34 protein-coding genes (1 of these 34 only partly in view) are annotated in these 48,592 nt (G+C 61.9%); 17 read left to right on the forward strand and 17 right to left on the reverse strand.

Annotated features, from left to right (window positions below):
• The 8 genes from ACR0DA_RS14900 to ACR0DA_RS14935 form a co-directional block, all read left to right on the forward strand.
• A protein-coding gene (locus tag ACR0DA_RS14900; protein ID WP_480754675.1) for an 8-amino-7-oxononanoate synthase crosses the window boundary here: on the forward strand, positions 1 to 1,098 show its 3' portion. 33 nt of this gene lie to the left of the window's left edge; the window shows 1,098 of its 1,131 coding nt (coding positions 34-1,131); its start codon lies beyond the left edge, outside the window; its stop codon occupies positions 1,096 to 1,098.
• A complete protein-coding gene (bioD, locus tag ACR0DA_RS14905) occupies positions 1,095 to 1,715 on the forward strand; it encodes a dethiobiotin synthase (RefSeq protein ID WP_170367360.1) in 621 nt (206 codons plus the stop codon). Before ACR0DA_RS14900 ends, bioD begins: the two co-directional genes overlap by 4 nt.
• Positions 1,712 to 2,998, forward strand: coding sequence for an adenosylmethionine--8-amino-7-oxononanoate transaminase (bioA, locus tag ACR0DA_RS14910; protein WP_480754678.1), 1,287 nt, complete (start codon positions 1,712 to 1,714; stop codon positions 2,996 to 2,998). Before bioD ends, bioA begins: the two co-directional genes overlap by 4 nt.
• Positions 2,995 to 3,612 carry a pimeloyl-ACP methyl esterase BioG family protein gene (locus ACR0DA_RS14915; protein ID WP_480754680.1) on the forward strand — a complete coding sequence of 206 codons (618 nt, stop codon included), beginning with the start codon at positions 2,995 to 2,997 and terminating at the stop codon, positions 3,610 to 3,612. The genes bioA and ACR0DA_RS14915 overlap by 4 nt, the downstream gene beginning before the upstream one ends.
• Complete coding sequence (locus ACR0DA_RS14920) at positions 3,609 to 4,367, forward strand: methyltransferase domain-containing protein (RefSeq protein WP_170359363.1); 759 nt, start codon at positions 3,609 to 3,611, stop codon at positions 4,365 to 4,367. The genes ACR0DA_RS14915 and ACR0DA_RS14920 overlap by 4 nt, the downstream gene beginning before the upstream one ends.
• Before the next feature lie 107 nt (positions 4,368 to 4,474).
• Positions 4,475 to 6,340: a PAS-domain containing protein gene (locus tag ACR0DA_RS14925; protein WP_480754717.1), complete on the forward strand. Its 1,866-nt coding sequence runs from the start codon at positions 4,475 to 4,477 to the stop codon at positions 6,338 to 6,340.
• Complete coding sequence (locus ACR0DA_RS14930) at positions 6,340 to 7,041, forward strand: response regulator transcription factor (protein WP_480754682.1); 702 nt, start codon at positions 6,340 to 6,342, stop codon at positions 7,039 to 7,041. The genes ACR0DA_RS14925 and ACR0DA_RS14930 overlap by 1 nt, the downstream gene beginning before the upstream one ends.
• Positions 7,042 to 7,254: 213 nt before the next feature.
• Positions 7,255 to 9,021, forward strand: a complete 1,767-nt coding sequence (locus ACR0DA_RS14935) for an ABC transporter ATP-binding protein (protein ID WP_170359366.1) — start codon at positions 7,255 to 7,257, stop codon at positions 9,019 to 9,021.
• Here the strand turns inward: ACR0DA_RS14935 and ACR0DA_RS14940 are convergent, their stop codons facing one another.
• The 5 genes from ACR0DA_RS14940 to ACR0DA_RS14960 all read right to left on the reverse strand — a co-directional run bounded on the left by ACR0DA_RS14940 (position 9,022) and on the right by ACR0DA_RS14960 (position 18,511).
• On the reverse strand, positions 9,022 to 10,332 hold the full coding sequence (locus ACR0DA_RS14940; protein WP_480754684.1) for an HlyD family type I secretion periplasmic adaptor subunit: 1,311 nt from the start codon (positions 10,330 to 10,332) through the stop codon (positions 9,022 to 9,024). It lies immediately after the preceding gene.
• A complete protein-coding gene (locus tag ACR0DA_RS14945) occupies positions 10,316 to 12,463 on the reverse strand; it encodes a type I secretion system permease/ATPase (protein ID WP_480754685.1) in 2,148 nt (715 codons plus the stop codon). Before ACR0DA_RS14945 ends, ACR0DA_RS14940 begins: the two co-directional genes overlap by 17 nt.
• Positions 12,460 to 13,803 carry a TolC family protein gene (locus ACR0DA_RS14950; protein ID WP_480754687.1) on the reverse strand — a complete coding sequence of 448 codons (1,344 nt, stop codon included), beginning with the start codon at positions 13,801 to 13,803 and terminating at the stop codon, positions 12,460 to 12,462. The genes ACR0DA_RS14945 and ACR0DA_RS14950 overlap by 4 nt, the downstream gene beginning before the upstream one ends.
• Positions 13,790 to 14,614 (reverse strand): SapC family protein, encoded by an 825-nt coding sequence (locus ACR0DA_RS14955; protein WP_480754688.1) that lies wholly within the window; start codon positions 14,612 to 14,614, stop codon positions 13,790 to 13,792. Before ACR0DA_RS14955 ends, ACR0DA_RS14950 begins: the two co-directional genes overlap by 14 nt.
• A 63-nt stretch (positions 14,615 to 14,677) precedes the next feature.
• Positions 14,678 to 18,511, reverse strand: a complete 3,834-nt coding sequence (locus ACR0DA_RS14960) for an Ig-like domain-containing protein (protein ID WP_480754690.1) — start codon at positions 18,509 to 18,511, stop codon at positions 14,678 to 14,680.
• A 358-nt stretch (positions 18,512 to 18,869) separates the two neighbouring features.
• On the opposite strand from ACR0DA_RS14960, the gene ACR0DA_RS14965 reads away from it, so the two are divergent.
• A complete protein-coding gene (locus ACR0DA_RS14965) occupies positions 18,870 to 20,780 on the forward strand; it encodes a dockerin type I domain-containing protein (RefSeq protein WP_480754692.1) in 1,911 nt (636 codons plus the stop codon).
• Between the two features lie 144 nt (positions 20,781 to 20,924).
• Here the strand turns inward: ACR0DA_RS14965 and ACR0DA_RS14970 are convergent, their stop codons facing one another.
• Positions 20,925 to 21,800, reverse strand: coding sequence for a MurR/RpiR family transcriptional regulator (locus ACR0DA_RS14970; protein ID WP_093963099.1), 876 nt, complete (start codon positions 21,798 to 21,800; stop codon positions 20,925 to 20,927).
• A 104-nt stretch (positions 21,801 to 21,904) separates the two neighbouring features.
• On the opposite strand from ACR0DA_RS14970, the gene ACR0DA_RS14975 reads away from it, so the two are divergent.
• The 7 genes from ACR0DA_RS14975 (at position 21,905) to ACR0DA_RS15005 (ending at position 29,780) form a co-directional block, all read left to right on the forward strand.
• The gene (locus ACR0DA_RS14975) at positions 21,905 to 22,690 is read left to right on the forward strand and encodes an N-formylglutamate amidohydrolase (RefSeq protein WP_170509997.1); all 786 of its coding nucleotides are present in this window, start codon (positions 21,905 to 21,907) and stop codon (positions 22,688 to 22,690) included.
• Between the two features lie 16 nt (positions 22,691 to 22,706).
• The gene (locus ACR0DA_RS14980) at positions 22,707 to 23,225 is read left to right on the forward strand and encodes a TRAP transporter small permease subunit (protein ID WP_170365895.1); all 519 of its coding nucleotides are present in this window, start codon (positions 22,707 to 22,709) and stop codon (positions 23,223 to 23,225) included.
• Positions 23,225 to 24,550, forward strand: coding sequence for a TRAP transporter large permease (locus ACR0DA_RS14985; protein WP_170600012.1), 1,326 nt, complete (start codon positions 23,225 to 23,227; stop codon positions 24,548 to 24,550). The genes ACR0DA_RS14980 and ACR0DA_RS14985 overlap by 1 nt, the downstream gene beginning before the upstream one ends.
• 70 nt (positions 24,551 to 24,620) lie before the next feature.
• Entirely contained in the window at positions 24,621 to 25,652 is a 1,032-nt protein-coding gene (locus ACR0DA_RS14990; RefSeq protein WP_093963096.1) for a TRAP transporter substrate-binding protein, read from the forward strand.
• 86 nt (positions 25,653 to 25,738) lie between these two features.
• Positions 25,739 to 27,091 carry a glutamine synthetase family protein gene (locus ACR0DA_RS14995; RefSeq protein WP_480754694.1) on the forward strand — a complete coding sequence of 451 codons (1,353 nt, stop codon included), beginning with the start codon at positions 25,739 to 25,741 and terminating at the stop codon, positions 27,089 to 27,091.
• A gap of 94 nt (positions 27,092 to 27,185) precedes the next feature.
• Entirely contained in the window at positions 27,186 to 28,568 is a 1,383-nt protein-coding gene (locus ACR0DA_RS15000; protein ID WP_480754696.1) for an aldehyde dehydrogenase family protein, read from the forward strand.
• A 66-nt stretch (positions 28,569 to 28,634) separates the two neighbouring features.
• Positions 28,635 to 29,780 carry an iron-containing alcohol dehydrogenase gene (locus ACR0DA_RS15005; RefSeq protein ID WP_480754698.1) on the forward strand — a complete coding sequence of 382 codons (1,146 nt, stop codon included), beginning with the start codon at positions 28,635 to 28,637 and terminating at the stop codon, positions 29,778 to 29,780.
• Between the two features lie 43 nt (positions 29,781 to 29,823).
• On the opposite strand, the gene ACR0DA_RS15010 is transcribed toward ACR0DA_RS15005, so the two are convergent.
• Both ACR0DA_RS15010 and ACR0DA_RS15015 read right to left on the reverse strand, forming a co-directional pair.
• Positions 29,824 to 31,791 carry a RiPP maturation radical SAM C-methyltransferase gene (locus ACR0DA_RS15010; RefSeq protein ID WP_480754700.1) on the reverse strand — a complete coding sequence of 656 codons (1,968 nt, stop codon included), beginning with the start codon at positions 31,789 to 31,791 and terminating at the stop codon, positions 29,824 to 29,826.
• 6 nt (positions 31,792 to 31,797) lie between these two features.
• On the reverse strand, positions 31,798 to 32,079 hold the full coding sequence (locus ACR0DA_RS15015) for an Os1348 family NHLP clan protein (protein ID WP_170341400.1): 282 nt from the start codon (positions 32,077 to 32,079) through the stop codon (positions 31,798 to 31,800).
• A 151-nt stretch (positions 32,080 to 32,230) separates the two neighbouring features.
• On the opposite strand from ACR0DA_RS15015, the gene ACR0DA_RS15020 reads away from it, so the two are divergent.
• On the forward strand, positions 32,231 to 35,107 hold the full coding sequence (locus ACR0DA_RS15020; RefSeq protein ID WP_170600006.1) for an ATP-binding protein: 2,877 nt from the start codon (positions 32,231 to 32,233) through the stop codon (positions 35,105 to 35,107).
• Positions 35,108 to 35,157: 50 nt separating this feature from the next.
• On the opposite strand, the gene ACR0DA_RS15025 is transcribed toward ACR0DA_RS15020, so the two are convergent.
• The 9 genes from ACR0DA_RS15025 to ACR0DA_RS15065 form a co-directional block, all read right to left on the reverse strand.
• Complete coding sequence (locus ACR0DA_RS15025) at positions 35,158 to 35,916, reverse strand: maleate cis-trans isomerase family protein (RefSeq protein ID WP_170596281.1); 759 nt, start codon at positions 35,914 to 35,916, stop codon at positions 35,158 to 35,160.
• On the reverse strand, positions 35,913 to 36,995 hold the full coding sequence (locus ACR0DA_RS15030) for a pyridoxal phosphate-dependent aminotransferase (RefSeq protein ID WP_480754702.1): 1,083 nt from the start codon (positions 36,993 to 36,995) through the stop codon (positions 35,913 to 35,915). Before ACR0DA_RS15030 ends, ACR0DA_RS15025 begins: the two co-directional genes overlap by 4 nt.
• Positions 36,992 to 38,641: a hydantoinase B/oxoprolinase family protein gene (locus ACR0DA_RS15035; protein ID WP_480754704.1), complete on the reverse strand. Its 1,650-nt coding sequence runs from the start codon at positions 38,639 to 38,641 to the stop codon at positions 36,992 to 36,994. The genes ACR0DA_RS15030 and ACR0DA_RS15035 overlap by 4 nt, the downstream gene beginning before the upstream one ends.
• Positions 38,638 to 40,737, reverse strand: coding sequence for a hydantoinase/oxoprolinase family protein (locus ACR0DA_RS15040; protein ID WP_480754706.1), 2,100 nt, complete (start codon positions 40,735 to 40,737; stop codon positions 38,638 to 38,640). The genes ACR0DA_RS15035 and ACR0DA_RS15040 overlap by 4 nt, the downstream gene beginning before the upstream one ends.
• 225 nt (positions 40,738 to 40,962) lie before the next feature.
• Positions 40,963 to 43,623, reverse strand: coding sequence for a molybdopterin-dependent oxidoreductase (locus ACR0DA_RS15045; RefSeq protein ID WP_480754707.1), 2,661 nt, complete (start codon positions 43,621 to 43,623; stop codon positions 40,963 to 40,965).
• Positions 43,623 to 43,955, reverse strand: coding sequence for a nitrite reductase small subunit NirD (gene nirD / locus ACR0DA_RS15050; protein ID WP_093963084.1), 333 nt, complete (start codon positions 43,953 to 43,955; stop codon positions 43,623 to 43,625). Before nirD ends, ACR0DA_RS15045 begins: the two co-directional genes overlap by 1 nt.
• Positions 43,952 to 46,387, reverse strand: a complete 2,436-nt coding sequence (gene nirB, locus ACR0DA_RS15055; RefSeq protein WP_480754710.1) for a nitrite reductase large subunit NirB — start codon at positions 46,385 to 46,387, stop codon at positions 43,952 to 43,954. Before nirB ends, nirD begins: the two co-directional genes overlap by 4 nt.
• Positions 46,388 to 46,391: 4 nt before the next feature.
• The gene (locus ACR0DA_RS15060) at positions 46,392 to 48,071 is read right to left on the reverse strand and encodes an ABC transporter ATP-binding protein (protein WP_170599999.1); all 1,680 of its coding nucleotides are present in this window, start codon (positions 48,069 to 48,071) and stop codon (positions 46,392 to 46,394) included.
• A gap of 5 nt (positions 48,072 to 48,076) precedes the next feature.
• A partial coding sequence (locus ACR0DA_RS15065) for an ABC transporter permease (RefSeq protein ID WP_480754712.1) occupies positions 48,077 to 48,592 on the reverse strand: 516 nt, incomplete at its 5' end.

Raw genomic sequence — 48,592 nt, forward strand, 5'->3', positions numbered from 1 at the left:
AAGGTGCTGGAAACGCGCCATCGGCTGCGCAGGCTTGCGCCCCGCACGGGGCTTGATTTTGCATCCAACGACTATCTGGGCTTGGCCGGTTCCGATGTTCTGAAACGCGCGGCGCAGGACGCGCTGGACCGGGACGTTCCGCTGGGTTCGGGCGGGTCGCGCCTGCTGCGCGGCAACCATCCCGAGCACGAGGCGCTGGAAGCCGAAGCCGCCGCCTTTTTCGGCGCCGAGGCGGCGCTGTACATGGGCGGCGGGTTTCAGGCCAACCAAGCGATTTTTTCGACCCTGCCGGCGGCCGGGGATCTGATCCTGCATGACGAGTTGGTCCATGCAAGCGCGCATGAAGGGATGCGCCTGGGTCGGGCCGAGACCCGTGGTTTTGCGCATAACGACATTTCGACGGCGCGCGCGGTGCTGGCCGACTGGCGCGCGCAAGGCGGCAAGGGCCAGGTCTGGATCGCGGTCGAAAGCGTCTATTCGATGGAGGGCGATCTGGCCCCGTTGACCGCCCTTGCCGAACTGGCCCGGACCGAGCAGGCGGTGCTGGTGGTGGACGAGGCCCACGCCACGGGCGTCTTCGGCCCGAACGGGCAGGGGCTGGCCCATGGGTTGGACGCCGAGGTGCTGACCCTGCACACCTGCGGCAAGGGGCTGGGCGCCAGCGGCGGGCTGATCTGCGGACCGCGTGAAATGATCGACACCCTGATCAACCGGGCACGACCGTTCATCTTTGCGACTGCCCCGTCGCCATTGGACGCCGCCATCGTGCGGGGCGCGTTGCGGGCCGTCGGACAGGACCCGGGCCTGACATTGGCCGCGCGCAACCGGATGGCCCATGCCCACGCCGAGGCCGCGCGTCTGTGCGGGTTGATCGGATTTCACAGCCAGATCATGCCCGTCATCGTGGGCGCGGACGCGGCCACGATGGATCGCGCGGCGAACCTCCAAAATACGGGCTTTGACGTGCGCGGGATCCGCCCGCCCACCGTGCCGCGTGGCAGCTCGCGGCTGCGGGTCTCGATCACCGGCAACGTGGGCGCGCAGGACATCACGGCGGTGTTTGAGGCCATCGCCGAACAACAGGCAGGAACCGCATGACCACAGTGATCGTGACCGGAACCGACACCGGCGTCGGCAAGACCGTGTTTTCCGCCGGGCTGACCGCGGCCCTTGGCGCGCAGTACTGGAAGCCCGTGCAATCGGGGCTTGAGGACGAAACCGACAGCCAGATCGTGGCGCGCCTGTCCGGCCAACCGGTCCTGCCCGAGGCCTATCTGCTGAACCTGCCCGCCTCGCCGCACCTGTCGGCCGAGGCCGAGGGGGTCGAGATCGACCTTGACCGGCTGACCCTGCCGCAGACCGATGGCCCGCTGGTGGTCGAAGGGGCAGGGGGCGTCATGGTGCCGCTGACCCGGCAGGCCTATTACCTTGACCTGTTCGCCCGCTGGCAGGCGCCCGTGATCCTGGTGGCCCGGACGGCCCTTGGCACGATCAACCACACGACCCTGTCGCTGATGGCGCTGCGCGGCGCCGGTTGCCCGGTGGTCGGCGTGGCCTTTATCGGCGACCCCGAGCCCGCGGTCGAACAAACCATCATCCAGATGTCGCAGGTGCCCCACCTGGGACGCCTCGGCCGGATCGAGACTCTGACACCCGACACCCTGCTTCACGCCTTCGAGGCGATCGACATGGACACGATCCGAGGTGCCCTGTGACCCCGCTGGAATTTGACGCCCGCCACCTGTGGCACCCCTACACGAACGTGGCCGACCCGGGCCCGATGCATCTGATCGACCGGGCCGAGGGCGTGTATCTGTACCGCGAGGATGGGGTGAAGATGATCGACGCCATGTCCTCGTGGTGGTGCGCCATCCATGGGCACCGTCACCCTGCGATCACCGCCGCCATGCAGCAGCAGCTGGACCGGATGCCCCATGTCATGTTCGGCGGTCTGACCCACCGGCCCGCCATTGATTTGGGCCGCAAGATGGTGGCCCTGCTGCCCGACGGTCTGGACCGGATCTTCTATTGCGACAGCGGCTCGGTCTCGATCGAGGTGGCGATGAAGATGGCGGTGCAGTTCCAGATGGCCCATGGCCGCACCGACAAGGTCGAGTTCGCCACGATCCGCGGTGGCTATCACGGCGACACCTGGAAGGCGATGAGCGTCTGCGACCCCGTCAACGGCATGCACGGGCTGTTCCGCGGCGCGCTGTCGATCCAGCACTTTCTGCCGCGCCCGTCCGTTCGCCTGAGCTGCGATTGGTCCGAAAACCCGGCGCAGAACGGGCTCGACGCTCTGGAACAGTTGCTGCGGGACAAAGCGCACCGGCTGGCTGCGCTGGTGCTTGAACCGGTCGTGCAGGGCGCGGGCGGCATGTATTTCTATCACCCCGAGTGGCTGCGCCGGGCCAAAGCTCTGTGTCAGGCCCATGACGTTCTGGTGATCTTCGATGAAATCGCCACCGGATTCGGCCGTACCGGAGAGCTGTTTGCCACCACCCATGCGGGCGTGACGCCGGACATCATCTGCCTGGGCAAGGCGTTGACGGGGGGGCACATCTCGTTCGCCGCAACGGTAACCACCGAACAGGTCGCCCATGGCATCGGCAACAGCGAGGCTGGCGTGTTCATGCATGGGCCCACCTACATGGCCAATCCGCTGGCCTGCGCTGCCGGCATCGCCAGCCTGGGGCTGCTGGAAGACGGCGGCTGGCAGGCTCGAGTGCGGGCCATCGAGGCGCAGATGAAGGCCGAGCTGGCACCGGCGCGCGGCCTGCCCGGCGTCGCCGATGTGCGGGTGCTGGGCGCCATAGGCGTGATCGAGATGGAGCACACGGTCGATCCGCGCATCGCGCATCGGCGAGCGCCGGAAACCGGTGTCTGGCTGCGTCCCTTCGCGCGCAACATCTACTGTATGCCGCCCTATGTGATCTCGGGCGACGAGCTGAGCCGGGTGACGGCGGCCATGGTCGAACTGGCGCGGGGCGACGCATGAGGCGGCACTGGTTAACCCGTGACGGTGGAGCGCAGTTGACGCTGGTGTTCGGCGGGTGGGCGCTGGGGCCTGCGCCGTTTGCGCGCCTGACCGGGGCGGCGGACGTTCTTGTGGTTGACGACTATCGCAGCCTCGACGACGCGCTGCCCGAAACCGGCGAATATGACACGGTTCGGCTGCTGGCCTATTCCTTCGGGGTCGCGTCGGCGGCGCATTGGCTGGCGGGTCATGGGCTGACCTGCGTCCGCAAGGTTGCGGTCAACGGCACGCTGTTTCCGGCGGATGCCGACCGGGGCATCGCACCCGAGACGGTGGCAGCCACGGCAGATGGCCTGAGCGCGGCCAGCTTTGCCCGGTTCTGCCGCCGGGCCGGGCTGGATGGCCCCGCGCCCGGGATCGATTTCGCCGCGGCGGCCGAGGAACTGCGGGCCATCGCGGCGCGCGGACCTGCGCCCGATCCCAAATTCGACCGGGTCTGGATTTCCGCCTCGGACCGCATCGTGCCGACGGCCGCGCAGGAAATGGCCTGGGGCCAATCGGACACCGTGCGCCGCATCCCCGGCCCGCACCAGCCTTTCGCGGCGGGGCAGACCTGGGCGGAGTGGTTCGCATGAACGCCATGCCGACGGACCGCATCCGGCGCAGTTTCAGCCGCAGCTTCGGCAGCTATCACTGCGCCGCTGGCCCGCAGGCCCGGATCGCCCGCGCGTTGGCGCAGCGGCTGGTCGATCTCGGGGCACCCCGCCAGTTTGGCACCCTGTTCGAAATCGGCTGCGGCACCGGCCATCTGACCGAGGCGCTGCACCAGCAGTTTTCGTTCACCCGGTCCACGCTCAACGACCTGATGGCCGAGGCCCGGGACACCGCGCGGCGATGGGGCGCGGATTTCCTGCAAGGCGATATCCGAAATGTGACATGGCCTGCGCGGCCCGACCTGATCGCCTCGGCCTCGACGGTCCAATGGCTGGACGATCCGGCGGCAGTGGTTCGCCGCGCGATGCACGAGGTCGCACCCGAAGGCTGGGTGGCCATTTCGGGATTCGGCCCGGACCAGTACGCCGAGCTTTCCGCGCTGGGGTCGGCCGCCCGCGCGCCCGGCTTGTGCGCCCCTGATGATCTGGCCGCAGGCATCGGCCCCGAGGTTGAAATCCTTGACCTGTGGCAGGATCGGCAACCGCTGTGGTTCGACACGCCGTTGGACGTGCTGCGCCACCTGCGTGAGACCGGGGTGAACGGCCGTGCGGCGCAGGTCTGGACCCGCGCCGACCTGACCGATTTCAGCACACGCTATCGCGCCGCGTTTTCCGGCCCCGAAGGCGTGCGCCTGACCTATCACCCCGTTTGGATCATCGCCCGCAAACCCGGTTAGGGGCCAACCGGTCGCATCCGGCCCCCCTACACCTGCCCGAAAACTGGTGATAGGCCTGTGCCCAGGGGAGGATCGGCTTGGACATTTCCGAACAGCGCATCAAAGAGATGACCACCGCAGGGCTGAACCTGATCGGTCAGGCCCTGTCGATCTATGACGACAAGCTGCGCCTTGTGGTCAGCAACAAGCGCTTTCAGGAAATGTTCGACCTGCCCGAAGCCCTGGTGCAGCCCGGTGCACTGTTCAGCGACACGATCCATTTTCTGGCCAGCCGGGGCGAATATGGCCACGATCAATCGGTCGAGGATCTGGTCAGCGTCCGGGTCGAACAGGCCTTGGCGTTCGAGCCGCACTACATGGAGCGCGTGCGCCCCAACGGACAGGTGATCTCGATTGAGGGCGCGCCGCTGCCCACCGGTGGCTGGGTTGCCGTCTATACCGACATCACCAGCACCAAGCGGGTCGAAGAGCTGCTGCGCAGCCGGTCTGAGGAGCTGTCGGACCAGTTGCTGAGCCATGCCGAAGAGCTTTCGGCGACCAACCGGCAACTGGCGGCCACGATCAGCGCGCTGGAAGAGGCCAAGCGCCAGCTGACCGAGATCGAAGCGCGCACCCGCATGACCACCGAGATGATGCCGGCCCATATCGCGCATCTGGATGCTGAGGGGCGGTACGACTATTCCAACCGGCGGCTCAGTTCGGTCCTGCCGGGGCGGCCGTCTGACATCCTGGGGCTGCACATCTCGCAGGCGCTCGGCGCGCATGCCTACGAGCGGGTCCGGCCGCATCTGCAACAGGCCTATGACGGTCAGGCCTCGGTGTTCGAATTCACCGAGGATCAGGATTCGCGCCGCATCCGTGTCTCGTTCACGCCCGATGGCATGGGCGGCGTCTATATCATGTCGGTGGACATCACCGAGGAAACACAGGCCCGCGTGGCCCTGCAGCAGACCCGGCGCCGGGCGATGGCGGCGCAAATGACCAGCGGGCTGGCGCATGATTTCTCGAACCTGCTGACCATCATCCTGGGCATGCAGGCCAAACTGGAGAAGATGGACCTACCCGAAGACGCCGCCGAGCTTGTCGCAGCAACCCAGCAGACCGCGCGGCGCGGCGGGCAATTGCTGAACCGCATCGCCGACATGACCGGCAATCGCACTCCGCAGCCACAGGCCACCGACATGCGCGGCTTGCTTGAGGATCTGCGGGTGCTGGCCTCGCCTTCGCTTCCGCGTGGGGTGGGGCTGTCGGTGGTCAACACCCTGCCGGACGAGGCGCTGATGCTGGACCCGGGCATGGTTCAGGACGCGTTGTTGAACCTGGTGCTGAACGCCCGCGACGCCTGCGGCAGCAGCGGGCAGATTACCATCAGTGCCCATGCGATCGGCCGGATCTGGGTGGAAATCACCGTATCCGATACCGGTCCGGGGTTTTCGCCGGATGCGCTGGACAAGGCGCTCAACCCGTTTTTCACCACCAAGGGCAGCAAGGGGTCGGGGCTGGGCCTGCCGATGGTCTATGACACGGTCAAGCTGGCAGGCGGAGACCTGCAACTGCGCAACACGCCCTCGGGCGCATCCGTGATGCTGCGGCTGCCCTACCGGCCCGCTCCGCCTGTCCAGTCGGGCCTGGCGCTGCTGGTCGAAGACAGCGACGACTTGCGCCACCAGTTCCGCGACATGCTGGTCGATCTGGGCCTGTCGGTGATCGAGGCGACCTCGGCGGATGAGGCGCTGGTCCTGGCCACCAGCCTGGACGATATCTCGGTGATCCTGTCGGACATCCGGCTGGAGGGCGCTGCCACCGGCATTGATCTGGTCGAACGGCTTGCTCTGCCAATTCCGGTGATCCTGATGACCTCGCTACCCTATGATGACCCGCTGCACCGTCAGGCTCTTGCCAAGGCGCCGGTCCTGCGCAAACCCTTCACCCGCGCGCAATTGTCCGCGCTGATCCGAACCGAGGCCGCCTGATGACCCAACCCCTGGTGACCATTCTGGACGACGAACCCGAGATCCGCCGGATTCTGACCGAAGCGCTGGAGGATGCCGGGTTTAGAACGCAGAGTTTTGCCCGCGCCCGCGAATTCGAAGCGTCACTGAAACGGGTCACGCCCGATGTCTGCCTGGTGGACTTGTCGCTGCCGGATACAGACGGGTTGGCGCTGGTGCATCGGCTGGCGCTGGAACAGGGGGCGGCGGTCATCATCATCTCGGGGCGGGCACAGGTACAGGACCGGGTGACGGGGCTGGAGTTGGGGGCAGATGACTACATCACCAAACCCTTTGACCCGGCTGAGGTGGTGGCCCGCATCCGCGCCCGTCTGCGTGCGCCCAAGGCACAGCAACACCATTCGGATGTGGCTCGGTTCAACGGCTGGACTGCCTATTTCGATCGCTATGTGTTGCTGTCCGATACCGGCGCTGAAACACCGTTTAGCCATGCCGAAGGCGAAGTGTTGCGGTTGTTCCTGGAAAGCCCCAAACGCCTGATCAGCCGCGCGCAGATGCAGGAAACACTGGGTGGCGCAGCCGGTGAAAGCTTTGACAGGGCGATGGACGTGCGTATTTCGCGCCTGCGCACGAAGCTTGGTGAGGACCCGAAAAACCCGAGCCTTATCAAGACGATATACGGCGCGGGGTATATTTTTCTGGGGGATGTCGCATGGGATTGACCAATTCCGTCGGTTGAATTCGACTTGCACGACGCCGAACCAGACCACTGGTGACGCGGTCTGGTTTCTTGGGCTGCCTCTGGAAATCCGGCTGAAGTGACCTTAACTTCTGCCGGCTACACTTTGCGGTGCGGTATTGAAGCGCGTAACTATGGCAGCTTGCAAACTCTGCGCTGACGCGCAAGAAAGCGTCAGCTTGATTTGGAGACCCTTATGATCAGGAAAACCTGGGCCAAGTGGCGATCCGGCCATATCGGTCGGCTGGTGGGTGACAGCCTACGGGCGCAAGGCAAGAAATATGCAATTGCCATGTTTGCCATGATGATCGTTGCCGCGACCACCGCAGGGACGGCCTGGATGATGGAAAACATCGTCGATGCCATGACGTCGCCTGACATGCGGTCTCAGGTTCATATCATAGCGTCAGCAGTAATCGTGCTGTTCCTGGTCAAGGCGCTGGCTTCTTACGTCCAGTCCGTGTTTCTGGCTCGCGCCGGCAACCGCATCATCGCCGAGCAGCAGGAGAAGTTGTACAAAAAACTGCTTCGGCGTGGGGTGGATTTCTTTTCCAAAAGTGAGTCTTCGGACCTTCTGATGCGTGTGACCCGGGGCGCGTCGGCCGCGCGGACGCTGGTCGATGTGATCGTGACCACGTTCGTTCGGGATGCGCTGACGCTCGTGGGTCTCATCTTTGTGATGGTTTATCAGCAGCCTGTGCTTTCGGGGCTGTTTTTCATTGTTGGGCCGGTCGCGCTGCTGAGCGTGCGCTATCTTTTGAAAAGCGTCCGCTCGATCATGCAATCCGAGCTCAAATCACTGGCCGAAATCATCCGGGTTCTGCAGGAAACATCGGCCGGGATCAAAATCATCAAGGTCTTCGCACTCGAAGATCGAATGACCGAGCGGATGAACTCGGCCATAAGAAGCGTTGAAAAACGCTCGAACGAAATTGCCAAGCTGCAGTCCATCGCCAGCCCAATGATGGAATTTCTGGCCGGTGTAGCCGTTGCCGGCGTGTTGGTCGTCAGCACAATGGGAATTGCCGGAACTGAACCGCCGACCGCGGGTCAGCTGATGTCCTTCATCACGGCGCTTCTGATGGCCTATGAACCGGCCAAGCGGCTGTCCCGGATGCGGGTGACCATCGAATCCACGTTGGTTCCGATCGAGATGATGTTCGAACTGCTGGATCAGGAAGACCCAATGCGCGAAAGCCCGCAACCCCAAGAGCTGCGGTCCGGTCCGGGCGAGGTACGCCTGCGGAACGTCACCTTTGGCTACAGCGGTGGTATGCCGGTGATCAATGGAATGAACCTGACCTTTGAGGCTGGAAAGACAACCGCTCTGGTGGGGCAGTCGGGTGGAGGCAAGTCCACGATCTTTGGCCTCATCATGCGGTTCTACGATCCTGACCAAGGCTATGTCGAGATCGACGGACAGAATTTGCAGGATGTCAGCTTTGCCTCGTTGCGGCGCAAGATTTCTTATGTTGGCCAGGATACGTTTTTGTTCTCCGCGACGGTCATGGAAAACCTCCGATACGCCCGTCCCGATGCGACCGAGGACGAGATTCGCGATGCGGCCAAAGCCGCGCATGCGCATGACTTCATCATGTCGCTGCCCAAGGGATACGACACCGAAGTCGGAGAGAACGGTGCGTTTCTGTCGGGAGGGCAGAAACAGCGTCTGGCAATTGCCCGAGCCATTCTTCGGAAGGCTGAAATTCTGCTGCTCGACGAAGCCACCAGCGCGCTGGATGCCGAGTCCGAGGCTCTGGTGAAGCAGGCGTTGGATAAGCTGACGGAGAACGTGACCACGATCGTCATCGCTCACCGTCTGTCGACCGTGCTTGAGGCAGACAAGATCATGGTTGTCCAGGATGGTCAGGTGATCGAACAGGGCAAGTTGGATGAGTTGATGGAACAGAATGGCAGCTTCCGCCGCCTGTTCGATCAGCAATTCAAGACACCGGCTGCATAATCAATCCCGCAAAGCCTGGTTCTTTACCTTGAGAACAGGCTGGATGAGATAGTCGAGAACGGTCTTCCGGCCGGCCAGAATGTCAACTTGTGCGATCATCCCCGGAATGATCTCTACCGCCAAGCCATCGGCGTCCAACAAGGTGCCGCTGGTTCGGATTTCGACGACGAAGACTTCCTCGTCCTGCCGCTCTGACCGTGTAATCGTATCCGCACCGATGCGAACAATTTCGCCGTCCAGCGCGCCGTATCTGGCAAAATCATATGCGGTGATCTTGACCTTGACCTGCTGACCCGCGCGCAGGAATGCGATGTCGTCAGGGCGGACATAGGCTTCGACCAGCAGGTTGTCGTCCAGCGGAACGATTTCGACAAGATCCTCGCCGCTGCGGGCCAAACCGCCCAAGGTCGTGCGGTGGATTCGGTTTACGATGCCTCGGACTGGCGCACGAACCTGCGCGCGCGCCGCGCGGTTCACCAACGCGGGCAGGGCGGGCTCAAGCGCCGCAAGCTGCGCAGTGGCAATGGCAAGATCGGTCAGTGCCGCGCTGCGAAACCGGCTTTTGGTAGCCGTGATGCGGTCATCGATTTCACTCAGCCCGGTTTCCAGACGGTTTGCAGCGGCCTCGGCCCTTACCTTGCGCCCCTTCCATTCCGCCTCGCTGCGTCGCAGGGCCAGCAGAGTTGTCGCAGGTTCCATCTTGCGGCGGACCAGAGGCTCCATCAAAGCGCGCTCTTCGGACAGGACCTTGAGTGTTTCTTCTGCAGTGACCCGGTCCACCAACCCCTCTTCCAATTCGCGCTGCCTCTGCTCACGTTGGCGTTCCAGAATGGCGATCTCGTCGGCCAACTCCGATTTTCGGCCGAGATAAAGAGCCGTTTCCGAGCGAACGACGTCCGGTGCTTGTTGCACAAGCTCGGGCTCGAACCGCAAATCGGATCCGTCAATTTCGGCCTGCAATCGCTTAATACGCGCCCTTAGTCCCAATGCCCTTTGCCGCTCGGCGTCCAACTCGCTGCCGACTTGTGTCGCGTCCAATTCCATCAGCAAAGCGTTTTTGTCGACGATCTGACCCTCTTGAACATGAACAGCCTGAAGAACCCCGGGTTCGGTTGCTTCGATCACCTGAACGTCGCCAGACGGCACAACGCGACCGTCCGCGCGGACTACATCGTCCAGTTCGGTGACGAAAGCCCAGACGCCGGCCGTCAGCATGCAGCCCAACACTGCCAGCAGCAATACCGAACCGCGAAACCCCGAGCCGCCGTTCATCTCGCGGGCCAATCTTGCAAGGTCAGGATGCCGCGACATTCATGTGCCTCCGCGCGTCTTTGGCTCGTTTGGTGAGAACTGACTTGACGGCGTCAACGCCCACTTTGCCGTTTTCGATCACGATGACCCGGTCGACCAGTTCCAACAGACTGGCCCGATGGGTAACGATGACCATAGTCGTATCCGCAGCCGCTGCCTTCAGCCGCTGAATGATGTTCGCCTCGTTCTTGAGATCCATCGCGCTGGTGGGTTCGTCCAGCAACAGGACGGGCGGCTGCCCGATCAATGCCCGGGCTAAGGCGATCGTCTGACGTTGCCCGCCCGAGAGCCCCTCGCCACGTTCGGCCAGTATAAGATCGTACCCGCTGGGGTGCCGCGATACAAAGTCTTCGACCCCCGAAATGCGCCCGGCCCGGATTAGATCTTCGTCGCGCGGGCGGACCGCACCGGCCGTAATGTTTTCGCGGACCGAGCCCGAAAACAGCCAAATATCCTGCAAGACCGACCCAATGTTGCGTCGAAGGTCCCCAGGATCAATCTGGCGGATGTCAATCCCATCCAAAAGAACCGATCCGACACGGGGCTGGTACAATCCCAGAAGCAGTCGTGCGATGGTGCTTTTTCCTGATCCGATCCGCCCGAGAATCGCAACTTTTTCCCCCGGTTTGATGTCGAAGGACACGCCTTTCAGTGTGTCCTCATCCTGGTCTGGGTAGGCGAAATACACGTTGTTGAACGTGATACGCCCTTTGAAGTTGGAGCGGCTGATCCAGGTGCGCCCCGACGGCCTCTCACTATCGGCTTGCATCATTGCGTCAAGGTTCCGGTAAGCACTGCGCGCCTGGTTGAACCGAGTCAGGGTTTGAGACAGCTGACCCAACGGTGCCAAAGCCCGTCCGGTCAGCATCACTGAGGCGACCAAAGCGCCCATGCTGGTCAGGCCGTCCGCTATCAGAAAAACACCGTAAAACACGATCAGGACCTGGGCCGCCTGCTGCGTGAAACCGGTCAGGTTCAAGGCGAATTGTGTGATGGCACGCGACCGAACACTGTTGCCGGATTGTCGTTCGATCGCCTCTTCCCAGCGTCGCCGCATCGTGCTGTCCGCAGTGGTGGTCTTAATCGTTTCCAGACCGGCCAGAGTTTCGATCAGCACGGATTGCTTTGACTGGCCATCCAAAAAACTGCGTTCCGCCAAGCGGGACAAAAGCGGCTGAATGGCGAGCCCGGCGATCAGCACGACTGGTACGGCGAGAGCTGGGATCAGAACCAACGGTCCGCCGACCATGTAGATCGTAAGCAAAAACAGACCGATGAACGGCAAATCAACCACCATGACCAGCGTAGCCGACGTGAAGAACTCGCGGAGTGTTTCGAACTCACGCACCGTGTTCGCCATGGCGCCGGTTGATCCGGTTCGGGACTTCATCTGGATATTCAGAAGTTGATCGAAAACACGTCGACCCATCAACATGTCCGCATTCTGTCCTGCCCTGTCGATGAAACTGGCGCGCAGGATCTTCAGCACAAAATCAAAAAACAGCGCGATGCCGACACCGATGGTCAATGCGACCAGAGATTCCACGGCTTCATTTGGCAGAACCCGGTCATAAACGGTCATGATGAAAACCGAGGTTGAAAGCCCCAGAATATTCGTCAGAGCCGCGGCCAGAGCAACCTGCAAGTACGACCACCGATTGGCCACAAGCGCTGATCGGAACCAGTGACGGCTTGGTTGGCTTGGGTTGTTTTTGATTTCCTCGGAGTATGCTCGACGAAATAACATCGCATAGCCGGAATAGACGGCGTCGAGCTGGCATTCATCCATCTCACCAATGCTGTCTCCAAGCTCTGGGTCGTGGATCAACAGACGGCCAGACTTCGAACGGCCATGGTAAACCACGGCCCGCTGGTCATCGAGCAACAGTATTGCCGGGGCGAGGCTTGGATCAAACTCCGACAGCCGGCGCGGCCCGAAGCCCGCCTGCAATCCATGGTCATGGGCCAGTGCGATCGCGTCTTGCACCTTCAACCCACCAGAGACCGAGGATTGGGCCGCCAAAAGGCTGGCTTTGGTCAATGGCCGACCAAGCTCTGCCGCCACATGCAGCAGACATGCCTCAAAGTTGGTGAGGGGCAGGGATGTAGGAGGCTGGCTACGTTGGGTCATGGTCTGTTGCCCCATGTTCTGAGCTGGATGCCGAGCAGATCAATGATGTCGCCCGTAAGGCTGAGCGCGGCGTAGTTCGTTAGGAAGAAATTCTGCTCCGCCAGGATCAGTCGCTCTTGGGCGTTCACATAATCGCGCTGCGCGTCCAGTATTTCGATTAGGCTGCTGCGCCCGATCTGGAATTGCTCTTGAGTGGCGGCAACGCTGTCGGCATTTGCGGCAACTGCGATGCGGGCCTCGCGCAGACGCTGGGCGCCGGCCTTTTGGTCGGATCGAATGAAACCTAGCTCGCGCTGGATTTCCCGAACAAGAACCTCACGGGCATATTCCGCTTGTTTGACCCGCGCTTCGGCGGCGGCAATTGCAGTCCGCCGTTGACCGGTGCTGTCCAGCTCGTAGTTGACCGAGAGGTCTACGCCGAAATTAGCGTCCCTGCTGTCGTCCTGGTTGGCAAATGCCGAAACCCGCACGTCCGGCTGACGCCTCGCAGTTGCGGCAGAGCGGTCTGCCTGTGCCGCCAGAACCGCAGCGTCTGCGCGTCGAACCTGCGGGCTGTCCATCACGATGACGGCGTCGCTTCTCGACAGGTTGGGCGCTGGGACAGGGGGATCCAGTTTGCCTGGTGGGGTACCGAACACCTCTTGGAATCGCGCATTGGCACGATCAGCCTGAGCCCGGGCATCCGCCAACTTGGTCCTAGCATCCGCGACCCGAGAACGCGCCGTCAGAACGTCGGCAGCGGAACCGGCCCCTTGCGCGGCGCGGTCGGAGATCTGCTTCTCGATCTCCTCATGGCGGCGGACGTTTTCCCAAGCGATTTCAACGATTTTCCGCCGGTCGATGACCAACACATAGGTTTCAATTGCGGCAAGGGCCGTCGCGGCTGCGGTTTGAAGCTGATCGCCGCGGCTTTCGAGGACACGGGCCCGCGCCGCTGCCAAGTCTCCGGCGGCAGCTCCCCCGTCGTATACTAGCTGTGAAACCCGCAGATACGGTGATACATCCGCAATATCCGAATCCACCCGTTCCGATCGGGCATTCACGCCAAGTGACACCTGCGGAAGAAAGGCTCCTTCTGCCGCGTCCATATCGGCAAAGGCGGCGTCAACGCCGGTCTCGCTCTGTGCCAGGTTCGGGCTGGCTTCTACCGCGCGCCGTATTCTCTGGCCGAATGAACTGCGAGTCAGATGGCCCGACGGCTTTGTCGCGCCAGCACCCGTTGATCCCTCTGAAAAAGCCATCTCAACCGGGGCAAGATCCGGAACCGGCTCACAAGCCGCAGTGAGCACGGCCACCAAACCGATCAGCAGAGGCAAGATGAGTCGATCAGATGTAGGCATATTTGGCCTCCGCATCCGACAAGTCTCGTTCCCGGGCAATGGCATCCAAGAACCCCACAAGGTCGGAGTCCCTGCCGTTTGCGGGAGTGCTGATCACCTTGGGAGAATGCGTCTGGCAGTGGTGCATCCACAGAAGATGGTTGAGCGAGACTTGATGAGCGAAAATCAACTGCATCGCTCCGCTAGATTGCAGAACCGCTGTCTGCGCCGGCCCAAGTTGGTTGAAGCGTCGAAAGTCCACGCTCATCCAACCGTCGGGCAACTCCGCATCCTTAAAACGGGTCAATTCGACGAATAGGCCCAATTCCTTTATCAGCGCGCAGGCACGTCGGGTTGCGTTGCGATCGGCCAGAAAGCTCTTCAAGAAGCCTTTCAGGGTTTCCAGTTCAGAGGAGATCGAGCCGTCCTTTGCGAAGAACGGGCTGCCGGATTGGTCACAGGACACGAGTCCGGTGGTTTCATCTACAACAAGCTTGCCTGAGCTGGTGCGCGATCCTGCTTCGCCACCGACCAGTTCGATCGAAAACGGATGGCATCTCAGCAAGGAAGGAACATAGGTGGCCCGCCAGCGTCCTTGGTCCGAAACAAATGGTGTTTCCGGAGAAGCTGCGGTCGCCAGAACAGCATGAGGGGATACCCCGCCCCCCGAGGATCGAAACGCAATTGGAAAAGAGGCGGCTGCTTCTGAGACTTCCGCACTTACGATCTCGCACTCCAATCTGCAGCGCGCGAAATCGTAGGATGTAAATCTGTGCCACGAGCGATCGGAATGCCAGTCGAAAGTGACGGGTACTGGGCCGTTCTGTGCCATTGATGTCTCCGCTGGTCCGTTAGAAAGGGCCGGGGCGGCCCCACCTTTTCATGTTTGGCAGGATCAACTTGACGCACCTGTCGGATCGGTATGCAGTATGTTGTCGCTGCTCAGACCGCTCAGATCACCCAGGCCGTCAAACTGCGCGACCGTGCTGACCGTGGCAGAGGTTGGGGCAGAATAGTCCACCTTGACCAGCACACTGTCAGTTCCATCGCTGGCCAGCAGATAGATCTCATCTCCGGCTTGAGCCCCGCTAAGCGTTTCGGCGGCGGCTTCCAGAGTATCTGTTGTCAGATCTGTGAGTGTGGTTGTCAGCCCTACAAAACCTGTGTCGATCGCGATCATGTCGCCAAGCGCCAGTGTTTCGACACCTGTTCCATCACCGCGAAGCGATGAGACATCCAACCCGCTGAACATAATGGCGTCGGCCATGTCGGCTGCAGGCCCCAGGGTGAAACCCGTTACGATGTCGGTGCCGTTCGCCGTCGGGTCCGCTTCGAAAACGATAAGATCTCGGCCCGCGCCGGACAGATCTATCACATCGTCGCCGTCCCCACCGCGGATGACATCGTCGATACCCGTGGCCGCCAAAGTGTCTGCGCCTTCTGTTCCCAATACCCAATGGGTAGGGCCACCATCGGGCGTGTTGATCGTCAACTCGATCGGCTTCGTGGGGTCCAGCACCGTCATCGTGAACGTGACGACAGGCTGGGTCAGATCGCTGACGCTTGTTGCGGCCCCGGCAAAACCGATTTCCGCCGCCCCGTTCGGGTTTGCCAGAAACAGATCAAAATCGGTGTTTTCGACCTCGGATCCCGTGTCATAGGTCACGACCGCGGGGTCAAAACCCAAGTTGGCCGTGAAAGCCATCCCGCTGAATATGTCCCGGTCCGCATCGGCATGTATTTCGAAAGCTATCGTCGACCCGCTCCGGCCTGCCTCGGAGATGAAATAGGCCGCTGGAACGTGAACCGTCGCCTGGTCTGTCGCGGGTAGGGGGTTCGGTCCTCCGGTAACCGTCGCTGAAACCGAAAAATCCAAAAGGTCACCCGCCGTTGTACCCGAAAACGCCGTGGCAGGTACGTTCAGGCTCCACGTGCCGTTGGCCGCGACCGTGGCTGTTCCAACAGAGACCGAGTTCAGCATCACCTCAAGGGTTTGTCCTGCGCCGAGACCTATGGATGAACCGCTGACCGTCAGGCCGCTGGATTGCGCGTCACTCAGCGAAAACGCGTCGTTGGTTCCGACTTCATTCAAGGTCAGGATGGGTCGGTAGTCGGTGGTCACCGAGGCTGCCGCCTGAGTAGCGGGGTTACCAGCGATGTCCGAAACTGATGCGGTGATAGAATAGGTTGTTCCGTCGGAAAGCGCGTTCAGATCAGCTGTAGTAATGGTGGTCGACCAGACACCACCCGAACCGGTGGCTATATAGGTCTGCCCGTTCAGCCCGACAGTAATGGTTTGCCCATCTTCGGCTGTCGTTGTCCCCGATACTGTCAGGTCGCTGTCCTTCTCGGTGACGTCTAGAACCGATCCAGTTCCCAGGGGGTTCAGTGAGATGGTCGGGGCGCTGAAATCGGTGTTGAACCCAGTCGAAGTCGTCTGTGTATTTCCGGCTGCGTCGCTGACTGACGCGGAAACTGTGTACGATTCGGCATCTTGAAGGCCGCTCAGGTCGAGGGGTGAAGCGGTGTAGGTCCACGCGCCACTCGTCACTGTGGCGGTGCCCGAGATATCCACAGTCCCGTCCGCTCGTTGAACCTGGATCGAGACGACCGTTCCATCAGGCGCGTCGGAAATGCCAGAGACCGTCATTCCGCCGGATTGCTCTGCCAGGTTCATGGTGCCCCCGGCCGATACCGTCGAGATTGACAGGGCGGGGGCCGTAAAGTCGGTGTCGAAGCTGCCAGTGGCCTGCGCGGCCGGGTTCCCGGCACGGTCCGAAACATCGGCGGTCGCGGTGACGGTGGCACCGTCGGAGAGGCCGGCTAGATCGGCTGCGGGAACGCTGACACTCCAGGTGCCACCTGAAACGGTGGCGCCGTAGGTTTGGCCGTTCAATCCAATGGTCACGGCCTGGCCGTCTTCGGCGGTCGTCGTTCCGGATATGCTGAGGTCGGTTCCCTGTTCGACCGCGTTCATGACCGCGCCGTCCGAAAACGTGTCGATTCTGATCGTTGGCGCGGTCGCGTCTTTGGAAACTCCTGCACTCGCCTGCGGGGCCAAGAGGCCATCGGCATCCGTCACGTCGGCGGTGATGGTGAAAGTTGCGCCGTCGGCAAGGGCAATCAAATCCGCGCTCGGCACGGTCACGCTCCACGTCCCTCCGGACACAGGGCCCGTGTAGGTCTGCCCGTCCAAAGTTACCGTGACTGTCTGGCCATCGGTTACATTCCCGGTTGTGCCGCTGATCGTCAGATCCGCCCCGACTTCGGCTGTGTTCAACACCGCACCGACGGATAGAGGCGAAATCGAGATGGACGGTCCGCTCAGATCCACGGGTACCGAAACCGCAGCAGGCGTGGCCGGGTTTCCGGCGGCATCGCTGATTGCGGCACTGATTCTGATGGGGCTACCACTGACCAGAACGCCGAGGTCGGCTGTGGGAACTGTCACACTCCAAACACCGCCTGAAGCGGTGCCGCTGTAAGTCTGGCCATTGAAGGCCAGCACAATCGGTTGGCCATCTTCGCCGGTCGTCGTGCCGGTAATCGTCAGGTCCGATCCGACGTCTACAAGATCAATCTGGCCGCCTGCGACAGGGTCTATTGTTATGGCTGGGGCGGAAAAGTCAGTATCAAAGCTGTTGGTGGCTTGAGTCGCCGGATTGCCTGCCCGATCCACCACATCAGCGGTCACAGTGACGGTCGCGCCATCGGGCAGAGACGCCAGATCGGCGGCCGGAACCGTGACGCTCCAAGTGCCGCCGGACACGGTTGCGGTGTAGATCTGACCGTTCAACCCCACAGTCACCATCTGACCGTTTTCCGCATCGGTCGTACCACTGATTTCCAGATCTGACGCGCTCTCGGCCGCATTCATGACCGCCCCGTGGGAAAATCCTGTTACCGCTATGTTCGGAGCGATGGTGTCGATGGTGTACGTGGCTGTTTCGACAGCGATCTCACCTCCGGCTCCATCCAGGTGTCGGATCGTCACGGATGTGACCCCCTGAGGCAACCCTGCCGCCTCGACTTGGCTCAGCGAAACGCTCCAACTGCCGTCCGGCCCCGCTGATACGGTTTTGGTGACCGACCCGATGGTTACCTCGACCGAAACGGTGCCATCAGGTGCTGTCGCCTTGGCAGTGGTGCTGTTGAGCGAATTTCCCTGCAACTGTGACAGGTTCAGACTGGGCGGGCGTGGCGATTCCGCGGGCGTCGCGGCATCTTCGCCGCCACCGCCGCCACCGCCGCCAGCGGCGGCCGCACCGGCCAGACCCAAACCACCCAGCACCGCGCCTGCGGCTCCCATGCCGGCACCACCAGCTGCCGCTGCCCCGGCGGCTTCAGCGGCCACTGCAAGCTGCGCGACTTCAACGGCCACGTCTTCGGCAATCATGATCGAACCGTTTTCCAGAACGTGCACGTTTTCCGCGGAAACCAGGACTGTGCGACCGTCCAAAAGCTTCAGTTGAACGTCACCGTTTGGCAGCAGCTTGACCGACTGGACACCGGGCAGGACATCGGCAAACTGAAATGTGCTCAACTCCTCCTCAGTGGCTTGGGCCAGCGCCGGCAAGGCCAGAAGGGCAGAGGCCAAACCACCGCCGACGCCCGATCCGGCCCATCGGCGCAGACGCGCTTTGACCCATTTGCGGACATGCTTCTCATGCCCTGCATCTGGTGAGTCCTTCTGGATGGAGACTTCGTGCGAAACAGGTTTCATCGTCATCATGTCCTCACAATTGGTGGCCGCGGATACCCGCGCGGCAAGACCGAAGAAGCCAAGTTCTGTTCTTCTTTCCTGCTGCCGAGTTATTCATGCGGTCGGACCTTGAAAAATTGAGTTAATCTGGAGCCGAATTCCTCGTTTTAACCACAATTTCGTTCTCGTCTTTGCCTTGGCACCGCGTCACCCTCGAAGGGACTGCCAGAGATGGCATTGGGGGTGATCTGAGTTGATGCTTCAGTTCGAAAGAGTGGTTGCAACGGGGAGTCCGGCGCTCGATTCAGGTATCGGCGATACGGCTTTAAAAACGTTTAACGGTGTTACGTATCTGTACAGCACGACCCGGGCTGGCGGCGGCATCGTGGTCTGGCAGCTTGTGGGTGGTGGGGCTCCGCAATTCCACGACGATCAGTATTTCAGCGGCACCATATCGTTGCAGGTCGGCAGCCTTGGCGCTCTGGTTGCATTGGGCGCAAGCGACCTGTTGGCACTGGACGTCGATACCGCCACGGGCCTTGTCGGGTACGAGTTGAATACGAATGGCACGATCGGGGCGCTGCAGGAAACGGCGGCGATTCCCGGAGGCGGTGATGTCACCGCATTGGTCCAGTACTCGGTGGAGGCGGTCGACTACCTGGCGGTGGCCCATCAGGACAGTGGGCTCATCGGCACCTACGTGGTGAACTCGAATGGTTCGCTCAGTCATGTGGGCTCGGTCGCGGGTAATGCTGGGGCGATGCAGACCGCGGCGGTGGGCAGCAACCAGTATGTCGTCACCGCCAATGCCACCGCCAATGCGATCCGGGTGTTCAGCACCGATCAGGGAAGCGGGACGCTGATCGAAGTGAACAACACGGCAACCCAAACGCTTGGGATCAGTTCTCCGACAGCGCTGGAGACGGTTGATGCGTATGGACACACTTGGGTTCTGGTGGCCGGGTCCAGCAGCAACTCCATCAGTGTGATGGAGCTGCGCGCAGACGGAACACTAGTTCCACAGGATCATGCGTTGGACACGTTGGGTACCCGTTTTGGCGCAGTTCAGGACATGAAGGCCGTCGAAGTCGATGGACGTGTCTTTGTCGTTGCCGGTGGCGGAGATGACGGAGTGACCCTGCTGACGATGACCCCTGATGGCAAGCTGATCTACCTAGACAGCTTTGCGGATACGCTGGATAGCGGTCTTCAGAATGTTGAGACCATCGAGGTGGCCCATGTTGGCGACGACCTTCAGATCTTTGTGGCATCGCAGCAGGATGCAGGGCTAACCCAGCTGACAGTGTCTCTGGACTCCTTGGGCAATGTCATCGAGGGGAATGGAATCGTAACTGGAACCGCTCAGGACGACATGCTGAGCGCCGGCGTTCTGGACACTGATTTGCAGGGCGGTGCCGGTGACGACATTCTGATTGCCGGTCGCAGTGAAACCACCATGCAGGGCGGTTCCGGCGCGGACATCTTCGTTATGCGATTCGGCAGTGGATTGACGATGATCACGGATTTCGAGGCCGGAACCGATCGGTTGGATCTGTTCGACTACCCGATGTTACGCAACCCCGGGCAGCTGACCGTGACGTCAACGGCACAAGGGGCTCGGATTGAGTTCATGGATGAAACCGTCGAGTTATTTTCGGCCGACGGTGGCACACTCACCAGCGCCGAAATCTTCGGGTCCGGTTTTAAGGGGCCGGATCATATCCCCGTTGACTTTGGCGTGCTCACGGGGCCCGAGGCCTCGGCCGGTGTTACGGGTCCAGTCACGGTAGAGTCTTCCGGTTCAAACCCCGCGCTGAGCGATGCTGAGATCGTGTTCAAGCCAGTTGGAAACAGCCCGATATCGGTACAGGCCGACGATCAGGGCCAATTCGATCTTGATTTGCCATCAGGTTCGTTGCCGGGTCATGTGGACATCATCAAGTCCTATTCACATGCTAGCGGAGAGATCACGGCCCTCGATGCGCTGCAGGTTTTGCGGATAGCGGTCGGTTTGGGACCAACCTGGGGACCCGCAGCCCCCGAAAACCTCATCGCGGCCGATATCACCCGGGATGGCACCGTCAATGCACTGGATGCCCTGGCCATCCTGCAGGTTGCCGTTGGGTTGCCCACCGCACACGAGCCGGAATGGGTCTATCTGGACCAGAACGCCGATCTTTCCTCAATCACGCCCACGAATGTCGACTATCAAACCGGCGCTGCGGTTGCCGCCCTAGATGGCGTGTTCAGTGTGGACATGACGTCGATCCTGCTTGGGAATCTCGAAGCGGTGTAAGTTGGCTATTCGGGGAACGCAAAAGGTGAGCAAAAAGGTATCGGGCCTCCGCGCAGACCCAGGTAAAGTCTAAGCATTGCAAATGGCGACCAAGCCGATGCGGCATCTCTAGCCAAGTTCCGGCCTGAGGTGGTGGTTCGTTCGTCATGCCTCGTGGCTGCGGAAAATCCGTGTGGTCGAGAAATAGCGTTCCAACTCCTCTATACGCTCTTTGCTTTCTTCCCAGCGCGCTTCCTGAACCTCGGCGATCAGGGTTTCCGAAATGAGTTGAAGGGCGATCGTTGAATCCCAGCTTGATGGAGCTTCGACCAGAGCGTGAAAGGTATAGTTGGCCGATTTGCCGATGGGTGACCCCCATTGGTCGGTGAACAGCACGACGGTCACTCCGCGATCGGACGCAACTTGCGCCAGCTTCTCCAGATGCGCTTCGTAGCGGCGGATGTCGAAGATGACCAGAACCGAGCTTTCGTCCATGTCCAGCAGGTATTGCGGCCATACGTTGGCCGAGTTGCCCAGCATCGTCACGTTGGGCCGGATGATCTGCATGTGGTTGAACAGATAGTCGGCATTCGAGCGGGTGATGCGGCCGCCCACGACATACAAATGGCGCTCGGTATCGGCCAGCAACTGCGCCACCGCGTCGAACATCGACTTGTCCAAACGCTCCAGCGTGTGGCGCATGTTGGTCCATACGGCTTGGGCAAAACGCGTGATCGGATGCTCGGTTTCATCATCCACGATCCAGGCATCGCGTTTCGAAATCGGCTTTTGGATCTGTGCCGCAACTTCTTCGCGCAACGCCTCCTGCAACGCCGGAAACCCATCGAAACCCAGTTTTCGCGCCATGCGAATGACCGTTGGGGTGGACACTTGCGCCGCCGCTGCCAGCTTGGTGATCGATTGCAGCCCACCCATCGGATAATCCTGCAACAGGACCGATCCCAGCTGCCGTTCCGAGCGGGTCAGGCCTTCAAGTTCGTCCTGAATGCGTTGTTTGACCGTTTTGGCGACAGAGGCCATCGGCGCCCTCATATTATTCAATTTGCTACAGGATATGAGTGATTGTAATTTTGTCTACAGAAATTTTCTTGACAGGCCCAAGGCCGCTGTAACAAATGCTACGCATGCAGTCCAAGACCGAGTCATCCCTGTTATCCCCGCTGGAAGCGCCCGCCGCACGTGTGTTGAACGCGCGTGGCGTGGCGCGCGCGGTTTTGGTGTGCGAACACGCAAGCCGGTTCATTCCTGCGGCTTTGGATGGGCTGGGGCTGGACGACGTGGCGGCCCGTTCACACGCGGCCTGGGATATTGGAGCGCTGGAGGTTGCGGTTGAACTGGCCGGCGCCCTGGATGCACCTCTCGTACACTCGCGGGTTAGTCGGCTGGTCTATGACTGCAATCGTCCGCCCGAACGGGAAGATTCGATGCCGCCGCGCAGCGAGGTGTTTGCTGTGCCCGGCAATCAGGGTCTGACGGCGGAACAGCGCGCCCAGCGAGTTCGCGACATTTATGAACCGTTCCGGTGTCTCTTGTCGCAAACGCTGGACCGCCGCCCAGAACCGCCTGTCCTGATTACGATCCACAGTTTCACACCAATCTACAACGGCAAGACCCGGGCGGTCGAACTGGGGATATTGCATGACTCTGATGAACGTGCGGCTCAGGTCATGCTGAACCATGCGGCGCATTGCGGGCTGAGAGTGGCGTTGAACGAACCGTATTCGCCAGAGGATGGTGTCACGCACACTCTGCGTGAGCACGGTATCGCGCGGGGCTTGCCCAACGTGATGATCGAGATCCGCAATGATCTGATCGACACGCCGACCGGGGTCAATCGGATTCTGGGGCTGTTGACGCCAATTTTGGCCGCCACGGTCGAAACCTTTTCCGACGCAGGGCAGAACACATGAGGGCAGGGGTGCAGGTATGAGTTTCATGCGGGGATATATTGCGGTCATCGACCGCATGAACCGCTGGATCGGGCGGGTCGTGATGTACGGTATCTTCGTGATGATGGGCATCCTGCTGTGGTCGTCGATCTCGAAGACCTTTTTCCTTCCGTCGCTCTGGACGCTCGAAGTCGCGCAGTTTGCGATGGTCGCCTATTACATTCTTGGCGGACCGTATTCGATCCAGATGGGTTCGAACGTGCGGATGGACCTTCTCTACAGCGAATGGTCGCACCGGCGCCGGGCCTGGACCGATGCGATCACCGTGCTGTTCCTGATCTTCTACCTGGGCGTGATGATCTATGGCGGGTTCGACTCGCTCAGCTATTCCCTGCAATATGGCGAACGCAGCCCGACCGCGTGGCGCCCTTATCTGTGGCCGATCAAGGTGATCATGGTCGTGGGGCTGATCCTGATGCTGCTGCAGGCCATTTCCGAGCTTTTCAAAGATATTCTGCGCCTCAAGGGCGATGACATCCCGCGCGAGGTGATCTGATGTCGTATGAGTTGATCGCCATCCTAATGTTCTCGACCATGATGCTGATGCTGCTGACCGGTCAGCGCGTGTTCGGTGCCATCGGTTTCGTGGCCGTGGTGGCGGCGCTGCTGCTGTGGGGCGACCGCGGCGGCTATGACATCGGCTTTTCGGCCGCGATGAAGCTGATGAAATGGTACCCGCTGCTGACGCTGCCGATGTTCATCTTCATGGGCTATGTTCTGGCCGAGTCCAAAATCGCTGACGACCTGTACAAGATGTTTCATGTCTGGATGGGTGGACTGAATGGCGGGCTGGCCATTGGCACGATCGGCTTGATGGTGCTGATTTCGGCGATGAACGGGCTCAGCGTAGCAGGCATGGCGATCGGCGCCACGATTGCGCTGCCCGAACTGCTCAAGCGCGGCTATGACAAGAAGATGGTGACCGGGGTGATCCAGGCCGGGTCATCGCTGGGCATTCTCGTGCCGCCATCTGTGGTGCTGGTTCTCTATGCGATGATCGCGCGTCAGCCTGTGGGGCAGCTTTGGCTGGCGGGCATCCTGCCGGGTCTGATGATGGCGGGGATGTTCATCCTGTATATCGTGATCCGCTGCCGGATAAACCCCGAGCTCGGCCCGGCCCTGACCAGGGAAGAGCGCGACGTGCCGATGGCGGAAAAACTGCGGCTGCTGCGCGCGGGACTGCTGCCGTTGGCGATTTTCGCGGCGATGATGGTGCCATTTGTCAATGGCTGGACCTCGCTGGTCGAAAGTTCGGCCATCGGGGCGCTGACGGCTTTTGCTGCCGCCGTGCTGAAAGGGCGGATGACGCGCGAGGTGTTCGAGGTTTCAGTGCGCTCGACCCTGGGCATCACCTGCATGTTCATGTGGATCATCCTGGCCGCGCTGGCCTTTGGTGCGGTATTCGACGGGCTGGGCGCCGTGCGCGCGATCGAGACCCTGTTCACCGAGCGCCTTGGCCTGAACCCCTGGGTGATCCTGATCCTGATGCAGCTGAGCTTCATCGTCATGGGCACCTTCCTCGACGACACCGCGATGCTCGTGATCGTGGCGCCGCTATACGTGCCGCTGGTGGGGGAACTGGGCTTTGACCTGATCTGGTACGGGGTGCTGTACACGATCACCACGCAGATCGCTTATATGACACCGCCCTTCGGCTATAACCTGTTCCTGATGCGGGCCATGGCCCCGCCCGAGATTTCGCTGCGAGACATCTACGGCTCGATCCTGCCCTTCGTGATGGTGATGACGCTGGCGCTGGCCATCATCATGACCTTCCCGGAGATCGCGCTGTGGCTGCCCGACTACATCTACAACAAATGACCCCGGACATACCGGGGCACATGCGAGAGGTTGGTCTCTCGCCCATCGAAACCGACAACGGAGAGAGAAGATGACGAACAGACGCACATTCCTGAAAGGGGCCGCCGCGGCCCCGGCAGCCGCGCTGGCCACCCCGGCGCTTGCGCAATCCACGATCCGCTGGCGCATGCAAACCTATGCCGGCCCCGCGCTGGCCGAGCATGTGATCGACCCGGCCATCAAGATGTTCAACCAGATCGCCGGCGACCGGATGCAGATCGAGCTTTTTTATGCCGACCAGCTGGTGCCCACGGGCGAACTGTTCCGCGCCATGCAGCGCGGCACGATTGACGCGGTGCAGTCGGATGACGACTCGATGGCCTCGCCCACCGAGGTGACCGTGTTCGGCGGCTATTTCCCGTTTGCCTCGCGCTACTCGCTGGACGTTCCCGTCCTGTTCAACCAGTACGGTCTGAACGAGATCTGGGACGAAGAATATTCCAAGGTGGGCGTCAAGCACATCTCGGCCGGCGCCTGGGATCCGTGCCATTTCGCCACCAAAGACCCGATCAACAGCCTGGCGGACCTTCAGGGCAAGCGGGTTTTCACCTTCCCGACGGCGGGCCGGTTCCTGTCGCAGTTCGGTGTGGTCCCCGTGACCCTGCCCTGGGAAGACATCGAGGTCGCCGTGCAGACCGGCGAACTGGACGGCATCGCCTGGTCGGGCATCACCGAGGACTACACCGTCGGCTGGGCGGATGTGACCAACTACTTCCTGACCAACAACATCTCGGGAGCTTGGGCCGGGTCGTTCTTCGCCAACATGGACCGTTGGAACGAACTACCCGAAGACCTGCAGACCCTGTTCCGCGTCTGCACCGATCAGTCGCATTACTACCGTCAGTGGTGGTATTGGGGCGGCGAGGCATCGCTGCGCGTGAATGGTGACAAGATGAAGCTGACCTCGATCCCCGACGAGGAATGGGCCCAGGTCGAAGCGGCCGCCGTTGCCTTCTGGGATGAGATCGCAGCCGAGTCCGAGACCAAGGCCAAGGTCGTCGAGATCATCAAGAAGTACAATGCCGACATGCAAAAGGCTGGCCGTCCCTACCGGTACGGCTAAGGTGAAACCGGCCTGCCCTCATACCGGGGGCAGGCCGTCGAAAACGTCAGTCCGGCAGGTGGCGCCGGCGCAGAAATAGGTGGCTCATGCTCAACTTCGACACGCTCAAGACCCAGGTTGCCGAAGGCTCGGTCGATACGGTTCTGGTCTGCATGGTGGACATGCAGGGCCGCTTGATGGGCAAACGATTCCACGCGGGTCATTTCGTGGCCGGGGCTTGGGAAGAAACCCATTGCTGCAACTACCTGCTGGCCACCGATCTCGAAATGGCGACGCCGGACGGCTATGCCTCGACCAGCTGGGAGCGCGGCTATGGCGACTATGTCATGAAGCCCGACCTCAGCACTCTGCGCCCGGTTCCGTGGCTGGAAGGCACGGTGATGGTGATGTGCGACGTACTGGATCACCACACGCATGAGGAGGTCCCGCATTCTCCGCGCTCCATTCTGAAGAAGCAGGTCAATCGCCTGAAGGCCATGGGCTATGAGGCAATGTGCGCGACCGAGCTGGAGTTTTTCCTGTTCGAGAAGAGCTTTGACCAGATACGCAAGGAAGGTTTCCGGGATCTGGAACCGATCTCGGGCTACAACGAGGATTACCACATCCTGCAGACCACCAAAGAAGAGCATGTGATGCGGCCGATCCGCAATCACCTGTGGGATGCGGGCATTCCGGTCGAAAATTCCAAGGGCGAGGCCGAGGCCGGGCAGGAAGAACTGAACATCAAATACGCCCCGGCCATGCAGACGGCCGAGTATCATTCGATCGCCAAGAACGCGGTCAAGGAGATCGCGTGGCAGCACGGCCATGCAGCGACCTTCCTGCCGAAATGGCATCATGACCGGGTCGGGAGTTCGTCACATGTGCATCAGTCGCTGTGGACGGACGGGCAACCGGCCTTCTATGACCCGGCCGATCCGCTGGGCATGTCGGACCTGATGAAAAACTACATGGCGGGCCTGTTGAAATACGCGCCCGACTATACCTGTTTCATGGCACCCTACATCAACAGCTACAAGCGGTTCATGAAGGGCACCTTTGCGCCGACGCGGATCATCTGGTCGGTGGACAACCGCACCGCGGGGTTCCGGCTGTGTGGCGATGGAACCAAGGCGGTGCGGGTGGAGTGCCGGATTCCGGGTTCGGACATGAACCCCTATCTGGCCATCGCGGGCATGCTGGCCGCCGGGATTGCGGGCATCGAGGAGGGGCTCAAGCTGCAGCCGCCGACCAAGGGCGATGTCTATCAGGGGGATACGGGCATGATTCCTGGCAACCTGCGCGCGGCGCGGGATGCGCTGCATGGGTCGTCCATGCTGCGGGCGGCCATGGGCGATGACGTGGTGGATCACTATGTACGTGCCGCCGAGGTCGAGATCGAGGAATTCGAGCGCGTGGTGACCGATTGGGAGATTGCCCGCGGGTTCGAGCGGGCGTAGAGGGCGGATGTGAGGGGTCAGCCCCTCACGCTCTACGGGATATTTTTGGCCAGATGAAGCAGCGGGTCTGCTTTGCTTGAGGATGGAGTGACCAATGGGTCAGGTGTTGAAGTGTATCTCGCCGATCGACGGATCGGTGTTTGCCGAGCGGGACACGCTGGATCGTGACGCGGCATTTGCCGCAGCGGGCCGGGCGCGGGCGGCGCAGGCGGATTGGGCAGCGCGGCCCCTGCAAGAGCGGATCGATCTGGTGATGGCCGGAGTTGCGGCCGTGGGTGCGATGAATGACGAGATCGTGCCGGAACTGGCCCACATGATGGGCCGGCCGGTGCGTTATGGCGGCGAGTTCGGCGGTTTCAGCGAACGCGCGACCTATATGGCGGGCATCGCGCGCGATGCGCTGGCTGATATTGCCGTGGGCGAGGACGAGACGTTCAAGCGATACATCAAGCGCGTGCCGCATGGCGTGGTGTTCGTCGTGGCGCCCTGGAACTATCCGTACATGACGGCGATCAACACTGTGGCGCCGGCCTTGATCGCGGGCAATACGGTTGTGCTGAAACATGCCACGCAGACCTTGTTGGTGGGCGAGCGGATGGCGCGGGCCTTCCACTCGGCTGGCGTGCCCGAGGACGTGTTCCAGAACCTGTTCCTGAGCCATGACGTGACCAACGATCTGATTGCCGGCAAGGCGTTCGATTTCGTGAATTTCACCGGCTCGGTCGCCGGAGGGCAGGCGATGGAGCGGGCGGCGGCCGGTACCTTTACCCCCGTCAGCACCGAGTTGGGGGGCAAGGACCCGGGCTATGTCATGGAGGACGCCGATCTGGACGCGGCGGTCGACACGCTGATCGACGGGGCCATGTTCAACTCGGGCCAGTGCTGCTGCGGGATCGAGCGGATCTATGTGCATGAAAGCCTGTATGACGATTTCGTCGCCAAGTCGGTCGAGATCGTCAGGGGCTACAAGCTGGGCAACCCGCTGGATCCGGAGACGACGCTGGGGCCGATGGCCAACGTGCGTTTTGCCGACGAGGTGCGCGCCCAGATCGCCGAGGCCGTGGCCGCCGGTGCAGTGGCGCATATCGAGACCTTTGCCGGAGATGACGGCGGCGCCTATCTGACGCCGCAGATCCTGACCAACATCACGCACGACATGCGCGTGATGCGCGACGAAAGCTTTGGCCCGGTCGCGGGGATCATGAAGGTGTCCTCGGATGACGAGGCCATCGCCCTGATGAATGACAGCGAGTTCGGTCTGACCGCCTCGCTGTGGACGCGCGATGTGGCGCGGGCCGAACGCATCGGCGACCGGATCGAGACCGGAACCGTATTCATGAACCGGGCCGACTATCTGGACCCGGGTCTGTGCTGGACCGGGTGCAAGAATACCGGACGCGGCGGCGGCCTTTCGATCATCGGATTTCACAACCTGACACGTCCCAAATCCTACCACCTGAAGAAGGTGACGGGCTGAGGACGATTTGCCTGCCCCGGACCGACCCCCTCGCCGGGGCAGGCCTTAGACACAAGGAAAGCTGACATGAATCTTGTTGGAAACTGGTCCTATCCGACCACGATCAAATTCGGCGCGGGCCGTATCAAGGAACTGCCCGAGGCTTGCGCGGCGGCGGGGATCAAGCGCCCGCTGCTGGTGACCGACCGCGGCCTTGCCGATCTGCCGATCACCGCCGCGACGCTGGACATTCTCGAGGCCGCCGGGCTGGGCCGGGGCCTGTTCAGCGAGGTCGACCCGAACCCGAACGAAAAGAACCTCGAGGCTGGCGTGGCCGCCTACAAGGCGGGCGGGCATGACGGGGTGATCGCGTTCGGCGGCGGCTCGGGGCTGGATCTGGGCAAGATGGTTGCCTTCATGGTTGGCCAGACGCGGCCGGTCTGGGATTTCGAGGACATTGGCGATTGGTGGACCCGCGCGGACGCCAAGGCGATCGCGCCGATCATCGCGGTGCCGACGACGGCCGGTACCGGCTCGGAAGTGGGCCGCGCCAGCGTCATCACCAATTCGGAAACCCATGCCAAGAAGATCATCTTCCACCCCAAGGTCTTGCCGACCGTGGTGATCTGCGACCCTGAATTGACCGTGGGCATGCCGAAATTCATCACCGCCGGGACCGGTCTGGATGCCTTTGCGCATTGCGTTGAGGCCTATTCCAGCCCCCATTACCATCCGATGAGCCAGGGCATCGCGCTGGAGGGGATGCGGCTGGTCAAGGAGTACCTGCCGCGCGCCTATGCGGACGGCACCGACATCGAGGCCCGCGCCCAGATGATGAGCGCGGCCGCCATGGGTGCAACGGCTTTCCAGAAGGGGCTGGGCGCGATCCACGCCATGAGCCACCCGATCGGCGCGGTGTTCAACACCCATCACGGCACCACCAACGCGGTCTGCATGCCTGCGGTACTGGAGTTCAACGCGCCTGTGATCGCCGACCGGTTCGAAGCAGCCTCAGCCTATCTGGGCATTTCGGGCGGGTTCGACGGGTTCCGGGCCTTCGTGCAGGAGTTCAACGACTCGCTGGGTATCCCGCGCAAGCTGTCTGATCTGGGCGTGACCGAAGATGCAATCCCGGAGCTGGTCAAGGGTGCGATCATCGACCCCTCGTGCGGTGGCAACCCAATCGAGTTGACCGAGGAAAACCTGACCGGATTGTTCAGGGTCGCTCTTTAAGTATTGGTAGGATCCGGGGAATTCATAGGCTCCGGGTCCGATCTCATTCCGCGGGTTGTGGTCCCGCTACCTGTGCACTTGTGAATGTTGCTGGAAATTGAGCGGCGAAAGCACGTTCTGGCTCATTGCGGATCTCGGACCAGGTCGGCGCCCGCTGGAAGCCTGGCGATCTGAGGGCCAGGGACAGCACGGATTTGTCCTCGACATAAATCAGCCCAAGCTTCTCAAGGCGGTCCATCGCGGCTTCAAAAGCGTCCACCCCGCATAAGTCGGATACCTGATCACCAAGAAGCGCCCTGCCGATGATCACTGGGCTCAGGTCAAGGATGGCCCGAGCCGCCTGGTCCAATTGGTGAACAACGCGTTTGCCTGACGCTCGCCGGTCGATCACCGTGTCGCCCTCGATGTAGAGGGCTGACGTGCCGGCCTCGCTTTGCCATGCAGAAAGAGCATCCAGCGTCGACGCCGCGCGCTGCGCTGGCGGGCTTGGACCGTTGTCGACGATGTCGAAATGGTAGGCGAAATTCCAGACTTCTTCGGGCGGCAGGTCGAATATGAAGGAATACGGCTTCGCTGGTTCGACCTCGACCCCAAATGCCTCGGGGTGTTCAAAATACGGGCTGAACCGGTCCGCTCGCACCGGGCCAATCGAGCCGGGTGGTTGCAGGTGATGCAGCAGCGGAATGAGCTTTGCCATCCGTTCGAAGGCCTCGGGGCATTCTCCGGGAAACCCGTAGAGGAAACACCACTCGACAAAAACTCCGGCCTCGGCACACAGCTTCAGCGTCTGGATGTTCTGAATTCCGCTGACCCCTTTCCTCATATGCGCAAGGGTCGGAGTATCGAAGGTCTCGATGCCAGGCTGGATCTTTCGAACGCCGGCGTCGGCCAGACGGGCGATCACGGTCGGCGAGAGGTTCGATTTGACCTCGTAATGCATCAGGAATGGTCTGGTGTCCTGCGCAAGTTTCGGGATCAGGGTCTTGAGGTAGCGGTGATCCAGAATGTTGTCGACCACGACAAGATCCGGGCCATAGAGATCGGCAAGCGTGCAGAATTCGGCATAAGCCCGCTCGGCTGACTTGCTCCGGTAGGTCATCGATTGGCCGTTCAATCCGCAGAAAGTGCAATGGTGTTTCGCTCCCCACCAGCAGCCACGCGATGTTTCGATCGTCGCCGATGGCACAAGGCGCGCTGATAGCCCCGTAGTGTTTTGAAATTGTTCAAAGAAGGCGTTGAAATCCGGGATGGGCAGCATGTCCAGATCCGTGGTCAGGCGCGGTCGAGACTCGTCCAGCGGGTAGTCCAATTGGCTCCGGTTCAGAAACCCCTCGACCACGGGCAAGGGTCTGCTGGGCCCCAGGGCTTTCAGAAACTCGGGAAAGGCATGGTCGCCCTCGCCAATGCAAACCGCGTCCAGTTCAGGATGCGCCTGCAAAAGCGCGCGCCCGAGCGGCCCCTCGCAGTTGGCGCCGCCCATGACGATGATCACGTCGGCTGACCGTTTCCGCACAGCCCGGGCCAGTGCGATCGAGGCCATGACCTGTTGGAACGAAGACGTAATCCCGATCACGGTCGGGTTCTGTTCCATCACCGCATCGGCGCAACGTTCGACGAATGCTCCGGCCTGTTTTCGGGCGGCAATGGCGTTTTGCATGAACGTCAGCCACTCGACACCCGACACATAGTCACCAAGCACCGTGGTCAGGTAGTCCATCGCGTCCAGATCGCTGCGCGGATAGATCAGATCGCTGAATATCCATTCACCCAGCAGCGCCTGATAGCAGCGGCCATCAGACAGCATGAAATACTCATCGAGGCCGATCGCCTCGGCATAGTCGAAGCTGAAGTACTTCTCGGTCGTCGCAAAGCCGTTGTCCCGCGCCAGCTGCGCGAGAAGAGATATCCCAAGCCCGGGATGTTGCAGAGAAGAAAACGGCATAGACACCAGACACAGCTGATGCAGGGCTGCGCCTTGGTCGTGACTGGAGACGGCCGCGCTTTCGCTCATGCGAAGTTACGCGCAGCGGGGCCGGATCACACCGTCGGACGTATCTTCGTAGGCATTCTTGATGTCTTGCATCGCCGACTTCAGGTCGGATTCACCGGAAAAGACGTTCCCAATCGCGGCCAACAGCTTGCGCGCCTCGCCATCCTGATCGAGCGAGATTCCCAAGCGGTTTACTACGCCTTCGGGGTTGTCGATGAATTCTTTTCGAAAGGCCTCGTCAAGGATGCCGCGGCCAATGATCTGCTGAACATCTTCCAGGGTCAAACCCCGAGTATGGTGGTCACTCATAATTGTTCCTTTCGCAATACAAGGCCAATTGTTAATAGTTTTTTTACTCAATATCAATGCCGTGGATGGTCCGCGCCACCCTTGCGTGGTGTCTGGAAAAAGGCCTTGATCAGCGACATACTGAACTCGGGCAGTCGGGGGGCGCTTGAACATGAGGAAACAGGTCCAGATCGAACCGACCGAGCGCAGAATGTGCACGGTTCTGTTCGCCGACATTGTTCGTTCGACCATGATGATCGGCAGTTTGGATCCCGAAGACGCCGTCAGCCATCTGGGCCCTGCCATCGAACTGATCATGTCGATCTGCGAAAAGTTTGGCGCAACCACGTTGTTCACCGGCGATGGCGCGCTCGCGGTTTTTGGATCACCGAACGCGGACGAGGATCACGCGGTCAAGGCAATAGCCAGCGCCCAGCGGATCATCGACCGCATCGGCAAGCTGGACGATCGGCAGTTGGATGTGCGGGTTGGCGTTCATTCCGGCGAACTACTGGTGGGCCAGTTGCAACACACCCTCGGGGAAGAGCAGGCCTTTCTAGGACCGGTCATGAACATCGCCAGCAAGATCGAGGCCGCCGCCAGAAAGAACGTGGTCACGGTTTCCGGTCAGGTTTTGGAGAATGCCGGTGATCTTTTCGACCATACCCATGTGGGCGATCTCGAGCTGGATGGGGGTGCGGGTCCGATCAAGCTGTTCGAAATCACCGGCCGCAAAGAACAGGTGTCGCGCTGGATGGCGCGGGCGCGCCGCGAACGTTCGCCATTTGTCGGGCGCGAAAGGGAACTGGCCGAGCTTGTTGCGGCGTGGAACCAGGCGCGTGACGGCAAAGGAAACTCGGTTCTGTTGTTGGGGGCGGCTGGCGTCGGCAAATCCAGGCTGCTGCATGAGCTGGTCGAGAACTGGCCCCTGGGCGCGCACCAGGTTCTGGAGTTCAACTGCTTTTCGCTGGATCAGGAAGCTGCGTATCTGCCGATCACCCGCGTGATAAATGCCCGTTTGGGACTGTCGGACACCAAATCCGATGCCGAACTGGACCAAAAGCTGTCCGAGGTTCTGGGCGGGACCAAGTTCCTGGATGCGCATACCCGATCGGCCCTGTATTCACTGTTCAGCCGTTTCCAAACGGAACCGGCGCTTTCGGCTGTAGATCCGTCTCGCCGACGGAGGCAATTGAACCAGATGCTGTCGCGGCTGGTTCTGTCGATGAAGCAGGACAAGCCCCTGCTTCTGTTGTTCGAGGATTTGCATTGGGCCGACCAGGGGACTCTGGACGTCATCGACAACCTGCTGGGGCAGGTGCGGGGAACGAATGTTCTGATCCTCCTGACATCGCGCAACGCGAACCTGTTCACGAATGACCCGGTGGGCTTGCTCAAGGTCGTTCCGGTCGCCCCGCTGGGCGAGGCGGCCTGCAAGGACCTGATCACGCGCTTGCTGGGTCAGAGCGACATCGATGGTCAGCTGGGCTCGTACATCGAAGCCATGAGCGGCCGCACACCGCTTTTCGTTGAAGAATTTGCCCACCACATGCGGGACCGCATGTCGCAAGCCGGGTTCAAGGACGGAGCGATGGACAGCCTGGGCGACATCGAGATCCCCGCCCGGGTTCAACCGTTGATCGCCTCCCGGATTGATGCCCTGCAAAGCGAGGACCGCAAAGCTCTACAGCTGGTTGCCGTCGGCGGGTTGCAGTGGACGTGGGGCGTTCTCGCCGACACGCTTCAACGGCTGGGCTTCGACGCCAAAACCCGGATTTCGACCTTGGTGGAACGCGGTTTTCTTGAACTGCCGGAATCTCAGGACGGCCAACAGCTGCGGTTCAGTCATGCGTTGGTGCAGAAGGTCGGGTATCGCAGTATTCCACGCCAGCGCCGCGCAAGGCTGCACCGTGCGATCTATGAAACTCTGCTGAGCCGCGGCACATCCGACGATCTGGACGTGGCACAGTCCATCGCCCGTCACGCGGACAAAGGCGAGTTATGGCTGGAGGCTGCCGAGGCTTATACGCGGTGCGGCGAGATGTCGATCAAGCTGTTTTCATTCGAGGCCGCCGTCTCATATTTCGAAAACGCCCTGCGGTGCATCGACCAAGTTCAAAAGCGGACCGGTACCCAGGTGGCTGTTGACCTCGGGCTACGCGCCCGACGCGGTCTGCGCGTTTCGCTGGTCGCCAGCGGCAACTTCAACCGCATCCTGACCATCTCACGCGAGGCGGAAGCCTTGTCCGACGCGTTGGGGGACACATCCGCGCGCGTTGCGTTTCAGGTCGACCAGGCGATCATGCTGACGATCTTGGCGGATGTGCGGCAAGCAATGGAGGTGTCTGAGCGCGCGCTGCGAACCGCAACCGACTCCGAAGATCCGCGCCTGCAGGCAAACGCGGCCTTTGCGCTGGCCCAGGCTGCGTGGTTTCACGGCAACTTCGCGGCCGCACGGTCGGCGATCGATCAACATGCGGATCTGTTCCAGACGGTGTTCCGTGTGGCCGAAGCGGGCACCACCGGGTCGATTTCGGTGCTCGGGCTTGCAACCCGTGCCAACGCCAACAGCATGATGCATCGGTTTGACGAAGCGGATGCAGGTATCCGCGAGGTGCTGTCGATCGCCGAAGAAACCGGCAAGGCCTATGACCTGAGTTTTGCGCTGATCGCGCGGGGGATCTGGTGCTGGCAGCGAAATGAACCGGCTGACGCCGCCATTGCGTTGCGCCGCGCCTTGCGCGTGTCGGACGATGCTGGAATCGATGTTTTGTGCTGTTTCGCAGCGGCTCCCCTGGCTCGGGTGCAGTCGGTGTTGGGTGAACTTCCGGATGCCCGGCTGGTCCTGAACCGAGGTCTTGAACTGGCGCGTGACATGGAGATGGAAGCCTTCGTCGCCTGGCTGCTGTCAGCCGAAGTGCAGGTTCTGGTGCAGGAAGGCAGAACGAAAGAGGCCAAGGAACTGCAATCCGATTTGAACGACCTGTGTGACCGCAACGGGTATTTTCAGCACGAGCAATCCAAGGCATTGAGGGCGTTTAAGATTTGAACGCCCCAAAATGCCTCGGCTGAAAATACTGCGCATTCTGGCGCTCGACCTCAGCGTTGCAGGTTCAGCATCAGCCGGCCAAATCCGGCCGGTGGTGTGGTGATCCCGGCCATTTGCATTGCTTGGAATGCCATCGCCTGATTTGAAGTTAGAACGGGCTTGCTAACAGTTTTTTCAAGCCGGTCGATGATTTCCACGCTGCGCATGTCCGTACAGGACAAAACCAACACCTCGGCCTCGGGGCAGTCTGCGGCCAAACCCAGGTCAAACACCGCCTGCGGGGTCAGGGCGCCTTGGCCGTAATTGTCCAGCTGGCCTGTCACTTCGGACCGCGACACGGTTGAAATGCCAGTCTCGGCCAGGAACCGGATTGCCAAGTCATTGATGTCTGCGACATAGGGAGAGGCAAAGCCGATGCGTGTCGCCTCCAGCGTATGCAGTGCATGCACCAAGGCGCCCGCGGCCGTAACGGTCTGCGCCCCGCTGCTGGTCCTGATACGGTCGGCAAGTTCGCGATCGAAGGCCGGGCCATGGGTCAGCGTTGCCGAGGTACACCCATAAAGAATGACATCCGGCCGGACACCATGCAAAAGCCTGAGCGGCTCATCCAGATCGGCGGCGCCAAGACCGTGCATTTGGGCAGCATCGGGTATTTCTTCCTGATCATAGCCACCCATTCGGGCAAAGTGCAGTGAAACGCCCTCGGGCCGCAGCATCGTCATGTCGGGTTCGAGATTGGTGTTCGTGAACGGCACGAGAATACCGAAACGGGACCGGCCCCTAGATGGGTGGAAATTTCTCTGCGTCATGGCTGAAACTCCTCGGCCCAACGTTCCAGAACCGCGGCCATGAGTTCGAGGTCTGCAGTCTGACCGATGGTGGCACGTAGGCAATTGGCAAGTCCCGCGCCGGATTGAGGTCTCAGGAAAATGCCTTTTTCCCGCAGAGCTTTGTCGGCTCTGGTCGCGGTGGATTGGTCCGCAAAGCGGATCAGAAGAAAGTTGGTATGGCTCTTGGGAACGTCGAACCCGGCGGACCGAAGGCGATTGGCGAACCGGTCGCGCAGCTCGGCAGTGAGGGCACATGTCTCGCGCATGTAGCTCTGATCGTTCAGAGCGGCCAAGGCAGCCGCCTGTCCGCACACCGACACGTTGTTTGGGCTCATCACCTTGCGTATCTGGACGGCGATCTGCGGCGGGAACAGGCCCCAACCCACGCGAAACCCGGCCAGCCCGTAGGCCTTGGACAGAGTTCGAAGAACGACCGTGTCCCCCCGCGCGACAAGGTCGAACATTGGCTCGTTCAGATCATCGGCGAACTCGCCATAGGCCTCGTCGATCACTAGCAGGGTGTTGTCCCGCAACCCTTCCCGAAGCCGCAGCAGATCGCGGCGGGAGATACGGGTGCCTGTCGGGTTGCCGGGATTGGCCACAAACACCAACCTGGTATCCGGTTGCACGGCCGCCAGAAGCGCGTCGACGGATACGCATCCGTCCACCTCGGCGGCAGTGTCGAAACGGGCGCGAGCCAACTGAGCCACGGTACGAAAAAACGGGTACGCGTTCGCAGGGGCAAGAACGGCGGCGTCTGGTCCGGCAAAGGCCAGCGCCAGACCCGCAATCAGCTCCATCGACCCGTTCCCGCACAACAGACCTTGCTCGGGCAGGCCATGAAGCTCCGCCAGTCGCGCACGCAATGCCGTCCAGTCCGGGTCCGGGTAGAGGTGCCCGTTCGCGGCCGCCTCTGCGACGGCCTGTCCGACCAAGGGACTTGGCGGGCGCAGGCTTTCGTTCTGCGACAGCGAAACAAGGCGCTGTCCTGCCGGCGGATCCAGCTGAGCCAACGCATAAGGTGACATGGCAGCGACATGGGAAACGGGACGGATCATGGCTTTACCCCATAGACATGCTGCGCGGCCCGGGCGCTCACAAGCTCGTCCCGCACATCCTGTCGAACAGCCACGGGTGACCTTTCATCGGGAGGCCCAAATCCGCCGCCGCCCGGAGTTTGGAAGATCAGCGTTTCGCCGCCGCCAATTCGCACCTCGCCCTTGCCCGGCAAGTCCGGGCCGTCGGGGCCGAGACGGATGCGACCGGGCGCGCCCGCCAGTCCGCCGTGCCGTCCCTTGGCTGGGTTTGCGATGCGTTCGACCGAAAGGAACAGCATGAAATCCTCGCCGGTGGAGGAGCGTATTTCGATGTCCTGCCCCAATCCGCCGCGGAGGCGACCGGGGCCACCGCTGTCCTGGCGCAATTCGCGACGCGTGATCAGGATAGGCGCGACAGCCTCGGTTGTCTCGACCTGGCTGCCCCAGACACCCGAGGGGAAGGCCGTCGCCGACAGGCCATCCAGGCTTGGCCTTGCGCCGGTTCCGCCGCTGAACACCAATTCCAGAGCAAACTGCGTGCCACCGCGGGAAACCGCCTCGGGTGCGTGGCGCAGAGGCAGGTCGTACATGCACGATGCGCCTTCGGACGGCACGGCGTCCGGCAGAGCCTGCGACAGGCAGCCATAGACCAGATCCGGGGTCATCTGTCCCAACGTATGGCGCATGGCCACCGGAGCGGGTGGCTGCGCATTCAGGATGCAATCCGCCGGTCCCGTCACGTGGAATGGCGCCAAAGAGCCTGCATTGTTGGGGATGTCTGGGCCGATGATGCAGCGCAGGGCAAATACCGTATAGGCCGTTGCATAGTTGAGCGGCACGTTGATGCCTTTGCGCGACAGGCCCGATGTGCCCGAAAAGTCGACCAGAACCCGGTCATCCTTGATGGTCAGGGCAGCGTGCAAATCGATCTCGCACTCGTACCCATCGACGGTCAGCACATTGCGCCACGTGCCCTTCGGCAGCGCCGAAATGGCCTCGATCGTGCCGCGGCGCGAGGTTTCGATGATGTAATCGGCCAGACTGTCCAAAGTGTCGATGCCAAATTCGACCATCATGTCGGCCAGACGCGCTGCGCCCGTTTCGCAACATGCGATCAATGCGTAGATGTCGCCCTCATTGGCGATGGGCTCGCGCGAGTTGGCTTTGACGATATTCATCAGCAGCGCGTTCAACTGACCTTGGTCGACCAGTTTGCACGGCGGGATACGGAGTCCCTCATCAAAGATATCCGAGCCTTCGGGACCCATGCCCAAACCGCCAAGGTCGACCAGATGCGAGGTGCAGGCCGTAAACCCAACCACGTTGCCACGATGAAAAACCGGCATCATCAGCAGGAAATCGTTCAAATGGCCGGATGCGATCCAAGGATCATTGGTCAGAAAAATATCGCCCGGCTTCATTTCGGAGCGGGAGTATCGCCCGCACAGGGTCTTAACCGCTTCGGCCATCGTGTTGATGTGGCCCGGCGTTCCGGTAACGGCCTGGGCCAGCATACGGCCGCGTACATCAAAAATGCCGGCGGATATGTCGCCGCATTCACGAACGATCGGAGAAAAGGCGGCCCGGATCAGCGCCTGGCCCTGTTCTTCGACCACCGCTAGCAGCCGGTTCCACATGACCTGCAGACGGGTATTCGTCGTGTTCATTCGGCGTCCTCCTGTATCCGGTTGAGCCAGAGATTGCCGCCGCCATCGACGCTGGCCTGAAAATCCGCGCTGACGAATGTGGTGGTTTGAGGCTCGGTAATCAGCGCCGGTCCGCGCAAGCTATCGCCGGGTTCAAGCACGGATCGATCGTAGATACCGGCGTCGCACCAATGCCCGCTGACATCACACAGAATGCGTCGATGGCCGCACGGGCGCACCGTGCGCTGGTGGGCTCCGTCAGGAACCCGGCTGAGGGCAGGAGCGGGCGACGAGATCTCGACAGACCAGTTGAGAATCTCGATCGACATTCCCGGTACCGCGCGGCGGAACAACCGGCTGTACTCGGATTCGAAATCCCGGCGCAGGGTTTCGATGTCTGCAGGCCCAAGTGCCCGATCCGGAAGTGCGATCTCGATCTCATGACCCTGGCCGTGGTACCGCATGAAAGCCTGTTTTCGGATCGACAACTCGGCTTCAGGTGCACCGGCACGGACCACGGTCAGCGCCTCGGCTGTCATTTCGTCAAAAAAAGCGTTGAGACCGTCGAGATCCGGCTGATCCAGAGTGGCATAGCGCGACCGGACGATTTCGAAGGCGACCGGGGCATAAAGAAATCCGACCGCTGACCCTACGCCCGGGTCCTTCGGGATCACGATTTGGTCGACCTGACACCGCCGGGCCACTCGCGTTGCGTGCAATGGCCCATTGCCGCCAAAGGCGATCATCACTCGGGTTGCCAACTCTTTTCCGGACTCGACCGCGTGCATCCGACCTGCGGCGGCCATGCTTTCGTCGACGATTTCGCTGAGACCACGTGCGGCCAGGTCCGGCGCCAAATCCAGTGCGCTCCCGATTTCCACGGTGATGGCCTGTTCGGCGGCTGCCGTGTCAATCGTCAGTCGGCCTTCGGCAAACCGGCCGGGTTCGATCAGGCCCTGCACCACATCGGCGTCTGTCACGGTCGCCGCCCTACCGCCATTGCCGAAAGCGGCAGGGCCTGGCTGTGCGCCGGCACTTTCGGGGCCAACCTGCAGGCGACCTAGCCGGTCGACTCTGGCAATCGAGCCGCCGCCTGCGCCGATTTCGATCATCTCGATCACGGGGATGCGCACCGGCATGCCTGAGCCTTTGATGAAGCGCGCGGCCCTTGCGATTTCGAACCTGCGCGCGGTCTGCGGGCGGAAAGCATCAATCAGACACAGCTTGGCCGTCGTCCCGCCCATGTCAAAGCTGGTTACGGCGCGCGCACCGGTTTCAGCCGCGATCCGTGCTGCAAGGATGGCCCCGCCGGCCGGGCCGGATTCGACCAACCGGATCGGCAGGCGGGCGGCCGTTTCCAGGGTTGTCATACCACCACCGGCCGTCATCATGAGAATGGGACAGCTCAGCCCCTCTGCGGCGAAGCGGGATTGGAACTCGGCCAGATACCCGGCCATCTGGGGCTGGATATAGGCGTTGGCGATGGTGGTGCACAGGCGGTCAAATTCGCGCGCCTCGGGGCTGACTTCGTGCGAGAGCGAGATGGCCAGGTCGGGGAGAGCCCTGAGCAACTGGTCCCGCAGAGCCAGCTCGTGCTTTGGGTTGGCATAGGAATGCATCAGGCACACCGCCACGGCCTGGGCGTCGCTATCCGCAATCCGGCGCACCAGATCGCTCATACCGGCGACATCCAGCGGTGTAAGTTCGTCACCACGTGCATCCATTCGCCCGCCGATCGTGAAGGCACGAGCGCGTGGGACCAGCAGGTTGGGCTTGACCAGATTGATGTCATACTGGCTGTAACGACGTTCATACCCAATCTCGAGGATATCCCGAAACCCGTCGGTGTTTATTGTCGCAACCGGGGCACCGCGCCGCTCGATCAGGGCATTGGTGGCCAGCGTGGTGCCGTGAATGAACCCGGAAACCTGCGAGAAACTGGCGTTGGCGTCATCCAGAACGCGCTTTGCACCAGTCACGGCACCGACGGTTGGGTTGTCCGGTGTCGTCGGAGTTTTCGTCGTTGCGAGGATATTGGATTGCCCGTCCATCAGAACGGTATCGGTAAATGTGCCGCCAATATCGACGGCCAGCCGAAGCCCAGCGTGATTGTGCATAAAATGAAGCCATGGGCAGAAGTTTCAGATCGGTCCGGGCTGCTGGTTCAGCATCCGGAGACTGCGAAAAACCCGTCCCTCGTCAGACGACGAGGTTGCAACCGGTTGCCCGGCGGCCTTGGTTATCTTTGGTGCAGTCAATCACGGCTTGATCACTCTGGTTGTCGATCCGATGAAAAAATGCTGCCCATCGCTGGATCACCTGTCAACAGAAATGCGACCGGGCTAGGCGACGTCTCCCTGCAATTGTCGGCTCAGGTTGTCGGCGGCATCCGGGGCATACCGGTCGATCAGGGCACCCAATTCAGGCCGGCAAGACCCGCAATTTGTTCCGGCGTTCAACGCCGCGCCGATAGCGTCGACACTGATCGCTTGCCCGCACGAGATCGCGTCAACGATCGTCTTCAACCCGACGCCAAAACAGGCGCAGATGATCGGTCCGGTGTCCTTGGCATCTGCGGGCGCGCGGCCGGGCAGAACCTGTGCGGGTGGTATGTCCGGCATCGACGCAAGATAGTCCCGCATCAAGGGCAGGGGGCGCGGCGACACGAACAGTGCCGCTTGCAGGCATCCGTTCTGCGACAACGCAATGCGAAATGAACCGCGGGCCGGATCACCTGCCGTGACCGCGTCTGCATCGGTCAGTGCAAACCATTCGCGGGCGGTTTGTTCCCAATTCTGTATCCGGGCATGATCAGCCAGCTCTGTCCTGTAACCGTTGTCCGTTCGGACCGTCGCGCGGTAGGCGACCGAGGGGTTCAGGGGTTTCCTGGAGACGGCAAAGGCGTACCACGCTGCCTGCATGACCGAGATCGAAACGGGTGTGGCCTTGCTTTCGGGTTGTCCGGAAATCGGATCAGTGGTGCCGGGAACCAGCATGTCCACCCGGCCCGAAGGCGCCGTTTCCGCAGTCCAATGGATGGGAGCAAAGGCGTGACCGATGCGAACATCTTGGGTGATGCGCGCGCGAAAAATACCACGCCCAGTGCGGCTGGTGACTTCGACAAGGTCGGCTCTGGATATCCCCTCGCGGGCGGCGTCCTGGGGGTGAATGTCCACAAATGGCTCGGCCAGATGCGCGGACAGGCGGGCTGAAAGACCGGTCCGGGTCATGGTGTGCCATTGATCCCGTGTGCGTCCGGTGTTCATCACAAAGGGATATTGCTGTCCGGGCAGGGCTGCCGGAGGTCGATGGGCAACGGGAACGATCCGGGCCTTCCTGTCGGAGTGAAAGAAGTGTCCGTCACCGAAAAATCTCCCACCTGCACGCTTGCGACCCAATGGCCAGCGGGTGGGTTCCAATTCGGCATAGCCCGCCTCGTCAATTTCGGAGAAGCCCGAAATGTCGAAGTCTTTCCCGAACCGCGCGGCGATTTGGGACATGGCGGCGTATTCCCGGAATATTTCGGCCGGTGAAGCGTAGTCGAACGCGGATTTCCATCCCATGCGGCGGCCAACTTCGGCCAGGATATCCCAATCCGGGCGCGCTTGGCCCGGTGGCTGCAAAACGGCGCGTTGCCGGCTGATGGTTCGGTCCGAATTCGTGACCGTTCCGTTCTTTTCGGCCCACCCGGCGGCCGGCAGCACAACGTCGGCCAGGCGCGCCGTATCGGTATGCAACGTCAGATCACTGACGACCGTGAATGGGCAGTCGGCAATTGCGCGGCTGACCCTGTCAGCTTCGGGCATGGTTGCTGCCGGGTTGGTGTGAATGATCCAAAGGGCCTTGATCTGCCCATCTTCGACCGCGCGGAACATGTCCACGGCCTTCAGCCCCGGAGACTGCGGTATTGCAGGGGATTGCCAATACGCCTGAACCGCGGCGCGATGATCGGCGTTTTCGATGTCCAGATGGCAAGCCAGCGTGTTGGCCAGACCACCCACTTCGCGCCCACCCATCGCGTTGGGTTGGCCGGTGACTGAGAACGGGCCCATTCCCGGCCGCCCGATCCGACCGGTGGCCAGATGGCAGTTCAGGATGGCGTTGACCTTGTCAGTCCCGCTGGAGGATTGGTTCACTCCCTGGCTGAAGACCGTCACGACGCGCGGGGTATTGATCCATAGATCGAAAAATGCGGCGAGTTTTTCGGCAGGCAGGCCGGTTTCCGAGATCTGGTCGTTTCCGGCCGTTTCCAGTGCGGCTTCCAGACCCGAGGTTAGCCTCACGAAGTCCGGGTCCACGGCCCCGCGCCGATGAATCTCGGTCAGCAGCCCGTTGAACAGCGCCACGTCGCTGCCCGGATTCAGCGCCAGATGCAGATCGGCCTGATCGCAGCTGGCGGTGCGGCGCGGGTCGATCACCACGATCCGGGTGCCGCGCGCCTGCCGTGCCGCCAGAACGCGCTGGTACAGAACCGGGTGGCACCACGCCAGGTTCGACCCGACCAGCACCACCAGATCGGCCTGGTCCAGATCCTCGTAGGTGCCGGGCACGGTGTCGGTGCCAAAGGCCCGCTTGTGCCCGGCCACGGTCGAGGCCATACACAGCCGCGAATTGGTGTCGATATTGGCCGATCCGATGAAGCCCTTCATCAGCTTGTTGGTCACATAGTAATCCTCGGTCAGCAACTGCCCCGAGACATAGAAGGCCACGCTGTCGGGACCATGCGCCGCGATCGTTTCGCGGAACCGGTCGGCCACCAACTGCAGCGCGTCGTCCCAGCCCACGTCCCGGCCAAAGGCGCGCGGGGCCAGCAGGCGGTGGCCCAGCCCGACCGTGTCACCCAGCGCGGTACCCTTGGAACACAACCGTCCGAAATTCGCCGGGTGGTCCGGGTCGCCCCGCACGGTCAGACCGCCGGCCCCGTCCGGGCGCAGCAGCACGCCGCAGCCCACGCCGCAATAGGCGCAGGTGGATCGCACCTCGGGCAGGTTCGAGCCGTCCATCACGCGGCGCTCCGCTCGGTGACGGCGCGGGCGTCCAGCAGGATGCGCCCGCCCTCCAGCCGAACCGGATAGGTGGTGATCCGGCCTTCATCCGCGCCTTGGGCCTCGCCCGTATTCAGGTCGAACACCCAGTTGTGCAGCGGGCAGGTCACCGACTGGCCATGCACGATGCCTTCGGACAGCGGGCCGCCCTTGTGGGGGCAGGCATTGCTGGCCGCGAACAGTTCGGCCTCGGCCGTGCGGAAGATGGCGATGCAGCCAAGACGGGTTTTCACCAGACGCGCGCCACGCAGCGGCACGTCGTCGATATGTCCGATGTCGATCCAGCTCATTCCGCGGCCTCCAGGGTGAAATCTGCAATCGGGGCATAGCTCGGCGCCTTGTCACGCACATGCTCGGCCCAGGGGTCCTTGCGATAGATGCTTTGCGACAGTTCGAACCGCGCGACCAATGCCCGCCTGTTTTCGAGGTCGTCGACCACATTGGCCCTGACCCAGTCCATGCCGACCTTGGCCAGCCATTTGTACAGCCGGTCCAGATACTTGCCGCCCTCGCGATAGGCCTGGGTGACGGCCATCACCACCTCGATCGCCTCGTCCTCGGTCGGGACCTGGCACAGCAGTTCGGTTTCCTTGACGTCCATCCCGGCCGCCCCGCCGATGCCGATCTGATAGCCCGAGTCCACGCAGACCACGCCGATATCTTTGCAGGTCGCCTCGGCACAGTTGCGGGGGCAGCCCGAAACCGCCAGCTTGAGCTTGTGCGGTGTCCACGATCCCCACAGGATCTGTTCCAGCTTGATGCCAAGGCCGGTGCTGTCCTGGGTTCCGAAGCGGCAGTGATCTGTGCCGACACAGGTTTTGACCGTGCGCAGACCCTTGGAATAGGCGTGCCCCGAGACCAGGCCGGCCCGGTTCAGATCGGCCCAGATGGCGGGCAGGTCCTCGCCCTTGACGCCCAGCAGGTCGATGCGCTGACCGCCGGTGACCTTGACGGTGGGCACGTCGTATTTCTCGGCCGCGTCGGCGATGGCGCGCAGCTCGGCCGGGTTGGTGATGCCGCCCCACATGCGGGGCACGACGCTGAAGGTGCCGTCCTTCTGGATGTTGGCGTGTTTGCGTTCGTTGACGAACCGGCTTTGCGGGTCGTCCTGGTATTCCAGCGGCCAGTCGGCCAGCAGGTAATAGTTGATCGCCGGCCGGCAGACATGGCAGCCATTGGGCGTTTTCCAGCCCAGCTCCTGCCAGACTGCGGCCTGGCTTTTCAGCTCTTGCGCCTTGATCAGGCGGCGCACGTCTTCGTGGGTCAGGTCGGTGCACCCGCAGATCGGTTGCGCAGCCGGCATCTGGAACTCATCGCCAAGCGTGCCCTGCAGGACCTGTTCGACCAGACCCGTGCACGTTCCGCAGGATGCGCTGGCCTTGGTGCTGGCGCGCACGGCGGCCAGATCGGTGGCGCCGGCGGCGATCGCCTCGACGATGGTGCCCTTGCATACGCCGTTGCAGCCGCAGATCTCCGCCTCAGGCGGCAATGCTGCAACGGCTGACAGAGGGTCCGCGGTGTCGCCCCCCTGATAGGCCGGGCCAAAGATCAGCGTGTCGCGCATCTCGTCGATGTCGGTGCCGTCCTTGATCAGGCCGAAAAACCAGCTGCCATCGGCGGTGTCGCCATACATGACAGCACCAATCAGGCGGTCGTCTTCGATCACCAGCCGCTTGTAGACCCCGCGCGCCGGGTCGCGGAACACGATGTCATCGCGTCCCTCGCCCTCGGCGAAGTCTCCGGCGCTGAACAGGTCGCAGCCGGTGACCTTCAGCTTGGTGACCAGTTCCTTGACCACGAAAGCATCCGGCTGGCCCAGCAGGGTATTGGCCACGACCTTGGCCTGATCGAAAAGCGGCGCCACCAGGCCGAACAGGTGGCCGTCGAATTCGACGCATTCGCCCACGGCCATCACATCCGGGTCCGAGCTTTGCATCTGCGCGTTCACCTCGATCCCGCGGGCAACGTCCAGCCCGGCATCGGTGGCCAGCCGGGTTTCGGGGCGGATGCCGACGGCCATCACCACCAGGTCGGCGGGCAGCGTCTCGCCGCTTTCCAGCAGCACCGCCTCGGCGCGACCCTCGCCCAGAATGGCCTTGGTCGAGGCCTGGGTTCGCACGGTGATCCCCCGCCTTTCCAGATCCTTGCGCAGCAGGTATCCGGCGGCCTCATCCAGCTGCCGTTCCATCAGATGGCCCATCAGGTGCACCACGGTGACGGTCATGCCGCGCTCGGCCAGCCCCGCCGCGGCCTCGAGCCCCAGAAGACCGCCGCCGATCACCACCGCGTTGCCACCCTTGGCGGCCGCGTCGATCATCGCGTTGGTGTCGTCCAGATCGCGATAGGAGATGACGCCGGGCAGGTCCTTGCCCGGAACCGGAATGATGAACGGGGCCGAGCCGGTGGCGATCAGCAGCTTGTCATAGGGCACATGACCGTTTTCGCCCTCGACCACCTTCATCTCGCGGTCGATCTTCACCACATGCTCGCCAAAGCGGCAGGCGATGCCCCGTTGCGCGTACCAGTCGCCGTCATGGGTGACGATGTCCTCATAGGTCTTCTCGCCCGACAGAACCGGGCTGAGCATGATGCGGTTGTAGTTTCCGCGCGGTTCGGCGTTGAAAAGCGTGATGTCGAACACATCTGGCGCGGTCTCGGTCAGATGTTCAAGCACGCGGCCCGACGCCATCCCGGCACCGATCACGACAAGTTTCTGTTTCATGGGGTCACTCCGCTGCAATGGCCTTGGGGGCGGGCGATTTCGGCTTGGCGCCGTGTTCGTATTCTTCGAGGAAATCCAGAACTTCCTGCCGGTAGGCGTAGTAGTCGGGATGTTCGAGCAACGCCTTGCGGGTGCGCGGGCGCGGCAGGTCCACGCGGGTGATCTTGCCGATCGTAGCCTGCGGGCCGTTGGTCATCATCACCACCCGGTCGGCCAGCAGGATCGCCTCGTCCACGTCATGGGTGACGCAGATCGCGGTGACCTTGGTGCGCGACCAGACCTCCATCAGAACCTCCTGCAGCTCCCAGCGGGTCAGGCTGTCGAGCATCCCGAAAGGTTCATCCAGCAGCAGCAGCTTGGGCGACAGGGCAAAGGCGCGGGCGATGCCGACGCGCTGTCTCATGCCGTTCGACAGGTCGCTGGCCTGCTTGTCCATCGCATCGGCCAGGCCGACGCGTTCCAGGTAGTATTCCACCACGTCCTGCCGTTCGGCCTGGCTGGCGTTCGGATAGACCTTGTCGACCCCGATCGCCACGTTCTCTTTCGCGGACAGCCACGGGAACAGGTTGGGTGACTGGAACACCACCGCGCGTTCAGGGTCGGCGCCTTCGACGTGGCGGCCATCCAGCTTGATCGCGCCCTTGGAAATCTCGTTCAGCCCCGCCGCCATGGTCAGCACCGTGGATTTGCCGCAGCCCGAATGGCCGATCAGCGAGATGAACTCGCCCTTGTCGATCTTCAGATCGAAGTCCTCGACCACGGTCAGCGGCCCCTTGGGCGTGGGATAGACCTTGTGCAGTTGCGAGAAATCCAGGAACCGGCTGTCGATCATGCCCTTCTGCGCCTCGGTCACGGCGGTGGGCACGCCGTGGATCGGCGTGACCTCGGGCAGGATGCGGGTGCCTTCGACCTTGGCCTCGATCCCCACATCCATCAGGTATTTGGTGACCTCGGCGCGCAGGCGCTTGAAGGTTTCATCGGTGTTCCTCGCCGCCCGGTCGCGCGGGCGCGGGATCGAGACGCGGAACTCCTGCCCCAGCGTGCCGTCGGGGTTCAGGGCGATGATCCGGTCGGCCAGAATGATCGCCTCGTCCACGTCATTGGTGATCAGCACGCAGGTCTTGCGGTCGGCTTCCCAGATGCGCTCGATCTCGTCGGCCAGGTTGGCGCGGGTCAGAGCGTCCAGTGCCGACAGCGGCTCGTCCAGCAACAAGACCTCGGGGTTCATGGCCAGCGCCCTGGCTACGTTGACCCGCTGGCGCATCCCGCCCGACAATTCGGCCGGCCGGCGCGACGCCGCGTGACTTAGGCCGACCATCTTGACGAAATGGGCCACCTTCGCGGCCTTCTCGGCCTTGGGCAGGCCCGGAAAGACCGTATCGACCGCCAGTCCGACATTGCCGCTGACCGTCAGCCACGGCATCAGCGAGTAGTTCTGAAAGATCATGCCGCGTTCCGGCCCCGGCCCCTTGATAGGCGCGCCCTTGAAGGTGACCTGCCCGCGGCTGGGCATGTCCAGCCCGGCCATCAGGTTGATCAGCGTGGTCTTGCCGGTGCCGGAAAAGCCCAGGATCACCAGGAACTCGCCCTCTTGCACCTGCAGGTCGATGCCGTTCAGAACATCGGTGCGCCCGGTGCCTTCGCCGAAGGATTTCGAGACGTTTTCGAAGCTGAGGATGCTCATCACGCTCACCGGTTGTTGGTAAAGGTAAACAGGGACTGCAGCGCGTACATCACCCGGTCCAGCAGGAAGCCGATGATGCCGATGGTAAAGACCGCCACCATGATCCGGGCCAGCGAGCTGGACGAGCCGTTCTGGAACTCGTCCCAGACGAATTTGCCCAGGCCCGGGTTCTGCGCCAACATCTCGGCCGCGATCAGGACCATCCAACCCACGCCCAGCGACAGGCGCAGGCCGGTGAAGATCAGCGGCAGCGCCGAGGGCAGCACCAGCTTGGTGATCTTGGTCCAGGTGTTCATCTTCAGAACCTTGGACACGTTCACCAGATCCTTGTCGATCGAGGCCACGCCCAACGAGGTGTTGATCAGCGTGGGCCACAGCGAACACAGCGTCACCGTGATGGCCGAGATCAGGAAGGATTTCGCGAACCAGCCGTCATTGGTGACATAGACGGCCGAGACGATCATCGTCACGATCGGCAGCCAGGCCAGCGGCGAGACCGGTTTGAACACCTGGATCAGCGG

It is taken from the genome of Ruegeria sp. CI8 (assembly GCF_056536865.1).

Bases quoted from the DNA above. Each gene is read 5' to 3' on its own strand.
- bioD (WP_170367360.1), top strand. From the start codon at position 1,095: ATGACCACAGTGATCGTGACCGGAACCGACACCGGCGTCGGCAAGACC.
- ACR0DA_RS14915 (WP_480754680.1), top strand. From the start codon at position 2,995: ATGAGGCGGCACTGGTTAACCCGTGACGGTGGAGCGCAGTTGACGCTG.
- ACR0DA_RS14920 (WP_170359363.1), top strand. From the start codon at position 3,609: ATGAACGCCATGCCGACGGACCGCATCCGGCGCAGTTTCAGCCGCAGC.
- ACR0DA_RS14925 (WP_480754717.1), top strand. From the start codon at position 4,475: ATGACCACCGCAGGGCTGAACCTGATCGGTCAGGCCCTGTCGATCTAT.
- ACR0DA_RS14930 (WP_480754682.1), top strand. From the start codon at position 6,340: ATGACCCAACCCCTGGTGACCATTCTGGACGACGAACCCGAGATCCGC.
- ACR0DA_RS14935 (WP_170359366.1), top strand. From the start codon at position 7,255: ATGATCAGGAAAACCTGGGCCAAGTGGCGATCCGGCCATATCGGTCGG.
- ACR0DA_RS14940 (WP_480754684.1), bottom strand. From the start codon at position 10,332: ATGTCGCGGCATCCTGACCTTGCAAGATTGGCCCGCGAGATGAACGGC.
- ACR0DA_RS14945 (WP_480754685.1), bottom strand. From the start codon at position 12,463: ATGACCCAACGTAGCCAGCCTCCTACATCCCTGCCCCTCACCAACTTT.
- ACR0DA_RS14950 (WP_480754687.1), bottom strand. From the start codon at position 13,803: ATGCCTACATCTGATCGACTCATCTTGCCTCTGCTGATCGGTTTGGTG.
- ACR0DA_RS14955 (WP_480754688.1), bottom strand. From the start codon at position 14,614: ATGGCACAGAACGGCCCAGTACCCGTCACTTTCGACTGGCATTCCGAT.
- ACR0DA_RS14960 (WP_480754690.1), bottom strand. From the start codon at position 18,511: ATGACGATGAAACCTGTTTCGCACGAAGTCTCCATCCAGAAGGACTCA.
- ACR0DA_RS14970 (WP_093963099.1), bottom strand. From the start codon at position 21,800: ATGGCCTCTGTCGCCAAAACGGTCAAACAACGCATTCAGGACGAACTT.
- ACR0DA_RS14975 (WP_170509997.1), top strand. From the start codon at position 21,905: ATGCAGTCCAAGACCGAGTCATCCCTGTTATCCCCGCTGGAAGCGCCC.
- ACR0DA_RS14980 (WP_170365895.1), top strand. From the start codon at position 22,707: ATGAGTTTCATGCGGGGATATATTGCGGTCATCGACCGCATGAACCGC.
- ACR0DA_RS14985 (WP_170600012.1), top strand. From the start codon at position 23,225: ATGTCGTATGAGTTGATCGCCATCCTAATGTTCTCGACCATGATGCTG.
- ACR0DA_RS14990 (WP_093963096.1), top strand. From the start codon at position 24,621: ATGACGAACAGACGCACATTCCTGAAAGGGGCCGCCGCGGCCCCGGCA.
- ACR0DA_RS14995 (WP_480754694.1), top strand. From the start codon at position 25,739: ATGCTCAACTTCGACACGCTCAAGACCCAGGTTGCCGAAGGCTCGGTC.
- ACR0DA_RS15000 (WP_480754696.1), top strand. From the start codon at position 27,186: ATGGGTCAGGTGTTGAAGTGTATCTCGCCGATCGACGGATCGGTGTTT.
- ACR0DA_RS15005 (WP_480754698.1), top strand. From the start codon at position 28,635: ATGAATCTTGTTGGAAACTGGTCCTATCCGACCACGATCAAATTCGGC.
- ACR0DA_RS15010 (WP_480754700.1), bottom strand. From the start codon at position 31,791: ATGAGCGAAAGCGCGGCCGTCTCCAGTCACGACCAAGGCGCAGCCCTG.
- ACR0DA_RS15015 (WP_170341400.1), bottom strand. From the start codon at position 32,079: ATGAGTGACCACCATACTCGGGGTTTGACCCTGGAAGATGTTCAGCAG.
- ACR0DA_RS15020 (WP_170600006.1), top strand. From the start codon at position 32,231: ATGAGGAAACAGGTCCAGATCGAACCGACCGAGCGCAGAATGTGCACG.
- ACR0DA_RS15025 (WP_170596281.1), bottom strand. From the start codon at position 35,916: ATGACGCAGAGAAATTTCCACCCATCTAGGGGCCGGTCCCGTTTCGGT.
- ACR0DA_RS15030 (WP_480754702.1), bottom strand. From the start codon at position 36,995: ATGATCCGTCCCGTTTCCCATGTCGCTGCCATGTCACCTTATGCGTTG.
- ACR0DA_RS15035 (WP_480754704.1), bottom strand. From the start codon at position 38,641: ATGAACACGACGAATACCCGTCTGCAGGTCATGTGGAACCGGCTGCTA.
- ACR0DA_RS15040 (WP_480754706.1), bottom strand. From the start codon at position 40,737: ATGCACAATCACGCTGGGCTTCGGCTGGCCGTCGATATTGGCGGCACA.
- ACR0DA_RS15045 (WP_480754707.1), bottom strand. From the start codon at position 43,623: ATGGACGGCTCGAACCTGCCCGAGGTGCGATCCACCTGCGCCTATTGC.
- nirD (WP_093963084.1), bottom strand. From the start codon at position 43,955: ATGAGCTGGATCGACATCGGACATATCGACGACGTGCCGCTGCGTGGC.
- nirB (WP_480754710.1), bottom strand. From the start codon at position 46,387: ATGAAACAGAAACTTGTCGTGATCGGTGCCGGGATGGCGTCGGGCCGC.
- ACR0DA_RS15060 (WP_170599999.1), bottom strand. From the start codon at position 48,071: ATGAGCATCCTCAGCTTCGAAAACGTCTCGAAATCCTTCGGCGAAGGC.